57 protein-coding genes, 1 tRNA gene and 2 pseudogenes (2 of these 60 only partly in view) are annotated in these 57,671 nt (G+C 30.7%); 19 read left to right on the top strand and 41 right to left on the bottom strand.

What is annotated here, in order from left to right:
- The 16 genes from FOC43_RS06720 to mqnP all read right to left on the bottom strand — a co-directional run.
- A protein-coding gene (locus FOC43_RS06720) for a homoserine dehydrogenase (RefSeq protein WP_004284678.1) crosses the window boundary here: on the bottom strand, positions 1–59 show its 5' end (the start). The gene continues 1,192 nt to the left of window position 1, outside the view; the window shows 59 of its 1,251 coding nt (coding positions 1–59); it begins with the start codon at positions 57–59; its stop codon lies off the left edge, out of view.
- Between the two features lies 1 nt (position 60).
- Positions 61–1,266, bottom strand: coding sequence for an LL-diaminopimelate aminotransferase (locus tag FOC43_RS06715; RefSeq protein ID WP_004284680.1), 1,206 nt, complete (start codon positions 1,264–1,266; stop codon positions 61–63).
- A 12-nt stretch (positions 1,267–1,278) separates the two neighbouring features.
- Positions 1,279–2,085 (bottom strand): hypothetical protein, encoded by an 807-nt coding sequence (locus FOC43_RS06710; protein WP_002778620.1) that lies wholly within the window; start codon positions 2,083–2,085, stop codon positions 1,279–1,281.
- Positions 2,079–3,026, bottom strand: a complete 948-nt coding sequence (locus tag FOC43_RS06705; protein ID WP_004284682.1) for a helix-turn-helix domain-containing protein — start codon at positions 3,024–3,026, stop codon at positions 2,079–2,081. The genes FOC43_RS06710 and FOC43_RS06705 overlap by 7 nt, the downstream gene beginning before the upstream one ends.
- The gene (rlmB, locus tag FOC43_RS06700; protein ID WP_002778617.1) at positions 3,019–3,702 is read right to left on the bottom strand and encodes a 23S rRNA (guanosine(2251)-2'-O)-methyltransferase RlmB; all 684 of its coding nucleotides are present in this window, start codon (positions 3,700–3,702) and stop codon (positions 3,019–3,021) included. The genes FOC43_RS06705 and rlmB overlap by 8 nt, the downstream gene beginning before the upstream one ends.
- A gap of 12 nt (positions 3,703–3,714) precedes the next feature.
- Positions 3,715–4,539, bottom strand: a complete 825-nt coding sequence (gene rsmI, locus FOC43_RS06695; protein ID WP_002783601.1) for a 16S rRNA (cytidine(1402)-2'-O)-methyltransferase — start codon at positions 4,537–4,539, stop codon at positions 3,715–3,717.
- 2 nt (positions 4,540–4,541) lie between these two features.
- Positions 4,542–4,742 (bottom strand): 50S ribosomal protein L31, encoded by a 201-nt coding sequence (gene rpmE / locus FOC43_RS06690; protein WP_002778612.1) that lies wholly within the window; start codon positions 4,740–4,742, stop codon positions 4,542–4,544.
- A gap of 78 nt (positions 4,743–4,820) precedes the next feature.
- The gene (locus FOC43_RS06685) at positions 4,821–5,474 is read right to left on the bottom strand and encodes a 16S rRNA (uracil(1498)-N(3))-methyltransferase (protein WP_004284685.1); all 654 of its coding nucleotides are present in this window, start codon (positions 5,472–5,474) and stop codon (positions 4,821–4,823) included.
- Entirely contained in the window at positions 5,475–5,882 is a 408-nt protein-coding gene (locus tag FOC43_RS06680; RefSeq protein ID WP_002778609.1) for a hypothetical protein, read from the bottom strand.
- Positions 5,883–6,305: a c-type cytochrome gene (locus FOC43_RS06675; protein ID WP_002778601.1), complete on the bottom strand. Its 423-nt coding sequence runs from the start codon at positions 6,303–6,305 to the stop codon at positions 5,883–5,885.
- Entirely contained in the window at positions 6,305–6,886 is a 582-nt protein-coding gene (locus tag FOC43_RS06670) for a 6-pyruvoyl trahydropterin synthase family protein (protein WP_004284688.1), read from the bottom strand. Before FOC43_RS06670 ends, FOC43_RS06675 begins: the two co-directional genes overlap by 1 nt.
- A complete protein-coding gene (locus FOC43_RS06665) occupies positions 6,883–7,626 on the bottom strand; it encodes a 7-carboxy-7-deazaguanine synthase QueE (protein ID WP_002781502.1) in 744 nt (247 codons plus the stop codon). Before FOC43_RS06665 ends, FOC43_RS06670 begins: the two co-directional genes overlap by 4 nt.
- Positions 7,627–7,628: 2 nt before the next feature.
- Complete coding sequence (moaA, locus tag FOC43_RS06660; protein WP_002778595.1) at positions 7,629–8,591, bottom strand: GTP 3',8-cyclase MoaA; 963 nt, start codon at positions 8,589–8,591, stop codon at positions 7,629–7,631.
- 15 nt (positions 8,592–8,606) lie between these two features.
- Positions 8,607–9,125, bottom strand: a complete 519-nt coding sequence (locus tag FOC43_RS06655) for a DUF6115 domain-containing protein (RefSeq protein WP_002778593.1) — start codon at positions 9,123–9,125, stop codon at positions 8,607–8,609.
- Entirely contained in the window at positions 9,118–9,618 is a 501-nt protein-coding gene (locus FOC43_RS06650) for a hypothetical protein (protein WP_002778591.1), read from the bottom strand. The genes FOC43_RS06655 and FOC43_RS06650 overlap by 8 nt, the downstream gene beginning before the upstream one ends.
- Positions 9,609–10,493, bottom strand: coding sequence for a menaquinone biosynthesis prenyltransferase MqnP (gene mqnP / locus FOC43_RS06645; protein ID WP_002778589.1), 885 nt, complete (start codon positions 10,491–10,493; stop codon positions 9,609–9,611). The genes FOC43_RS06650 and mqnP overlap by 10 nt, the downstream gene beginning before the upstream one ends.
- Positions 10,494–10,563: 70 nt before the next feature.
- On the opposite strand from mqnP, the gene miaA reads away from it, so the two are divergent.
- Positions 10,564–11,433, top strand: coding sequence for a tRNA (adenosine(37)-N6)-dimethylallyltransferase MiaA (gene miaA / locus FOC43_RS06640; protein WP_002781500.1), 870 nt, complete (start codon positions 10,564–10,566; stop codon positions 11,431–11,433).
- Here the strand turns inward: miaA and FOC43_RS06635 are convergent.
- Positions 11,419–11,982 carry a manganese efflux pump MntP gene (locus FOC43_RS06635; RefSeq protein ID WP_002778585.1) on the bottom strand — a complete coding sequence of 188 codons (564 nt, stop codon included), beginning with the start codon at positions 11,980–11,982 and terminating at the stop codon, positions 11,419–11,421. The genes miaA and FOC43_RS06635 overlap by 15 nt on opposite strands.
- A gap of 172 nt (positions 11,983–12,154) precedes the next feature.
- On the opposite strand from FOC43_RS06635, the gene FOC43_RS06630 reads away from it, so the two are divergent.
- From FOC43_RS06630 to sodB, 4 genes are all read left to right on the top strand, one after another.
- Positions 12,155–12,229 (top strand) — tRNA-Glu (locus FOC43_RS06630).
- Between the two features lie 316 nt (positions 12,230–12,545).
- Entirely contained in the window at positions 12,546–12,797 is a 252-nt protein-coding gene (locus tag FOC43_RS08885) for a membrane protein (protein ID WP_002806321.1), read from the top strand.
- A 157-nt stretch (positions 12,798–12,954) separates the two neighbouring features.
- A complete protein-coding gene (locus FOC43_RS09145; RefSeq protein WP_230400258.1) occupies positions 12,955–13,029 on the top strand; it encodes a hypothetical protein in 75 nt (24 codons plus the stop codon).
- A 296-nt stretch (positions 13,030–13,325) separates the two neighbouring features.
- Entirely contained in the window at positions 13,326–13,988 is a 663-nt protein-coding gene (sodB, locus tag FOC43_RS06615) for a superoxide dismutase [Fe] (protein ID WP_002778576.1), read from the top strand.
- A 26-nt stretch (positions 13,989–14,014) separates the two neighbouring features.
- On the opposite strand, the gene FOC43_RS06610 is transcribed toward sodB, so the two are convergent.
- From FOC43_RS06610 to FOC43_RS06590, 5 genes are read right to left on the bottom strand one after another with little or no spacing between them, the layout of a single operon-like run.
- On the bottom strand, positions 14,015–15,220 hold the full coding sequence (locus tag FOC43_RS06610; protein WP_002791272.1) for a saccharopine dehydrogenase family protein: 1,206 nt from the start codon (positions 15,218–15,220) through the stop codon (positions 14,015–14,017).
- Positions 15,221–15,255: 35 nt separating this feature from the next.
- Positions 15,256–16,164 carry an ABC transporter ATP-binding protein gene (locus tag FOC43_RS06605; protein WP_004284701.1) on the bottom strand — a complete coding sequence of 303 codons (909 nt, stop codon included), beginning with the start codon at positions 16,162–16,164 and terminating at the stop codon, positions 15,256–15,258.
- Entirely contained in the window at positions 16,148–17,764 is a 1,617-nt protein-coding gene (locus FOC43_RS06600) for an ABC transporter permease (RefSeq protein ID WP_004284703.1), read from the bottom strand. Before FOC43_RS06600 ends, FOC43_RS06605 begins: the two co-directional genes overlap by 17 nt.
- Positions 17,764–18,768, bottom strand: coding sequence for a Fe(3+) ABC transporter substrate-binding protein (locus FOC43_RS06595; RefSeq protein ID WP_002778568.1), 1,005 nt, complete (start codon positions 18,766–18,768; stop codon positions 17,764–17,766). Before FOC43_RS06595 ends, FOC43_RS06600 begins: the two co-directional genes overlap by 1 nt.
- The gene (locus tag FOC43_RS06590) at positions 18,769–18,891 is read right to left on the bottom strand and encodes a hypothetical protein (protein ID WP_002778566.1); all 123 of its coding nucleotides are present in this window, start codon (positions 18,889–18,891) and stop codon (positions 18,769–18,771) included.
- 242 nt (positions 18,892–19,133) lie between these two features.
- Between FOC43_RS06590 and FOC43_RS06585 the strand changes: the two genes are divergently transcribed.
- The 6 genes and pseudogenes from FOC43_RS06585 (at position 19,134) to FOC43_RS06560 (ending at position 25,442) form a co-directional block, all read left to right on the top strand.
- The gene (locus tag FOC43_RS06585) at positions 19,134–19,976 is read left to right on the top strand and encodes a ChaN family lipoprotein (protein ID WP_023890661.1); all 843 of its coding nucleotides are present in this window, start codon (positions 19,134–19,136) and stop codon (positions 19,974–19,976) included.
- Between the two features lie 10 nt (positions 19,977–19,986).
- Positions 19,987–22,264: pseudogene (locus FOC43_RS06580) on the top strand (TonB-dependent receptor domain-containing protein).
- A gap of 11 nt (positions 22,265–22,275) precedes the next feature.
- Positions 22,276–23,025 carry a MotA/TolQ/ExbB proton channel family protein gene (locus tag FOC43_RS06575; protein WP_002792731.1) on the top strand — a complete coding sequence of 250 codons (750 nt, stop codon included), beginning with the start codon at positions 22,276–22,278 and terminating at the stop codon, positions 23,023–23,025.
- Positions 23,012–23,422, top strand: coding sequence for a biopolymer transporter ExbD (locus tag FOC43_RS06570; RefSeq protein WP_002851714.1), 411 nt, complete (start codon positions 23,012–23,014; stop codon positions 23,420–23,422). Before FOC43_RS06575 ends, FOC43_RS06570 begins: the two co-directional genes overlap by 14 nt.
- A 1-nt stretch (position 23,423) precedes the next feature.
- Positions 23,424–24,170 (top strand): energy transducer TonB family protein, encoded by a 747-nt coding sequence (locus tag FOC43_RS06565; RefSeq protein ID WP_004284713.1) that lies wholly within the window; start codon positions 23,424–23,426, stop codon positions 24,168–24,170.
- Positions 24,171–24,215: 45 nt separating this feature from the next.
- Positions 24,216–25,442 carry a putative transporter gene (locus FOC43_RS06560; RefSeq protein WP_072213978.1) on the top strand — a complete coding sequence of 409 codons (1,227 nt, stop codon included), beginning with the start codon at positions 24,216–24,218 and terminating at the stop codon, positions 25,440–25,442.
- Here the strand turns inward: FOC43_RS06560 and FOC43_RS06555 are convergent.
- On the bottom strand, positions 25,433–26,560 hold the full coding sequence (locus tag FOC43_RS06555) for an MFS transporter (RefSeq protein WP_002793771.1): 1,128 nt from the start codon (positions 26,558–26,560) through the stop codon (positions 25,433–25,435). The two genes, FOC43_RS06560 and FOC43_RS06555, sit on opposite strands and share 10 nt — an antisense overlap.
- Positions 26,561–26,677: 117 nt before the next feature.
- Here FOC43_RS06555 and FOC43_RS06550 point away from each other — a divergent pair, with 117 nt between their 5' ends.
- Complete coding sequence (locus FOC43_RS06550; protein WP_002780082.1) at positions 26,678–28,039, top strand: hemolysin family protein; 1,362 nt, start codon at positions 26,678–26,680, stop codon at positions 28,037–28,039.
- A gap of 11 nt (positions 28,040–28,050) precedes the next feature.
- Here FOC43_RS06550 and FOC43_RS06545 read toward each other — a convergent pair whose 3' ends face one another.
- Genes FOC43_RS06545 through FOC43_RS06535 form a run of 3 tightly spaced genes read right to left on the bottom strand, consistent with a single transcriptional unit; the run spans position 28,051 to position 30,243 of the window.
- The gene (locus tag FOC43_RS06545) at positions 28,051–29,235 is read right to left on the bottom strand and encodes a serine/threonine protein phosphatase (protein ID WP_004284719.1); all 1,185 of its coding nucleotides are present in this window, start codon (positions 29,233–29,235) and stop codon (positions 28,051–28,053) included.
- An 8-nt stretch (positions 29,236–29,243) separates the two neighbouring features.
- Positions 29,244–29,453 carry an alkylphosphonate utilization protein gene (locus tag FOC43_RS06540; RefSeq protein ID WP_002780086.1) on the bottom strand — a complete coding sequence of 70 codons (210 nt, stop codon included), beginning with the start codon at positions 29,451–29,453 and terminating at the stop codon, positions 29,244–29,246.
- A 49-nt stretch (positions 29,454–29,502) separates the two neighbouring features.
- The gene (locus FOC43_RS06535; protein WP_002778542.1) at positions 29,503–30,243 is read right to left on the bottom strand and encodes a TerC family protein; all 741 of its coding nucleotides are present in this window, start codon (positions 30,241–30,243) and stop codon (positions 29,503–29,505) included.
- A 140-nt stretch (positions 30,244–30,383) separates the two neighbouring features.
- Here FOC43_RS06535 and FOC43_RS06530 point away from each other — a divergent pair, with 140 nt between their 5' ends.
- Complete coding sequence (locus FOC43_RS06530; RefSeq protein WP_002778541.1) at positions 30,384–31,100, top strand: ankyrin repeat domain-containing protein; 717 nt, start codon at positions 30,384–30,386, stop codon at positions 31,098–31,100.
- A 166-nt stretch (positions 31,101–31,266) separates the two neighbouring features.
- Complete coding sequence (locus FOC43_RS06525; protein WP_002778540.1) at positions 31,267–31,503, top strand: hypothetical protein; 237 nt, start codon at positions 31,267–31,269, stop codon at positions 31,501–31,503.
- Between the two features lie 137 nt (positions 31,504–31,640).
- Here the strand turns inward: FOC43_RS06525 and purN are convergent, their stop codons facing one another.
- From purN to tig, 7 genes are read right to left on the bottom strand one after another with little or no spacing between them, the layout of a single operon-like run.
- A complete protein-coding gene (gene purN / locus FOC43_RS06520; RefSeq protein WP_004284724.1) occupies positions 31,641–32,216 on the bottom strand; it encodes a phosphoribosylglycinamide formyltransferase in 576 nt (191 codons plus the stop codon).
- On the bottom strand, positions 32,207–33,577 hold the full coding sequence (locus tag FOC43_RS06515) for a bifunctional ADP-dependent NAD(P)H-hydrate dehydratase/NAD(P)H-hydrate epimerase (protein ID WP_002778538.1): 1,371 nt from the start codon (positions 33,575–33,577) through the stop codon (positions 32,207–32,209). Before FOC43_RS06515 ends, purN begins: the two co-directional genes overlap by 10 nt.
- On the bottom strand, positions 33,561–34,259 hold the full coding sequence (locus FOC43_RS06510; protein WP_002778537.1) for an NYN domain-containing protein: 699 nt from the start codon (positions 34,257–34,259) through the stop codon (positions 33,561–33,563). Before FOC43_RS06510 ends, FOC43_RS06515 begins: the two co-directional genes overlap by 17 nt.
- Before the next feature lies 1 nt (position 34,260).
- On the bottom strand, positions 34,261–35,766 hold the full coding sequence (locus tag FOC43_RS06505; protein WP_002778536.1) for a YifB family Mg chelatase-like AAA ATPase: 1,506 nt from the start codon (positions 35,764–35,766) through the stop codon (positions 34,261–34,263).
- A complete protein-coding gene (gene def, locus FOC43_RS06500) occupies positions 35,763–36,290 on the bottom strand; it encodes a peptide deformylase (protein WP_002778535.1) in 528 nt (175 codons plus the stop codon). Before def ends, FOC43_RS06505 begins: the two co-directional genes overlap by 4 nt.
- A gap of 27 nt (positions 36,291–36,317) precedes the next feature.
- Positions 36,318–36,902, bottom strand: a complete 585-nt coding sequence (clpP, locus tag FOC43_RS06495; protein ID WP_002778534.1) for an ATP-dependent Clp endopeptidase proteolytic subunit ClpP — start codon at positions 36,900–36,902, stop codon at positions 36,318–36,320.
- On the bottom strand, positions 36,902–38,236 hold the full coding sequence (tig, locus tag FOC43_RS06490) for a trigger factor (protein ID WP_004284729.1): 1,335 nt from the start codon (positions 38,234–38,236) through the stop codon (positions 36,902–36,904). Before tig ends, clpP begins: the two co-directional genes overlap by 1 nt.
- A gap of 120 nt (positions 38,237–38,356) precedes the next feature.
- Here tig and folE point away from each other — a divergent pair, with 120 nt between their 5' ends.
- Both folE and fliI read left to right on the top strand, forming a co-directional pair.
- Positions 38,357–38,929 (top strand): GTP cyclohydrolase I FolE, encoded by a 573-nt coding sequence (gene folE, locus FOC43_RS06485; RefSeq protein WP_002778530.1) that lies wholly within the window; start codon positions 38,357–38,359, stop codon positions 38,927–38,929.
- Positions 38,929–40,314, top strand: a complete 1,386-nt coding sequence (gene fliI / locus FOC43_RS06480) for a flagellar protein export ATPase FliI (protein ID WP_002778528.1) — start codon at positions 38,929–38,931, stop codon at positions 40,312–40,314. The genes folE and fliI overlap by 1 nt, the downstream gene beginning before the upstream one ends.
- A gap of 117 nt (positions 40,315–40,431) precedes the next feature.
- Here the strand turns inward: fliI and FOC43_RS06475 are convergent, their stop codons facing one another.
- A complete protein-coding gene (locus tag FOC43_RS06475; protein WP_155820411.1) occupies positions 40,432–42,429 on the bottom strand; it encodes a methyl-accepting chemotaxis protein in 1,998 nt (665 codons plus the stop codon).
- A 191-nt stretch (positions 42,430–42,620) separates the two neighbouring features.
- Here FOC43_RS06475 and zupT point away from each other — a divergent pair.
- A pseudogene (zupT, locus tag FOC43_RS06470) lies at positions 42,621–43,496 on the top strand (zinc transporter ZupT).
- Between the two features lie 23 nt (positions 43,497–43,519).
- Here zupT and FOC43_RS06465 read toward each other — a convergent pair.
- Positions 43,520–46,036: a molybdopterin guanine dinucleotide-containing S/N-oxide reductase gene (locus tag FOC43_RS06465; protein ID WP_004284739.1), complete on the bottom strand. Its 2,517-nt coding sequence runs from the start codon at positions 46,034–46,036 to the stop codon at positions 43,520–43,522.
- 11 nt (positions 46,037–46,047) lie between these two features.
- Positions 46,048–46,620 carry a cytochrome c3 family protein gene (locus tag FOC43_RS06460; protein WP_002777913.1) on the bottom strand — a complete coding sequence of 191 codons (573 nt, stop codon included), beginning with the start codon at positions 46,618–46,620 and terminating at the stop codon, positions 46,048–46,050.
- 497 nt (positions 46,621–47,117) lie between these two features.
- Here FOC43_RS06460 and FOC43_RS06455 point away from each other — a divergent pair, with 497 nt between their 5' ends.
- The gene (locus FOC43_RS06455; RefSeq protein WP_002790228.1) at positions 47,118–47,765 is read left to right on the top strand and encodes a CPBP family intramembrane glutamic endopeptidase; all 648 of its coding nucleotides are present in this window, start codon (positions 47,118–47,120) and stop codon (positions 47,763–47,765) included.
- Positions 47,766–47,768: 3 nt separating this feature from the next.
- Here the strand turns inward: FOC43_RS06455 and purF are convergent, their stop codons facing one another.
- From purF to FOC43_RS06430, 5 genes are all read right to left on the bottom strand, one after another.
- Positions 47,769–49,106, bottom strand: coding sequence for an amidophosphoribosyltransferase (gene purF / locus FOC43_RS06450; protein ID WP_002777919.1), 1,338 nt, complete (start codon positions 49,104–49,106; stop codon positions 47,769–47,771).
- 1 nt (position 49,107) lies between these two features.
- Positions 49,108–49,836 carry a 4-hydroxy-tetrahydrodipicolinate reductase gene (gene dapB / locus FOC43_RS06445; RefSeq protein ID WP_002785406.1) on the bottom strand — a complete coding sequence of 243 codons (729 nt, stop codon included), beginning with the start codon at positions 49,834–49,836 and terminating at the stop codon, positions 49,108–49,110.
- A gap of 69 nt (positions 49,837–49,905) precedes the next feature.
- Positions 49,906–51,087, bottom strand: a complete 1,182-nt coding sequence (locus FOC43_RS06440; protein WP_002781850.1) for a replication-associated recombination protein A — start codon at positions 51,085–51,087, stop codon at positions 49,906–49,908.
- On the bottom strand, positions 51,087–52,235 hold the full coding sequence (locus FOC43_RS06435) for a hypothetical protein (protein ID WP_002787562.1): 1,149 nt from the start codon (positions 52,233–52,235) through the stop codon (positions 51,087–51,089). The genes FOC43_RS06440 and FOC43_RS06435 overlap by 1 nt, the downstream gene beginning before the upstream one ends.
- A 102-nt stretch (positions 52,236–52,337) precedes the next feature.
- Positions 52,338–52,691, bottom strand: coding sequence for a hypothetical protein (locus tag FOC43_RS06430; protein ID WP_002777931.1), 354 nt, complete (start codon positions 52,689–52,691; stop codon positions 52,338–52,340).
- 183 nt (positions 52,692–52,874) lie between these two features.
- Between FOC43_RS06430 and FOC43_RS06425 the strand changes: the two genes are divergently transcribed.
- Positions 52,875–57,671: the 5' portion of an alpha-2-macroglobulin family protein gene (locus FOC43_RS06425; protein WP_004284746.1), read on the top strand. The gene runs 456 nt beyond the window's last position; 4,797 of the gene's 5,253 nt are visible here — the first part of the coding sequence; it begins with the start codon at positions 52,875–52,877; its stop codon lies off the right edge, out of view.

Raw genomic sequence — 57,671 nt, 5'->3', positions numbered from 1 at the left:
ATTAAAACACGAGCAACAGCACTCCCTACAACCCCATATCCTAAAATAGCAACCTTCATTTTATTCTTCTTTCAAGTATTTTTTAATATTGCGTGCAGCTTGACGAATGCGGTTTTCATTTTCTATTAAAGCAATTCTTACATACTCATCTCCAGCTTCACCAAAACCAATACCTGGACTCACAGCTACTTCTGCGTGCTGCAAAAGTTGTTTAGAAAATTCCAAGCTTTTTAAATACATTTTACTTTCAGGCAGTTTTGCCCAAACAAACATACTAGCTCTTGGTTTGTGAAGTTTCCAACCCGCATTTTCAAATGCTTCTAGCAAGATATGCATTCTTTTATCATAAGTAGCACGAATTTCATCTACACAACTTTGATCCCCATCTAAAGCTATAGTAGCAGCTACTTGTATAGGAGTATACATACCATAATCAAACCATGATTTTATCTTTTTAAGAGCAGCTACTAAGCGTTTATTTCCAACTGTAAATCCCACACGCCAACCTGCCATATTGTAAGATTTTGAAAGAGTGTAGGTTTCTACAGCAACATCTTTTGCGCCCTCTACTTCTAACATAGAAGGGGTTTTATAATCATCATAAGTTAAATCCGCATAAGCGATATCAGAAATAATATAAAATCGCTCTTTTTTTGCAGTTGCAACCAATCTTTCATAAAAACTTTTTTCACAAGTTACCGTTGTTGGATTGTGTGGAAAATTAACCACTACATATTTTGGACGCGGAATGCTTTCATGCAGGGTTTTATCCAAATCTTCAAAGAATTTGTTTTCATCAAGCTCAAATTTTTCATTATATTTAAGAGGCATTTTAGCTACATTTCCTCCTGCTATGATAAAAGCTTGAGTATGGATAGGATAAGCTGGAGCTGGCACTATAGCCACATCTCCTGGATTGATAATCGCTCTTGCTAAATTGACAAAACCCTCTTTAGAGCCCATAGTCGCTACTACTTCACTTTCAGGATCTAAATTTACTCCGTATTTTCTTTTATACCAATTGCAAATAGCTAGGCGAAGTTTATAAATCCCCATAGAGGTAGAATACCCCGAAGTTTTGTCTTTATTGGCGCTTTCACAAAGTTTATCAATGATATGTTGAGGGGTTTTACCATCGGGATTTCCCATAGAAAAATCGATGATATCCTTTCCAGCACGCCTTGCTGCCATTTTGATCGCATTTACTTCTGCAAAAACATAATTTGGAAGCCTTTCTATGGTATTGAAACGAATTTCATCAAACATTTCTCTTCCTTTTTATTTTTTTAGGGTGATTTTTAAACCTCTTCGGATATTGTCTAAACTATACATATCACTTACAATTGCATAAACTGCACCGCTTGGAATAAGCTCTGAAAAATGATTATTTTGAGCTTGACTCTTGACTGCTTTAATAAGATTTAAATTTTTATCTAAAAATAACACTTTAGGAAACCAAAAATCAGCATCATGAGCATCAATCATCAAATTTGAAGCCCCTTGAAGAGTAAATACATAATCTTTAAGCGGTCTTTCTAAAGCTTGCGTGGAATTAAGTTTTAAATCAATATTAGTATTAAGCTGAGCATTTTCAAAATTTAAATCATACTCATAGTCATAAGTACCTATGCGCTTGATATTGTCTATATAAACTGAATTATCTTTTAAAAGAGCGTATAAGGCACCTGGATCTAAAATGTATTGAGATTCTACTTGTATGGTATAGTCTATATTGCCATCGCGTAAAATCATATCCGTAGGAATAAAATATATATATCCAAGATTTGTAAGTGCGTCAGTTAAAATCTTAAAAAATACAACAGAATCTGCTTTAGCTTTAAAATTAAGCTTTAAAGTTCGAGGCTCTGGTAGAGTTAGGTTGATTAAAGAATTGGTTTTTAAAATTCTTGAAATTTTAGCTATGTCTGGATTGCCTTTATTATCCATATAGCTGGAGCTAGGAAACAAAAGACGCAATTGAGAATCTTTAGAAGGATTAGCAACTAAATTTTTCACTAGCTCTAAACTAGAAACAGCAAAAACAGAATTAGCTAAAAATAAAAAAATAAAGATTTTTTTTACCATTCTTTACCTTTATTTAACTTCATAAATTCAGCCGCCGAAATACTTGTAATTTTTCCATCTTTAATCAAAAAGCGCTTTGAATTTCCTGCAGGAAATTTTTGTTCTTTTCCATTTTCATCAAAAACACTTAAAGCCGCAGCTCCTGTTAAAACCAAACGATTTACTTCTAAAGAAAGATTAAAATCATTTTCTTTTACAAGACCAGTTTTTCTATAATTTGATAAATCAATCAAACCTATCCAAATTTTACCCGAAGCTTTAAAATGAGCTTCTTTATTGAGAGCTTTTGAGACTTCTGCAACTTCTTGATTTGTTGTTGCTAAAGAATCATTTGTGCTTAAATTTTCTTCATTGGCATTTGTATTATTTGGTGTGGTAGAAATTTGTTTTATTTCTTCTTTTGTATTGTTAAGTTCTGTATTTTGTATTTGAGTTAAATTGGCTTCTGTTTCATTTTCTTCAGCTTGATTGTCAATCACAACTACATTATTTTCTAAAGCTTTTAGATTAGATTGTGCTGTTCCGATAATATCTACAACGGCCGCACTTGAGTTGTTTTGATCCTTTTGAAAAAAAGATTTAATATAATCAAAATAATAAATCCCAAAACCTATAAGTGCTATAATTATAACTATAATTATAAAAGATACAAAACTAGTTGACTTTTGGCTATAAGCATCTAATTTAGGGGTTATCATCTTAGGCTTGGTGGTTGTATCGTTAAGATTATTTTCATTGAGATAGGTTTCAAATTCTTCATTAAAATCCGTAAAATCAAGTTCGTATTCACGACTTAAAATTTTTACGAAACCACGGACATTAAAACGATTTAAGGTGGCAAAATCCTTTTTAACTAAAGCTTCTAAAAATTCCAATTCGATTTTTGTTCTAGCAGCAACTTCTTTTAAATTTAAATCTTCAATTTTTTTCCAATTAAGCATTTATCATCCTATCACAAAGTATTGCAAAAGCTACACTGACATTAAGGCTGTCGAAATTATTTTTCATTTCTATGCCTACACATTCATCGCATTTTTTTATTATTTTAGCACTTAATCCCAAACCTTCACTTCCTAAAATCAAAGCTTTTTTACCCTTATCGACTTTATAATGATGAATTTGTTTACCTCCACTTGCACTAGCAAAAAGCTTAAATCCTACTTGTTTAAGCTCATTTAAAACGGTAAAAATATCATTATTTAAAGCAATTTCAAGATCTAGCGCCGCTCCACTGCTCGTGCGGATAACGCCTTCCATCGCGAGTCTTTCGCCGATAAAAATAAGTCCATCCACTCCTAAAGCATAAGCTGTTCTTACGATAGCTCCTATATTTCCAACATCACTGATACCATAAAGAATAGCTATAAATTCACCCTTTTTAAGAGTGTGCAAATCTTTAAATTCATACTCTTTAATATCTAGTAAAAAACCTTGATGATTTCCACCTTTAGCATAAGCTTGGGCTGTTTTAAAATCAAGTTTTTTGATCTTAAAGCCTGAACTAGCAATTTTTTTAAAAGTTTCTTTGTCGCACTCTTTAGCTAAATAAAGCTCATTTATAAGCTCTTTATGTCGTTCTAAAATATAAAAAAATATCTGTTTTCCATAAACTATCATTCTAAATTTTACCTAACTTTGACTTAAAAGCAGTTTTTGATAAATTTCTTTTGGATTTTTTCCATTCATCTTTGCCAAAAGCTTACTTTTTGTTTTTAAAGGTATTTCAAGCTCTAAAATATCATTTTCACACAAGGAATGACTAATGTTATCTTTATCATTTTTAGCCAACACAACAACCCACTCACCCTTTAAATTTACCTGTTTTAATTCATTAAAAAGATCTATAGCCTTGCCTTTAAATTTGGCTTCAAATTTTTTAGAAATTTCTTTAATCGCAAAAACTTCTCTTTGACTATCTAAAATAGCTATTTGTTCTATTAAAGACAAAATGCGTTTAGGAGATTCGTAAATAACACTAGGATAAGGATGATTGAGTATTTTTTGGATATCTTTTTGGCGTTCTTTGCCTTTATTGGCTAAAAAACCCATAAAAATAAATTCTTTTTCGCACAAAGCCGAGCTTACAAGTGCCACCAAAGCTGCATTAGCACCGGGTAAAACTTCAAATTGGATATCATTTTCTAAAGCAAAATCAATTAAAAATTGCCCAGGATCACTAATCCCTGGCATACCCGCATCACTCAAAAAAGCAATGTCTTGATTAAAAAATTCCAAGTCTAAATTTTCTAAAACTTTTTTTTCATTGTGGGTGTGAAAAGATATAAATTTTTTATCTCCAAAATCGATTTCAAATTTAGAAGAAAGTAAAGAAAGTAAAGACTTGCTTACCCTTGTATCTTCACAAAAAAAAATATCGCAAGTCTTTAAAAGCTCTAAAGCACGAAAAGAAATATCGCTTAAATTTCCTATGGGTGTAGGAATAAAATAAAGCATAATTATTGCATTGCGTATTTTTTCTTAAATTTCTCTACACGACCTGCTGCATCTACGATTTTTTCGCTACCTGTGAAGAAAGGATGGCAGCTTGAACAAATATCAACTCTTAACTCACTTTTGTTTGATTTAGTAACAAAAGTATTGCCACAAGCGCAGCTAACTTTGCATTCTACATATTCTGGATGAATTTCTTTTTTCATAGCTTTTTCCTTAAAATTAAAACAATAAGCGGTGATTATATTAAATTTAATATAAAAAAAACATTAATTTAAGTAAAATTAAAGCAATATTTTTGCAGCCACTGCAATGGCAGCACTTTGACTTCTCAAAATATTAGGAGCTTTAAGGCAAATTTTTTCTTTAAACATTTGTTTTTCTTTGGGGCTAAATCCACCCTCTGGACCTATAAAATAAAGTCGAGTTTTATCAAATTCCTTTACCTCACCTTCAAAATCAACCAAAACAGCATCAGGAAAAACCTTGCTAAATTCTTGTATATTTTTATAGCTTTGAATTTGCATTTTGTGACTTCTTCCGCACTGCTCACAAGATGAAATGATGATTTTTTCTAATCTCTCAAAATCAAGTTTAAAATTTCTTTGAGAAAATTCAGTAAAAACAAGGTGTAATTTTTTAACTCCAAGTTCATTTAAAAAAGGAAGTGTTTTTTCCAAAATTTTAGTATCAATAACCGCCAAGGCTAAATCAAGTTCGCTTTGTGGATGAGACTTAAAATGCTTATGTAAAAAATAAAGCAAACAAGAATTACGATCTAAATTTGAAATTTTATATTCATAAATAAAATCATCCTCTAAATTTCTTAAAGATAAAATTTCATTTTCTTTAATTCTTCTTGCTTTCAAGTGAGCAAATTCTTCGCCCTTAAGTTTTAAAATTTCTTCCCCTGCTTGCTTGTGGTATAAAAATTGCATTTATAAATATTTACCTGTTAAAAAAGGTAAGATTAAAAGGACAAGTTCACAAAATAAAATCATAAAACTAATGCGTCTAAAAGTTATATAGCGTCTTAATCTACGAGCTTTTTTAAATTGTATAAAATGAAAAATAGCTAAAGCAAAAATAAAAATCCAAGAAAAAATCATGAGCCAAAGATTTAAATGTGTTTGAAATTGTTTAATCGCTAAAAGCAAAGAACCTGTAAAAAGCATCAAGGCTAAAAAAACATAGTATATAGGTAAAAACAAACGGATTCTGCGGATAAATATAAATTCGGTTTTAAAATTTCCTTGAGTCAAGACAAGATAAAAAAACATTAAAAATCCACTAGCATAAAGACTATAAAGATGTAGAGCTAAAAAAAATTCATAACTTTTATCCATTTATTTCTCCTTGCTGATATATTTTGCTAAATTTTCTCTTTGTTCTTGGGTTAAGAAATTATGAGCTTCATCTTTTAAATTTTGAAGTCTTTGAATAAATTTTTCACTGCTTAAATTTTTAATTGCAATACCTTTTTTGGTTTTAACTTCTCCTTTTTCTCCATGACAAGTAGCGCATTTTTGTTTATATAAAGAATTAATAACACTTGGATTTACATCATAGTCTTCGCTGATACTGGCCTCATCATCAACCGGTAAGGGCAAATTCGTATCGCTAAATTCGGTTTTTTCATCATTTTGTTCAATTTGTACTATTTCTTCGGTAGTATTTTGGTTTTTGTGATTAAATTCTTTATCATCACTACAAGCGTTTAAAAATAAAACTGCAAATAAGCTTATTAAAATACTTAAGTTTTTACCCATTAAACCTCCTTAGGATTTGTAAAAATGTGTAAATTTTTCAACTTATCATAAAATTCTATATCATTCCATTCTGCTTTTATAGCAGGTGAAAATTCTATATCTTCAAGTGTGATTTTTGGCATAGTAGGACTATAAGCATCTTCTTTAAACCCTTGTGCATAGCCTGTTCTTGTTTCATGTACTATAATGCTTTGCAAATTTACACCTTGTTCGCCATTTATCATCTTGGTTTGTTTTAATAAAGCATCGATTAAAATAAAAAATACACGGCAAAAATTTTCAGCACTGACATTAACAGGCAAGCTTATCCAGCGCTGCGAGTATTTTTTCATTTCATTTAAATAAGATTCATCATCTTGATTAAAAAGTGTAATAGCATGATCAAAGCTGTCAATAATTTGACGCATATGGGTTTTTAAAAGCCCAAAGTCATAAACCATTCCCGCATTATCTAAATATTTGCTTTCAAGTAAAACTTCAACTTTGTAAGAATGTCCATGAATACTACTTTTGCAACGCTTAGAAGAGCAAAATCTAACAATGTGTGCGTTTTCAAATTCAAATAATTTTCTTATAATCATACACCCTCTTTATCATTCCAAAGACGAATATGGATTCTATCAGAATAATTATAACCATTCTTAATACAAAACTCGGCTATTTTTAAAGCATTTTGTTTTAAATTTTGCTCATTTTCTCCCATAGGCATACAAAAAATTTCATTAGGCGCTTTTTCTAAAATTTCTAAAATTTCTAGTGACAAACTTTCTAATTGACTGGAATTTAAAACAAATTTGTAAAAGCTATCTTTAGCATAATGCTTAAAGCCTTTAAGGGCATTGAAATTTAATCTTTTTTCTTTACCCATCCCGCTATTTTGAAGCTTGACACTTAGAGCAAAAACACATTCTTTATAAAAAGGATATTTTTCAAAATCAAGCTCTATGCTTCCATTGCTTTCAAAATGCACTTCAAAATTATTTTTCAATAAAGCTTGGATAAAATCGATAAATTCTGGATTTTCATGATGGATTAAGGGTTCTCCTCCAGTAATCACCACAATAGGATTAAAATCTTTTTTTAAATCAAGCACGCGTTTAAAAAGTTCACTTGCATTTAAAATTTCATATTCTTCATTAAATTCTTTAGTAAAAACTGCCCTTATAGTATCGCAACCTTTAAGAGTTTTTCCATTTTTAATAAGCTTTACCCCAAAGCCTGAGCAATTAAAATTACATCCTGCAAAACGCATAAAAATGGCTAGTTTTCCGCTATATTTGCCTTCTCCTTGTATACTTAAAAAACTTTCAACAAGTTGCAAATTTAACCTCCGGTTTGATAAAAAGCGCGAGATGAAGTTTCGTTATCTACCACACTCCATCTATTTTTTTCAGGTTTATTGCGTAATACTTCTTGTAAAATGTTTGCAGCAGCGTTAATATCACCTTTTCTCACTGCTTCTTTAATGCTTAAAGCCTCATCAAAATAAAGACAAGGTATAAGTAAACCCTCAGCGCTTAAGCGAATGCGGTTACAAGAATCACAAAATTCATGGCTATGTGGATCTATAATCCCAAATTCATAACCATCCGCACTATAAATACTCACAGGAGCTTTTTCAGCTTTTTTAATGAGTTTTACTTGATATTTTTGACTTAGAATTTGTATGATTTCATCTCTTTTTAGACCTTGTAATTTTCCATAAGCATGTATATTTTCCATAAATTCAATAAAGCGAATTTGAATGTTTTTAGATTTTGCAAATTCCAAAAGAGGTATCAACTCATCATCATTTAAACCCTTTAACACAACAGTGTTTAGCTTGACTTTTAAACCTACGCTTAAGGCCTCATCAATCCCCGCTAAGACACTATCTAAAACATCTTTTTGCGCGAGAATTTTTGCTTTTTTGCTTTCTAGGGTATCAAGAGAGATATTTAAACGCTTCAGTCCAGCATCTTTAAGATCTTTAGCAAAATCTTTTAATAAAAAACCATTCGTTGTAATGGCTAAATCAAGATCTTTTTTATAATCATTTATCATTTTTATAAACACACTTAAATCTTTACGCAGTAAAGGCTCTCCTCCAGTGATACGAATTTTTTCGATCCCTTCATCAATAGCCACTTTAACAAACAAAAAAAGCTCTTCAAAGCTCAGTAAATTTTCTTTAGGTTGATGATTAAAAGGAATTTTTGGCATACAATAAAGACAACGAAAATTACATCTTTGGGTTACTGATATTCTAAGATAATTAATCTTTCTGCCAAACTGATCAATAAGCATTGCCTCTCCTAGTGATTATTTGATAAGTTGTTTAAATTTTAAAACAAGCTCAACATTTCCAGTGCCTATACGCAAATCTTTTGCAATTTGCTCTATACTTTTTCCCTCTTTAAATAAATCCACAATTTTTTGCTCTTCGGTATCATAATTTGGTGTTAATTTTGTCATACTTTGTGCTTTTTGTTCCAAATTTAAAATACGATTTTGTTGCTCATTTTGAAAATCTTCTATAATATGCTCCATGGTTTTTAAAGTTCTTAAAACGGGGGTAATTTTTGCACTGATTTGTTTTTCAAGCGTGATTTGAATTTCTTCTTTCAATAGAGTAATTTTATAGTCCTCTTCCTCTTGATCGCCCTCATCTTTTACGCCTAATTCTTTGCGTAAATAATGAAGTTCTTTTGTAATATCTTCAACCACGCCTTGGAGTTTGTTTATTTTTGCACTACTTTCTTTATCTTTGATATTCATATAAGCTAATATTGCAACCAAAAGTACGATCATAAAAACTAAATAAAGCACATCATTACTCATTTTTGTCCTTTTTATTTCTTATCATATCTCTTTGCAATTGAACCACGAAAGCATCAAAAGCTATTCTATCTTCGGGTTTTATTTTGATAATTTGAGCTAATTTTTTATTTTGAGCTTTAGCAAAAATGGCCATTTTTTGATTATTAAGATCAAATCTTATGTAATACTCTTTTCCTTCTTCTAAAATCTCATCTAAAAAATTTAAATATTCAAAATTTAAAGATTCAACCACGCCTTTTTGTTTGAGTACTAAAAGATCTTTATTTTTATCCAAAGAATCCTCAAGTCTTAAAATATCTTCTTTTAAGCTCAAAAGTAAATCGAAAATGATTTTCTCGCCCTCATCAAAATCCACACGCAAGGCGAGTTTTTTCCATTTTGAAAGTTGAGAAATGGCACCTAATTTTAGATATTCTTGTAAAAAATGGTTATTTTCAATATCACAACACTCTAAAGAAGCTTCAAATCCTGCCTTAAAAAGACTTATTTCCATACTAAATCAACCCAAATAAAAATAAAAAATATTATACTTAAATATCCATTTAAAGTAAAAAACGCTTTATCAATGTGAGCAAAATTTTTATGTACAATTTTATGTTCAAAAGCCAAAATAATACCGCTGATAATCACTCCAAATAATGCAATATTTCCAAGCGCTACTCCCCAAACCTGCCAAACAAAAAGTAGCCAAAATAATACCGCTAATACATGGCAAAAAGCCGAGATAAATAAAGTCGCCTTAGAGCCAAATTTAGCAGGGATAGAATGAAGTCCTACTTTTTTATCATACTCCATATCTTGTAAAGAGTAAAGCAAATCAAATCCAGCCGTCCAAAAAGTTACCCCTAAGCATAAAATCACACTATAAATGTGAATTTCACCCATGACTATCACACTGCCTGCAATAGGTGCAAGTCCTAAACAAAATCCTAAAACTAAATGCGCTAAAGAACTAAAGCGTTTAAAAGCAGAATAAATTGCCAATACAAAAAGCACAGGAAAAGAAAGATAAAAAGCCAAAGTATTGATAAAATAAGAACACAATATAAAAATAATCGCATTAAGGATAATAAAAATCCAAACGCTTTTGCGTCCTATTTTTCCACTGACATTAGGGCGATTTGCACAGCGAGGATTGTCTTTATCGATATCTTCATCCATTAAACGATTGGTCGCCATAGCAAAATTTCTTGCACTTACAGCACAAATAATACCCAAAATCAAAGCCTTAAAACCAAACCAAGCGCTATCATTAACGAGTTTTGAAGCCACTATCATAGATGAAAATAAAAAGGGCAAGGCAAAAATAGAATGCTTAAATACCACAAGTTCCAAAATATCTTTAAATTTATTCCAAATTGTGTTCATGTTTTTCACTTTAAAATATTTTTGCTATGATTTTACTAAAATTTTCATAAATTTTAGGATAAATTATCACATGTTTTTTCAAATCGCACTTATAGGAACCACTGCCAGTGGAAAGACTTATATAGCAAATGCCTTAGCTAAAGAATTTAATGCAGTGGTTTTAAGCCTTGATAGTCTTTGTGTTTATAAAGAAATCAATATAGCCAATGCCAAGCCATCTAAAGATGAGCTTGCAAATTTAAACTATTTTGGAGTAAATTTATTAAGTGTTGATGAGCATTTTAATGTAGAATTATTTATAAGAGAATACCAAAAAGCAAAAGAATTTGCTCTTATAAATGATTTGCCTTTGATTATAGTAGGTGGAACAGGTTTTTATCTAAAAACGATGATAGATGGTTTAAGTCAAAAAATTCAAGATACGACTAGCACTTTAAGTAATGATGAAATTTATGCTCTTTTATTAAAAATTGATCCGGCTTATAAAATAGAAAAAAATGATACTTATCGTCTTAAAAAATGGCTAAGTATTTATGAAAGTACAAATGAAATTCCTAGTGATTTTTTAAAAAAGACACAAAAAGATGGGGTGCTTAAGGATATTGAAATTTATGAGCTTGTATGGGATAGAGAAATTCTAAGAAAACGCATAGAAGCAAGAACAAAAGAAATGATTGATAATGGGCTTATAGAAGAAGCAAGAATGCTTTTTTCAAATTTTGATAACAATCTTAAAGCATTAAATTCTATAGGGCTTAAGGAATGCAAAGAGTATTTAGAAAATCAAATTTCTTTAAAAGAGCTTGAAAGTTTGATTAGTATACATACATCACAGCTTGCCAAGCGTCAAAGAACTTTTAATAAAAAATTCCAAAGCACTCCTTTGGAATTTTCTAAAGCCCTAGAGTTACTTAGAAATAAATTTTTAGCTAAAGAATAAATGCTCAACTAAAATTTTTATCCCTAAGATTATCAAAACAGCTCCCCCTAAAAATTCAGCTTTGTTTCTAAAGCGAGTGCCAAATTTATTGCCTAATTCTAAAGCAATAGCACATAAGATAAAAGTAATAGAGCCTATTAAAAATAATGCCAAAAATAAATCAACATCTAAAAAGGCAAAGCTAACTCCTATAGCTAAGGCATCAACACTTGTAGCTACAGCTAAGGCAAACATGATTTTAAATCCAAATTGATTTGAATTGGTGTCGCAATTTTCATTCTCAAAAGATTCTTTAATCATTTTTAGCCCAATTAAAGAAAGTAAAACAAAGGCTATCCAATGATCAATACTTGCAATAAAAGATGCAAAAGTGATGCCTATAGCATATCCAATAGCTGGCATTAAAGCTTGAAAACCACCAAAATAAACTCCTGTAATAATATAGTGTTTTAAATTCAATTTTTTAACACTAAATCCCTTACATAAAGATACAGCAAAAGCATCCATCGCTAGTGCACAGGATAAAAGAATAAGACTATAAAAATCCATGACAACTCCTATGAAAGATGTAAAAGTTGAGAATTATAATAAAAATTTCTTAATTAATTTTTTTAATGAAATTATGATTAAAAATTTATAGCAGTGGATTATATTTAATTAAACTTTAAGAATAAAAAATATATAATTCAAATTCATTTTTATTTTTACTCCTTTTAAAAGTGGCCCATTCGTCTAGCGGTTAGGACATCGCCCTTTCACGGCGGTAACACGAGTTCGAGTCTCGTATGGGTCACCACTTAAATCCTTTTTTAATATTTCCGAAATCAATCTAGATGTTCTTTAGGATTTTTACTTAATGTTTTTATTGTTTTTCATAAAAATGGATTTATAAACTTATAAGAATTTTATTTGTAGAATTTTTTGTTTTATTAGAATGATGAGGATTAATAAACAAATGAGCCATGATACCAATTTTTTCTTGTTATATTTTAAAGATAAAATTCCAAAGGATTCTTTAATTTTTCTTAAGGAAAGTTTAGAAAAAGCAAGCGAAGAACAAAAAGAAAAGCTTTTATTTACTAAACTGAAAAATCCCCTATATGGACTTTTATTTGCTTTTTTTGCTTCCTGGTTTAGATAGAATTTATAATGGCAATATAATTTTAGGTATACTTAAAATCATATCAGCAATACTTGTTTCTATAGGTTTAATAATAGCAGAAGATAAAAATGATGAAAGCACTATGCTGATTTTTATAAATTTATTTTTCATACTAAGTGTTTGGGTGATTTTGGATTATTTTTTGGTATGGAAAGATATTTGTCAAAATAATCTTAAAAAAATTTTTGAAGTTTTACAATGAAGCAAGATAAAACGATATTGCTCATATTTAAAGATAAGATTCCCGAAGAAAGGCTATTTATCTTAGAGGAAGAATTAAAAAAAGCCAAAAAGATCTAAGTGCTCTTTATGCTATCTCTCTTAAAAATCCTTTGGTTGGCCTTGTATTAAGTATAACTGTGGGATTATTTGGGGTTGATAGATTTTATAAGGGCGATATCTTGTTAGCTTGTATTAAATTAGCTTTTTTATAATACCTTTATTTGCTACTTTTGCTGCTTTTATAGCATTGTTAGATGAGAGCCATTCGATTTTTATAGATTATTTTGCCATTTTTGCTTTAATGTTTGTTGTTGCTAGCATTTGGAAGCTTGTAGATATTTATCTTGTTTTTGTAGGTATTAAAAAAGATAATTTTCATAAAATTCTTAATTTTTTCTCTTAAAAAATGTCTTGGAAATTTAAAGAAATAATTAAAGACTTTCTTAGTCTTTTTATATAATTTTTATGCTACAATATTTTGTCAAACTACTAAATTAAAGGAGAAATTATGTTTGAATTAAGAAAATTACCTTATGATACCAATGCTTTTGGTGATTTTTTAAGTGCTGAAACTTTTAGTTATCATCATGGAAAACACCACAATACTTATGTAACAAATCTTAATAATCTTATCAAAGATACTGAATTTGCAAGTAAAGATCTTGTAAGCATTATTAAAAGTTCAAGTGGTGGAGTATTTAACAATGCTGCTCAAGTTTATAATCATGATTTTTATTTTGATTGCATTAAACCGATCACAGGCTGTGGCTGTGGTGGCTCATGCCAAAGTATGGATGCTAATTTACAAGCAGCTTTAGAAAAAGAATTTGGTTCTTTAGAGAATTTCAAAGCTGAATTTATCAAAGGTGCGACAGGGGTTTTTGGTTCAGGTTGGTTTTGGTTAGTTTATAATACTAAAAATCAAAAATTAGAATTTGTGGGTACTTCAAATGCAGCTACACCTATCACTGAAGATAAAGTTCCTTTACTTGTTGTGGATGTTTGGGAGCATGCTTATTATGTAGATCATCGTAATGCGCGTCCTGCGTATTTAGAAAAATTCTATGCTCATATTAACTGGGAATTTGTAGCAAAAGCTTATGAATGGGCTTTAAAAGAAGGTATGGGATCAGTTAGCTTTTACGCAAACGAACTTCATCCTGTAAAATAATACAAGGCATCTTAAAAGATGCCTTTTTACTCTCCTAAACTTGGAGTCATTTCGATAATCTTCCATGGAAGTCCTTGAGAATTAAGCTCATCCATAAAAGGTTTTGCGTCAAATTCTTCCATATTAAACACACCTTTTCCTTGCCAAATTCCTTTAGCGATTAGTTTTGTACCTATCATCGCAGGAACTCCTGTAGTGTAGCTTACCGCTTGTGCGCCGGTTTCTTTATAACATTCTTCGTGATTGCAAACATTATAAATATAAACTTGTCTGTCTTTGCCATCTTTTATACCACGGATTACACAACCTATATTGGTATAACCTTTTGTGCGAGGACCTAAACTTGCAGGATCAGGAAGTAGGGTTTTTAAAAATTCTATAGGAATGATTTCTTTACCTTGATGCATCACAGGTTTTATACCTAGCATTCCAACATTTTCAAGGCATTTCATATGAGTTAAATAACTTTGTCCAAAAGTCATAAAAAAGCGAATTCTCTTCAAGCCCTTGATATTTTTTACCAAGCTTTCAAGCTCTTCGTGATAAAGTAAGTAACTATCCTTTACGCCTACTTCAGGATAATCCCATTCCATTTTTATTTCCATCGGTTGTGTTTCTATCCACTCGCCTTTTTCCCAGTAGCGTCCCTTAGCAGAAACTTCTCTAAGATTGATTTCGGGATTAAAATTAGTCGCAAAAGCATAGCCATGATCGCCTGCGTTACAATCTAAAATATCTATATAAGAAATTTCATCAAATAAATTTTGCTGCGCATAAGCACAAAAAACATTTGTAACGCCAGGATCAAACCCACTTCCTAAAAGTCCTAAAATTCCTGCTTCTTTAAATTTATCATTTCTTGCCCATTGTTCTTTATACTCAAATTTAGCTAGATCTGGATGCTCATAGTTTGCTGTATCAACATAATCAATTCCTGCTTTTATGCAAGCATCCATCAAGCTTAAATCCTGATAAGGCAAAGCTACATTAAGCAAAATTTGCGCCCCTGTTTTTTTAATAAGCTCTACAACCGCATCGCTATCATCTGCATCAATTTGTGCGGTTTGAATTTCTACTCCTAGACGCTCTTTGATAAAACTAGTAATTTCATCGCATTTGCTTTTGGTTCTACTTGCTAGAGTGATTTTACTAAAGGTATCTGAATTCATTGCGCATTTTACGGTAGCTACGCGACTTACCCCGCCTGCGCCTATGATTAAAAGATTTTTCATTGGTCGTGTCCTTAAAGAAATTTTAGGAATTTTAGCTAAAAATTGATAATATCAAAATTTATTTTTTCTTTTAGCGTGTAATTTGAGCTGAGCAACATAAAAAAATCTATATTTTTATATCTTACTTTGAGTCTATAAAAAGCTCCTAAAAATTCTTTTTGCAAAATTGTAGCTTCAAAACGATTTCCTATTTTAAGTTCTGCATAGCCAAAAGTATAATTTTTTGAAGCAATCCACTGAAAAAATTCATCTTCTAAATCAAGCTCTTCTTCTATGATATTTAAATCAGGTAAAATTCTAGCACTTTTATGATTAGGCTTAAAATAAAGCTCTTTAGGATCTGCATGAGCTAGAATTTCTCCTTTATCAAGAAAGGCGATTTTATCAGACATACAATAAGCATCCTCGATATCGTGAGTTACCATAATGGCTGTAATTTTTTGTTTTTGTATGAGTTTTTTTAGCTCTCTTCTTAAGTCTTGTTTTAAATTCTGATCTAAATTAGAAAAAGGTTCATCTAAAAGCAAAAGTTTACAGCCTCTTGCTACTGCTCTAGCAAAAGCCACTCTTTGCGCTTGTCCGCCCGAAATTTCATCAATTTTCTTATATCTTAAATTTTCAATTTCAAAGGTTTTTAACAAATCCTCTAAAATTTGTTTTTTATCTTTTTTATCATAGAGTGCAAAAAGTATATTTTTTTCAACATTTAAATGGGGAAATAAAGCATAGTTTTGAAACATCATCGCCACTTCGCCCTTGCATTTTAAAAATTCACAAGAGCTCGCTTGTTCTAGTTGAGCGATGATTCTTAAAAGTGTACTTTTACCACTTCCGCTCCCTCCTAAAATGCTTAAAAATTCTCCTTCTCTAACATGAAGATTGATATTTTTTAAAGCTTGTATTTTGCCAAAATTTTTTGATAGGTTTTTAATTTCTAACATCATCTTTCCTTGTGATTTTATCCATCCAAATAACAACTATTAAAGAAAGTAAAACAATGAGCAGCGAAGGCAAAGCAGCATCATAAATTCTCTCATCACTTGCAAACCAAAAAGCTTTTACACTTAGAGTTTCAAAACCAAAAGGAGCTAAAATTCTACTCAAAGGAAGCTCTTTTATGGTATCGATAAAAACAATGATAAAAGCCAAAAATAAAAAATGTTTCATTAAAGGAATATGAATTTTAAAAAATAAAATCAAATAACTCGGCCTTAAATTTAAACTTGCTTCATCGGTGTTAAGATGGATTTTATTATAACCCCCTTCTAAAGAATAAATTGCACTCGCTAGAAAACGAATAATATAAGCAAAAACTAAAATAATCAATGAAGTGCCTAATAAATTAAGATGAAAAATTTTATCTAAAAACACGAAAAGGACAATCATGCTAATTCCTAAGGCAGCCGCAGGTATAGAATAACCCAAAGAACTTAGCTTAAGAATACATAGGCTGAAAAAGTTATTTTTTATGATTCTTGAGCTAAACATTAAAAAATAAGCCAGTAAAGTCGTAATCAAAGCTGTGATGAAAGCCAATATAATGGTTTGAAAACTAATGATATAAAATTCTGCTTCAAAAAGTTTAAAATCTTTTAGCCCCCAATAAACAAGCCATATAAAAGGCAAGATAAATCCTAATAAAGCGATGATAAAACAATAAAAACAGGCTAAAATTTGCTTTATATGACTTAATTTCCTTTTTTTGATAAAAAGAGTTAAATTTTGATTAAAACTATAATGATGCTTGTTTTTATAATAATAATCTATATACATGATTAAAAAAACAAAAATCATCAAAATTCCTGACAAAATACTAGATGAATAAGAATCATTCAAATCATACCAGAGTTTAAAAATTCCAGCCGAGAAAGTATCCACTCCCAAATAAGCACTTGCACCATAATCACTCAAAGTTTCCATTAAAATCAATAAAGCTCCAGAAAAAATGGCAGGCCTTGCGCTCAAAAGTGCCACGCGTGTAAAAATTCTAAATTCAGAATATTTCATGATTTTAGCTACTTCATAAGCCTCTTTAGCTTCACTTTTAAAAGCTGTTTTAGCAAATAAATAAATATAAGGATATAAAGAAATAGACAAAACAAAAATAACTCCATAGTGGTTGAAAAAATCTATCCTAAAACCAAAAACTTCATGAAAAAAGCCCTGAAAATCCATAATTCCAACATATACAAAAGCTAAAATATAAGCAGGTATTGCCAAGGGTAAAATGAGTAATTTTTCTAAAATCCTACAAAAGTAAAAATTATAATTTGCCATCAAATAAGCACTACTTACACCTAAAATCAAGCTTAGTAATAACACCCCTATACTAACTATCAAAGTATCTTTGATGAATTTTAAAAACAAATAATCAAAAAAATGACTCAAATTTTCTTTAATGGATGAAATTTCAGCCAAATTGCTTGTATTGAAATTTTGAAAAAGAATATAAAAAAGCTCAGCAAAGATGCCAAAAATAGGTAGAGTAAGAAAAAGGGCAAGTAAAATTGCCCCTATCTTGTAATACTTTAGGGTTTTAAGCATTATCTAAAACCGACTTGATCATAAATTTTAACAGCCTCTTTAACCTTTTCTGCTATTTGACTCACAGGTATTTGATCTTCTTTAAAAGTTCCAAAATCTTTTACCGTTTGGCTTAATTCTACATCGTTTCTTATAGGAAATTCATAATTGCTATCAGTGAGAATTTTTTGAATTTCTGGAGTTAGCATAAATTCCATAAACTTCTTAGCTGCTTCTTGATTTTTGCTTGATTTTGTCATAGCAATACCGCTAATGTTTATATGGGTTCCTCTATTGTCTTGATTTGGAAAAATAATACCTAAGGAATTTCCAACTTCTACATCTTTTGGATTTTTAGAATTTTTTAAAAGCCCTATATAATAAGTATTCATAACAGCAAATTTAGCCTCACCTGCAAAAACTTGTCTGGCTTGATCCCTATCTCCACCCTTTGGTTTGGTTGCAAGATTGTCAAGCACACCCTTAGCCCATACTTTAGCGTTTTCATCTCCATCATTAGCTATAATAGAAGCTAAAAGAGTTTTGCTATAAGGAGCTGTAGCACTTCTCATAACGATTTGTCCTTTAAATTCAGGCTTAGCCAAATCTTCATAGTTTTTCATTTTGCTAATGTCAGTGTTTGCATTTTTATTGTAAGCAATAATTCTTGCTCTTTTTGTAATCGCAAACCATTCCCCATCTTTATCTCTTAAATGAGCGGGTATAGTATCTTCTAAATATTTTGATTTAACAGGGCTTAAAAGTCCAGAATTTTTTGCTTCTGTAAGATTGGATATATCGGCTGTTATAAAAATATCAGCAGGCGAATTGCTTCCTTCAAGCGAAAGTCTTTTGATGAGTTCTGAAGCTTTAGCTTGAGTATGATTAACTTTAATGCCTGTTTTTTCCTCAAATTTTTTTATAATCTGAAAATCAGCATCATAATGTCTTGCCGAGTAAATGTTAAGTTCTGCAGCACCTAGTAAAGAAAAACCTAATAAACATAAAGAAAAGATTTTTTTCATTTATTTGTCCTTATATTGAGAATTATATTTAGTTTTATCATGATCTTTAAAATCAGCATTAGAGTGTTCAGAGCACGCAAATGCAAAACCTAAGCAAAATAAAAATAAAACTAATTTTTTCATTATTTCTCCCCTTTTTTTGTGATTAAAATTAGACTAATTTTTGATAAAGGATATTAATATTAAAAAGTAAATATAAAGTAATTTAATGATTTTTCTAATGATAAGTATTTTCATTTTATTATAATTAATTTTGATATTAATTATAAATAATTAAATTTAATATAAATATTTAAGAGTATTTTTATATATAAAATATTAATATTCAATATCAAAAATAAACCACAAAGAAAGTAGAAATAATAATGAAATTTTATACCATGTTAAGCACATTATTTATAAGCTTTATGTTAAGTGCTTGTGCTGTTTTGCAAAAACCATCTCCACTTCAAGAAAACAAAGATTTTTATATACTTGATACTCATACTCAAAAAAAGATTTCTTTTGAAGATATGATTGTAGAATTATTAAAAGCAGATGTGATACTGCTTGGCGAAAAACATGATGAGGTTAAACATAAGATAAGCCAAGTTATGATTTTTAATGCTTTAGAAGGAAATTTAAGTTCTCAAAATATAAACTTTGATGTAGCTTTAGAAATGCTAGCAAGCACAGAGCAAAATCACTTAGATAAAGCTTTTAAAAATAAAAAAACCATTAAAGCCAATGAACTTGCTAATGCATTAAATTGGGATAAGGTCTGGAAATGGAAAGATTATGAGCAATTTGTCAATGTGGTTTTTTATTCAAGGTCAAAAATATTAGGTGCAAATCTTTCACGCTCAGAAATTACAAGTATTTATAATGGAGTTCAGCCCTTAAAGGGTTATGTTTCAACCACAAATGAAGTAAAAAAACAACTTTTTGACATTATATCCTTAAGCCATGAGTTAAATCCTGAAGAAAATAAAAAATTGCTAGATAAATTAGTAGAAATTCAGCAATTCAAAGACAGGCGTATGGCGGATGTATTGGTTCATCATCCAAATAAAGTTTTATTGCTAGCTGGAAGCTATCATACAAGTAAAAAAATAGGAATTCCTTTACATATACAAGATTTTAAAAGCAGCAAAAAAATAGTTGTAGTGAATTTAAACTATGGAGGAATAGATTTAAAAGATAGTGATTATACTTTTATTTATTATTAAGGAAAAATTAATGAAAAAATTAAGTTTATTTTGTGTTATGGGTTTATGTTTTGCTAATTTTGCTTTTTCCGAAGAATTAGAATTTGATAGTCTTGAAATTTCAGGCTCAAAAATCAAAAATGATGAAAAGCCCTTTGTAACTCCTGGAGCAACAAGCACAAGAGATAATTTAAATTCAAGCACTCAAAGTATAGATTCTATAGTGCGTAGTGTTCCTGGTGCTTATACTCAAGTAGATCAAGCGCAGGGGGGGGGTTTCAGTAAATATTCGCGGTATGACAGGACTTGGAAGAGTAAATACACAAATTGATGGTGTAACTCAAACTTTTTTTGGTTCTGCAAGTGATGATAGCTTTCATGGGCAAATTGGAACTTCAAGTTTTACAGCCCCAATAGATAAAAATTTTTTAGTCGCCTTAGATGTTAATCGTGGAACTTTTAGCGGGGCAAATGGAGCTAATGCTTTAATGGGTTCGGCTAATTTTAGAACTATAGGCGTAGATGATATAGTACAAGAAGGAAGAGTTTTTGGTTTTTTGGGAAAATACTCTTATGGTAGCAATGCTATAGGACCTAATTTTATGGGTGCTATAGCAGGAAAAACTATGTTAGAAAATAATGCTAATTTAGGCATTTTATTTGCTTATAGTGGGCAAAATGTTTCTCAAAATTATAAAATCGGAGGTGGAGGCTATATAGGCGATCAAAAACCCCCATTTGACACTGATGATGATGGCACTCCAGATGATAATTTAGCAGCACCTATAAATCCAAACAATCTTTATAATCAGCCTAGAAGTCAGCTCTTTAAAGTAGAATACAAATCTGATATCAGTGAGGCGATTTTAAACTATAGAGCTTATAATAACAATCTTGCGGGTAGAAAGATTACAAATGATACTTATCAAATTGACTATCGTTTAAATCCTGATTCTAATCTTTTGGATTTAAAATTTTTATTTGCTTATAATGACGGAAAGCAAAAGTATAATCAAGACAAGACTTGGGGTTATCACAATATGAGTGGAATTAAGACTAAAAATCGAGCGGTAACTTTTGATCTTAGCAATACCATGAATAAAGAATTTTCACAAGATTCAAATTTGTATTTTACTTATGGGGTTAATATTTTAAATAATCATTATAGTAATGATTTTCCACAAGATAGAGTGCTTTTGCCTTATATTTTGACTAGTTTTTATCCTAAAGGAAAACAAGATATTAAAACCTTTTATTTGGATACGAGTTTTACAAAGGGAATTTTCACCCTAAATTCTAATGTCAATTGGATCAATGCACAATTAAGTGGATATAAGGGAGTTTGTAGTATGGTTAATCCTTATTGTCAGCCAAAAAATGCGACAAATTTAGAAAAGGATTACAATAATTTTAATTATTCTTTGATGCTTTCAGCAGATATCCATCCGCTTTTTAATCCTTTTATTTCTTATTCTAAAAGCCATAGAATCCCAAATGTCCAAGAGTATTTTTTTACCCATGATGCAAGTGGGGAGCATAATATGAACACATTTTTAAGGGCTGAAAGTGCAAATACTTATCAAATCGGTTTTAATTCTTTTGCACATGAAATTTTAAACAATAATGATACTTTAGGTTTTAAAGTGCTTTATTATGATACTAAGGTAAAAAATTATATTTATAATAGAAGATATTGGCAAAAAGCTGACCATGCTATTTTTCTTATGCAATTAAATGATGATGAAAAAGCTAAATTCCACGGAGTTGAGCTTGAATTCAAATATGATACAGGATTTTTTTATTCTATACTATCTTATACTTATCAAAAATCCAAGCATAAATTTTCAGATACAGAATCTTTAGAAACAGGTGGAGCGCAATCAGGCCAAAGTCAATTTGCTCAACTTCCAGAGCATTATGCTAATCTTGATATGGGTGTAAGATTATTTGAAGAAAAACTGACTCTAGGAGCTCTTGCCAAATACACAGGAAAAGCAAAGAGAATAGCTCCTGTAGGCAGTTTGGAAGATGATCCAAATAATCCTGATGCTATGGCTCCGCTTAAAACTACAGATAAATTACCAAAAATACCAACTATCGTTGATCTTTATGCAAATTATAAAATTTTGAAAAACTTTACAATCAAAGCAGAGATACAAAATTTATTTGACAAGAACTATATGGATGCGCTTTATACTTATAATACTGGTGATAGTCAAAATGTTGGAGGGTTATTTAATCCTATTTATATTTATAATAACTCTGCTCGCGGTCGTACTTTTATAGTAAGTTTTGAATATAAATATTAAGGAATATACAAATGTTAAAAAAAATATTTTTATTTTGTTTTTTATTGTTAAATTTAAATGCAACAGATACAAATTTATCTTTTGATTCTTCTAAGATAGAAACCAAAGCACCTAAAATAGAGCTTTCTCTTTCTAGTCTTTATCAAAATGCTGATGAGGTGGTAAAAGGTGTTATTTATATATTGGTTTTATTTTCTGTTTTAGCATGGGCGGTTTTTATTTCTAAGCTTATGCAATTTTATTTTATGAAGAAAAATTTAGACTCATCTATACAAAAGATAAAAGAATTAAAAAATCTCAATGAATTAGATCAGACAAAAGATTTTGCAGGTGTTTTATCTTTAGAAATTCAAGATGAGCTTGAAAAAAGTGAATATAAAAATGATCACATAAAAGAGCGTATAGAATTGCGTTTGCAAAATACCATCTCAAAGCAAATCACAGCAAGCAAAAATGGCTTGAGCTTACTTGCGAGTATAGGTGCTAGCGCACCTTTTATAGGGCTTTTTGGAACAGTTTGGGGAATTATGAATGCATTTATAGGTATAGCAAATCTTGGCAATGCTTCTTTGGCAGTCGTTGCGCCTGGTATAGCTGAAGCCTTGTTTGCTACAGCTTTTGGCTTGATAGCTGCTATCCCTGCGGTGCTTTTTTATAATTATCTTACAAGAAAAAATTTAAAACTTATGCACCATTTAGATGAGCTTGCAAATTTTGTCTATATACTTTTTCATAGGAGTTATTTTAATGATAAAAACTGAAATGGCTCACAAAGAAGAGGAGTTAAGTGAGATCAATATAACTCCTTTTATAGATATTATGCTTGTATTATTGATTGTTTTTATGGCTGTTACTCCTCTTATCACAAGTTCTATCAAAATAGAATTACCCAAGAGTTCGCAGCAAGCAGAGGATAAGCTTAAAAATCCCATCATACTTTATTTAAATACTGATAATACTTTGGCTATTAATGATGATAAATTAAGCCTAGAAAATCTTTCAAGTGCTTTAGATATAAAAACCAAAGGCAATAAAGAAGAAATTATTTATTTTCATATCGATAAAAGTGTAAAGTATGAAGATATTATGCAAGTAATGCAAAAATTAAAAGAGAATGGCTATGGAAAAATAGCTCTTTCAAGTAAAAAGATGGATTAGTATGAAGTCTAGTGTGATTTTTGGGTTTGTGTTAAGTTTGATATTACATGCTTTAGTATTAATGTTTTTCCTTTTTTCTTTTTATACTCAAGAAAAATCAAGTGGTGTTGATTTTAAACAAGGATTAGAATTTACTTCCATTATGATGGTATCAGAGCTTCCTATCGGGGAATTAAAAGAAGTTTCGATTGATCAAAAAAAGAGTAATTCTCAAGATAAAAACAAAAAACAAGACGAAAGAATAAATCTTAATTCTCAAGATAAAAATGCTGTATTAAAAGTTCAAAAAAAGATTAAAAAGCAAGATAAAAACCAAGCTCAAAAAGAAATAGCTAATGCAAGTGAAAATTCAAAATTTAAAAATGAATCGCTCAGTGCTCCGCTACAAAGTAATGAAGATAAAACACAAACTATAGTAAGTGGCAATGCCAAAGAACAAGTTAAAAGCTATCAAGCTTTGCTTATGGCTCATTTGACTAAATTTAAAAAATATCCTCAAGAAGCGATAATGCAAAAACAAGAAGGCGTTGTAAGAATTCGCGTAAGCATTGATGAAAGCGGAAATGTCTTAAGCAAAGAGCTTAAAAAATCTTGCCCTTATGCAGCGCTCAATGATGAAGTTTTAAGTTTATTTAAAAGAGCTTCTCCATTGCCAAAACCGCCTAAAGAAATGTTAAAAAATGGTAATAAAATCAGTTTTGTTATGCCTATTGATTACAATATTAAAGACTATTTAGGTAAAAAATAAACTTTTGATTAAAAAAAGTTTATTAGAATTTTTATTTTAAAGGTGATGATTATGTTCTCTTCGTTTTTTAAAAGTAAAAAATGGGCTTTATGGGCTTATTTGGGACTTTTTTTACTGTTATTTTTCTTATATATACAAACAAGCTTAAATGTTGCAATCAATTCATGGTATAGTGATTTTTACAATGTTTTACAAAAGCCAAAAATAGAACTTTTGGATTCTAATTCTACGCAAAAAATAGAAGAAAATCTTGAAAATAATGCCACTTTAATCCAAGAGGCTAATCAAAGAGCTGAGCAAAATTTCCAAAAAGCTAATTTTATCAATAAAGGCGCATTGTATTATTATCAAAATTTATTAGAATATTTTTTCAACTCTAGGGCTATGATTGAAAAGCCAAATTATTCAGCAAATGATTTTTATGCTTTGATTTTAGTTTTTTTGGCTATTGCTATTCCTTATGTTTTAATCGCTACGATTAATATCTATTTTGCTAGCGTCTATGCTTTTAAGTGGCGTGAGGCTATGACTTTTTCTTATTTAAAATTTTGGAAAAATAAAGATGATAATATAGAAGGAAGTTCACAAAGAATTCAAGAAGATACTTATAATTTTTCTAAAATCGTAGAGAGTTTAGGACTTAGTTTTATAAAAGCTTTGATGACTCTTGTAGCATTTATTCCGATTTTATGGAGTTTAAGTGATGTTGTGAGTAAAGCTTTATTTGCAAATTTAAGCGAAAATTCTTCTTTTTATTTTTTAAAAAACATTGATGGTTTGCTTGTCTATATTGCACTTTTGATTTCTTTAGGAGGCTTGGTTGTGTCATGGTTTGTAGGTATTAAACTACCCGGACTTGAATATAACAATCAAAAAGCTGAAGCCGCTTTTAGAAAAGAGCTTGTTTATGCTGAGGATAATCGCAAAGAATACGCTAAAAATGAGACGATGATAGAGCTTTTTACAGGGCTTAAATTTAACTATAAAAGACTTTTTTTACATTATGGATATTTTAATATTTGGCTCATTTTATTTGAGCAAATGATAGTTATAGTGCCATTTTTAATCATGGCACCAGGGCTTTTTGCTGGAGCTATAGGACTTGGTATTGTAATGCAAATTAATAATGCTTTTGATCAAGTAAGAAGTTCTTTTAGTGTTTTTATCACAAATTGGACAACTATCACCCAACTTAGAAGTATACATAAGCGTTTAAAAGAATTTGAAAAAAATATCGAATACGCGAAAAATAAAAACAAAAATCATTTATAAAAATGTCTAAATTTGCTAAAAATTATCAAAGCGATGAAAAGTAAAAAGGCTGTGAAAATACATAAAAATTCCCAGCCAAAACTTTCATAATAAAAACTTGGCAATACAGAACCCAAAGCACCCCCACTATAATAAAATGTCAAATAAATTCCATTAGCCAAGCCCTTTTTATCCGCAATCGAATTTAAAATCCCTGAAAATATACAATGACTTATAAACATTCCGCTACAAAATACAAACATAGCAAAAAAGGCAAAATAAAAATTCCCTACTATCATACAAAAACAACCCGCTATAAAAACCAAAAACCCAAATATAGCTGTGCGAATTTTTGAGCCTAAAATTTCTATGGTTTTACCTATAAGTAGTGAGCTTATTACTCCGGTTAAAAATCCCAAATAAACAAGTCCAATTTGTGTTTGAGTGATATCTTTTATACTTTCTTTAAGATGAAAAGGTAAAAAACTTACTATGCTTTGAAAAGAGAAAAAGATAGTAAAAACACAAAATAATATCACCATAAATCTAAGTTCTTTGATAAAGGGTAAAAAATCCCTCAAGGAAGTTTGAGTGTTTAAGCTTATAGGATGCTCTTTAAAAAACAAAAATAAAAAAGCACAAACCATCATTAAAATACTAAAAAAATTTAAGGCAAAATGCCAAGAAAAAAGATCGCTCAAAAAACTTCCAAAAACCCTCCCAACAAAACCACCAAAAGTTGTAGCACCTACATAAATGGCTATGTTTTTTTGTATATTGTCGCTTTCTAAACGACTAAGCAAGGTAAGAAGTGCTGTCAGTATAGCAGGTATACAAAGAGCTTGTAAAAATCTAAGAAATAGAAAAAAATAAAAATTATCGTTTAAGTTTCCAATAATACCAAAAATAGAACATAAAAACAAAGAAACAACAAGAATTTTCTTTAAGGAAAAAATTTCAAGTAAATAACCATAAACCAAAGGTGCGATTGCTAAGGGAATAAGCGTAACACTGATTATCCAAGAAATTTGGTGCAAATTTACATGAAAATAATTAGACAATAAGGGTGCTATAGGTTGCGGAGCATAGACAATAGATAGGGTTAATGTAGCACAAAAAATAATCAGAATTTTAAGCATTTTCATGCTTTAAATTAAACTCCAATGCAAATTAATTTTAGCTTAAAAACCATTTTTAAGCTAAAATTTTACTTTTAATTGTGTATAATTAAATATTTTATTTATAAGGAGCTTTTATTGGACCCCAGTCAGGTTTTAGATTTAAACCAAACTTTACCTACAGCGTCTTTTGATGCAGGATATTCTATACTTATGGTTGTCATTGCACTAGCTTTAGTGCTTTTAAATGGCTTTTTCGTTTTGTCTGAATTTAGTATTGTTAAAGTGCGTCGTTCAAAACTTGAAGAAATGGTTAAGGAAAAAAAAGTAGGTGCTAAAAAAGCACTAGAAGTTACTTCAAGACTTGATACCTATCTTAGTGCTTGTCAGCTAGGAATTACTTTAAGTTCGCTAGCCCTTGGTTGGATAGGTGAGCCTGCTATAGCAAAAATGTTGGAAATTCCTCTTGCAAATCTTGGATTTAATGGAGTTATTATCCATACTATAGCTTTTATTATCGCCTTTAGTATCATCACTCTTTTGCATGTGGTTTTAGGCGAGCTTGTTCCAAAAAGCATTGCAATTGCTATTGCAGATAAAGCTGTGCTTTGGGTAGCAAGGCCTCTTCATTGGTTTTGGATACTTTTCTTGCCTTGTATTAAAATTTTCGATTTTCTTGCGGCCATGACTTTGAAGCTTTTTGGCATCAAGCCTGCCAAAGAAAGCGAGTTAACTCATAGTGAAGAAGAGATTAAAATCATAGCAAGCGAAAGCCAAAAAGGCGGTGTTTTGGATGAATTTGAAACTGAAATTATCCGCAATGCGGTTGATTTTTCAGATACTGTTGCAAAAGAAGTGATGACGCCTCGTAAAGATATGATTTGTCTAAATAAACAAAAAACTTATGCTGAAAATATGCAAATCATTTGCGATCATAAGCATACGCGTTTTCCATATATAGATGGTTCTAAAGATACTATTTTAGGTATGATACATATACGAGATATAGTGCAAAATGAGCTTAGTGATAAGAGTGAAAATTTAGATACTTTTGTTAAGCCTTTGATTTTAGTTCCTGAAAATATTAGCATTTCAAAAGTTCTTGTGATGATGAATAAAGAGCGTTCTCACACTGCACTTGTGATTGATGAATACGGTGGAACAGCTGGAATTTTAACCATGGAAGATATCATGGAAGAAATTATCGGTGAGATTAAAAGTGAAAATGAGGAAGACAGCTATAAAAAACTTGCTGAAAACATCTATGAATTCCAAGGTCGTTGCGATATAGAAACCGTTGAAGAAATGCTTTTGATAAGCTATGATGAGGATTTAGAGCAAGTAACGATAGGTGGCTATGTGTTTAATCTTCTAGGGCGCTTGCCCGTAGCGGGTGATCGCATTGAAGATGAGCTTTGTTACTATGAAGTTAAAAAAATGGATGGTAATTCTATAGAGCGTGTTAAGGTGGTTAAAAAAACCAACAAAGATGAAGAATAAGCCTTTTTGGCTTATTTCTTTCTATAAACTTTATTTTTAAGTTCTATACACTCAAAACCTTTTTTGTCTAAAGTTACTATACACAAATGTCCCCCATCATCTACTTTACCTTCGCACAAAAATACTCTTTTTTCTATTTGCACAGGCAATTTTGTGCGGTTTCTATGTCCAAAGATTTGATAAACATTGTCTTTTGTAAATTCACAAAACTGACTTGCTACTTTTTGACTCTCTTCATAATTTCCTACGCCATAAATAAAATCATAACTTGGCATAAAGCTTATTTGATAAGCCTTAGAAGGTAAAAGATTTACCCCGCCATGCGAGCAAAAAACTTGTTTTTCATGAAATTTATAGTACAGACATTCTTTTAAGTAAGGATAAAACTTTCTAGCATCCCTAGGCGTGAGTTTTTCTTTTCTAAAATCTTTGAGTGTATTTTCGTTAAATTCTTTAGAGTTTGATAGTTCTCCATTGGCCCATTTTATCAAATGTCTTTCGTGATTTCCTTCAAGTAAATATACATTCTCTCTTTCGCAAATTTTAAGCAAGAATTTTAAGACCTTGCCATTTTCTATGCCTCTATCGATATAATCCCCTAAAAAGATATAGCATTCATCATCTTTGAGCTCTTGTAGATATTCTTTTAAGATGCTAAAGCAGCCTTGAATATCGCCTATGTGGTGAATTTTCCTATACTTACTAAGATTAGGCATTTGATAAAGGCATTTTTTCCAATCATTAGGATTTAAAATCGTATATTTTTTAGGAATTCTTTCAAGCAGGTGATGGGTTTTTTTTAAAAGTGATTGTGAGACTATATAGCCACGCTCTTTGGCTTTTTGCTCGTTTTTTCTAAGACATTCTTCTAAAGAGCTTTTAAAATCTATAATATAAATATCATAGCGATATTGCTTAGCTAGTTCTTTATAAACCTTAAGGGTTTCATTATAAGCGTTAATGATGCAAAATTCACCTTTTTGCATACGCATTTCTAAAAATTGAAGTAAAATTTTATATAATTCTTCATCATTTTTTAGATTTAAATTTTTATATTTACTTACGATTTTACTTACACTTCCTGAAAGCAAACGCAAAGAATTTAGATCAAGAGTGTAATCTTTTAAGCGATTTTCTTTGATAAATTCTTCTTGTCCTGCGTAGTAATTCCCCCTTAAAATAAGTAAAATACGCAAATTCTTTCCTAAATTTTCTTTAAAAATTCAGTCTTTAGTACAATAACGCCAAATTTATCTACTTTAGCTTCAATTTCATTTTCTTTAGAAGTAAGTTTGATATTTTTTATCGTTGTTCCGCGTTTTAAAGTAGTGCTAGCACCTTTAACTTTTAAATCTTTTATCACGCTTACGCTATCTCCAGCATTTAATTCTGTTCCATTTGCATCTTTAGGCATTTTTTTCCTTTTTAAATTTTTATATCATTGTATATTTTATCATCATTTTCTAAGATTTTTCTTGAGCTAAGCGCTTCTTTTTGATATAGATATTGATGGATTCTACACCCAAAGAAAAAGCCATAGCAAAATATACATAAGTTTTTGAAATATGAAAATCCAAACCTTCGGCAACTAAAGTTACACCAACTAAAATCAAAAATGCTAGAGCTAAAATCTTAATCGTTGGATTATCATCAACGAAATTTGAGATACTTTTGCTTGCAAGCATCATTACAAAAACAGCTACAACCACTGCAATCATCATAATTTCTATATTATTAACCATACCTACAGCAGTAATAACCGAGTCGAGTGAAAAAACAATATCTAAAACAGCAATTTGTATCAATATGCTAAAAAATCCTCTTTTAGCTCCCTCTTTTAAAACCTCTTCATCGCTTTTTTCTCCGGCATTATCGATATCATGATGAATTTCTAGTGTGGATTTTGCTATCAAAAATAATCCACCTAAGATCAAAATAATATCCCTTCCTGAAATTTCTTGTGAAAATACGCTAAAAAGCGGAGTTGTAAGTTTCATAATCCAAAATAAAGAAAGGAGCAATAACAAACGCGTAATCATCGCCAAACTTAAACCAAAAATTCTTGCTCTTTGTCTTTTTTCCTTAGGGAGTCTTCCTACCAAAATAGCGATAAAAATGATATTATCTATCCCTAAAACAATCTCTAAGCCAATCAAAGTCGCTAGAGCGATCCACATTTCAGCACTAAAAATCCACTCGAACATAAGCTTCCTTAAAATTTGAAATTTTTTAAAGTGTAATTTTATAACTTCAAAGCAAATATTAAATATTTTGATATAACATATAATTAAATTTTTACAAGGAAAAACAATGAAAACATTAGAAGATATTAAGGCTATGAGTTATGAGAGCAGCTCGCACTTGTGGAGCAAATAATAATGATTTTTCTATTTTAGATTATTTATTTGATGAGTATGGCTTAAGTCTAAAAGATCCTAAATATAATTTTCGCTTTGCAGATATGAAATATATCAAAGAAGCTAATGATAAATATATTGTAGTAAGATATATGGAAGATAATCCTAGCATTTACAAAGAAGCTTTAATCTATAGGTATATCCTAAAAGTTAGAAATCCAAACCCCCAAATTATCCAATACCTAGCAAATCATGGAGCTAAATTTGAAGTGTATCGCGAAGATACAGGCTGGTCTCCTATACATTTTTGGGCTAGTAATAATGATTATAAATTTCTAGAGCTTGCCATCAAAGGAGGGGCTAATGTGGATATGGAAGAATATGAGTTTGAATCAATCTATAAATATCAGGATACACCCTTATTTGAAGCAGTGAAAGAGTCAGGAAATTACAGAACCGTGCAACTTCTAATAGAGCTTGGAGCTAATGTTAATTTTGTTCCCTATTTAACGACACCTTTAGATCAAGCCGAAGGAGCTAGAAATAGAAAACTTTTAAAAGCTGCAGGTGCAATGACTTCCGATCAACTTGAAAAGAAATTTAATATCTTTTATAAGGATTATGAAGATCGTAATGAATATTGTGATTTATTAAATGAAGCTATAAGAAAGGATAAGGAAAAAGAAAACCTACAAAAAAATTAAAGGAGCAACAATGGAAAATAAAAATTTATTAGATGAAGATATGCAACAAGTATTTGAATACTATCTTAAAAATGATAGTTATTTAAAAGGTGCCATAGATGGCTTAAAAAAACATGAAGCAAGAGCTTTTATAGGCAATGTTTTAAGCTACGAATATAAAAATCTAGTGGAAAATGGTAATTTAAAAGTTGATGAACAATATAAAGTTACCTTACCGCCTAATCTAATCACTGTTTTAGAATACGATAAAAAAGATTTTGAAGGTGCAACTCTTAAAAATTTCATTGATGATGTAGAATGTGAGTTAAGTGATTGGGAAATTGAGCTTTATGATGATCCTCACTTTATGGATATGATGAAGATGAGGAGGGATATGAAGATGATGAAGATGATGAAAAAATGAGTGTAGATGAATGGGTAACAGATCAAGTAAGCGATATTAGAGATTTTTTATATGCTTTAAAAAATTTTAAAAGTAAATACCGATAAAACACTCAAGTAAATTTAATTTTCTAAAATTTAGCGATAAAATATCTTAACTTAATGACAATTTTCAAAAATTTCTACTACACTTAAGGGTAAAATTTCATGCTCTAGGCCATGAATTTTTGCTTCAAATTCTTCAAAGGTTAAATTTTGTTTTTCAAAAGCCTTTTGAGCGATGATTTTCCCTCCATCTAATTCTTCATTTACCCAATGCACACTCACTCCAGCTACTTTCATATCGCTTTCATAGCTTTCTTTGATAGCATGAACTCCTTTAAAAAGGGGTAGTAAAGATGGATGAAGATTAATTGCTTTGATATTTTTTGTAAAAACAGGGCTTAAAATTCGCATAAATCCAGCCAAGATAGTAAGATCTGCTCCGCTTTCTTTGATTTTTTTTACCAAAATTTCGTCAAATTCTTCTCTGTTTTTATAATCTTTGTGTTCAATGATCACGCTTTCAAGGTCAAAGTTTTTAGCTCTTTGTATCCCATAAGCATCTTTTTTATTGCAAAGACAAAGCACGACTTCATAAGTGTTTTTACCTATAGTTTTTTTATGAAGTTTTTCTAAGATATTTTGTAAATTACTTCCATTTCCACTAAAAAGTACCGCTAATTTTACAAGCATTTTAATCCTTTTATAAGTTTTATTGCATCAAAGCTGTTTTTGTTAAATTTATATTTTTTAGCCACAAGAGCGTGTGCTAAACAAGCATTTTTAGCCGCTTCCAAAGCGCTGAATTTTACCCCTAAAAGCGTAGCTATCATACCGCTTAAAACATCGCCACTTCCGCCTTTTGCTAAAGCTTCATTTCCCAGATTTACAACAAAGATTTTTTCTTTTTGTATGATGATAGGATTTGCACCCTTTAAAACAAGAACACAATCATAATTTTGTGCAAATTTTTTAGCATAAAAAAAGCGATTTCTTTGCAAATCTTCTATACTTAAATCCTCATCAAAACACATTTTATAAAGTCTTATAAATTCTTTTGGATGTGGGGTGATGACTACATCTTTTCTACTTAGATACCAAAGCACAGCTTCACTTAAAAAGCAATTTGCATCCAAAACCAAAGGAATATTTTGCAAAATCTCATCTTTTAAAATATCTAAATTTTCAAGTCCCATACCTAAGGCAATGGCACTTGCATTGTTTTCAATCTTTTCTTTTAGCATTAAAAGAGGTGAAAAACTTTTTTTTGCGACTAAGGATACAAGCCCACTGCCAAAATTTAAAGCTCCAAGTCCTGCTAGGGTTCCTGCACTTGCACTAGCTATTATATAGATATGACCGAAATTTCCTTTATTGGAGCTTGTATTTCTTTCTATGGTTTTTAAATCTTTTTCTTCAAGTAAAAAAGCTTTGGAATCAAGACTAAATTTTTTAGCATTGATACCTAGGTTTGCGAGTTTGATTTTGCCTACAAATTCTTTAGCAAAATCCTCAAGCAAAATTTCTTTTAAAGCTCCCATACACTGCGTGATATCAGCTTTAAAACAAGGAGTAAAACCCAAATTTGTAGGTATGTCACAAGCTATTTTTAAAGCTTTACTTTGATTTACCTTTTCTAAAATTTCTTTTGTTTTTTCATCTACTTCGCGGTTTGTTCCTGTGCCTAAGATACAATCAACAACAATATGAAATTTTTTAAATTTAGGCTCTTTTTTTGCAAATTTAAAACCAAAATTTTTTAAAATTTGCTCTTGTTTTTTAAAAATTTCATTTTCTTTAAAGCCTAGTTTATAAGCTTTTGCATGCTTTAAATTTCTTAAAGCTACTAGGCCATCAGCAGCGTTATTGCCTCCGCCCAATAAAAAAAGTATTTTTACTTTCTTTATCTTGTATTGTTTGCGAATTTTTTTTGCTTCTTTTTTAATAAGCTTAGCTAAATTTAATCCTGCGTTTTCCATTAAAATAAGCTCATCTAAGCCTTTATTTATAGCATTTTGTTCTAAAGTTTTAATATCATCAGTAATAGTTTTCATAATCTTTTTTCACCAGAAAATAAATATTTTTTTCTCGCTCTTCTTCAAATTTTTTCATTTTGGGTAAAAATTTCTGAATTAAAGCACGAAAATTTTTAAAGCCATAATTTTGCGGATTAAAATCAGAATATTTGCGGTTCATATTGGTGCGAATTTGCGCGTATTCGGCGCGTCCTTTTTCATCGATGAGTTGTTCTGTGATATTGATCAAAGCTCTTAAATAATCCTTGCTTAAAATATCTTCTTTTTTGTTTTCATCTTGATCAAGGTAAAAAAACTCACTAAAAGCGTTTACATAAGATTTTATAGACTTTTCAAGACCCATTCCTATAACTTGCTTTTTGTTTTCTCTTAGCTTTTGAATGAGCGAGGTATAGTCACTATCGCTAGAAACAATGACAAAAATATCAATATCTTTCTCATAAAATATACTCATAATTTCAGTGATTAAATACATATCACTTGAATTTTTATTTGCTGCGAAATTAAACTGCTGCATAGCGATTAAAGAATACTCAGCAATTTGCTCTTTCCAAGCTTGAATATTTTTTTGAGTCCAATCTCCATAAATACGCTTGATAATTATTTCACCATAATCCGAAGCGATATCAAAAATACTTTTTGCGTATTTTGCGGGTATATTTTCCGCATCGATAAAAATAGCTATGCTTTTATTTTCCAATTTAACTCCTCATCCTAAAACTCAAAGCTTCTAAAATATGATTTTTACTAAGAAGTTCTTTTTCTTCAAAATCTGCAATAGATCTTGACACTTTTAAAATTTTATTTAAAGCTCTTTGTGAAAGATTATAACGCGAAATGGCTAAATCCAAAGTATCCTTGGCATCTTTTTCTAAAATACAAAATTTTTGCAATTCTGTATCGTTTAATTTGCCATTAAATTCTTTTTGGCCGCGTTTTTTGCCAAAGATAAAAGCCTTTAAAATTCTTTCACTCATTTCTTTTGAATTTATACTTGACTTATCATCTTTGCTGATCTCATCCATAGCTACATAAAGATCAATTCTATCCATAATAGGGGCTGAAATGTGATTTTTATATCTTTTAATCTCATTTTCACTGCAAACGCAAGACAGATTTTTAGAAAATAAATTTCCACAAGGACAAGGATTTTGAGCGGCAACAAAACTGAATTTGGTTTCATAAGTGGTTTTTGAATTGACTCTTGAAATATGAATTTTATGATCTTCTAGAGGTTCTCTTAGACTTTCGATAATCTGTTTGTTAAAATGAGGAAATTCATCAAAAAATAAAACTCCACCATTAGCTAGAGCGATTTCACCTATCTTCGCATTTTTTGCTCCACCACCAAAAATACTAGCTCTTGTAGAGGTATGATGAGGGTGTCTTAAGGCTCTTTTTTGCGTAAATTCGCAATCTTTAGAATTTAAAGACATATAAGCATTTTGCATTAAAACCTCATTTAAACTTTGTGGAGGCATGATTTCAACAAGGCGTTTTGCACACATACTTTTGCCACTTCCTGGACTTCCTTCAAAAAGTATATTATGCATGCCTAGTGCTGCTATCAAACAAGCTCTTTTAGCTTTTTCTTGTCCTTTGATATCTTTAAAATCAAGTTCAAAATGATGATTTTTAATAAAAATTTCATTTTCTATAATCAAAGGATTTGCAAATAAAGGATGGCTTTGGGTGAATTTGAATTTCTCATAGTTTTTTTCTTTAAAAAATTCAATCACTTCATTTAAATGCTCAAGTCCATAAATTTCTAGATTGGGTATCATAGAAGCTTTTAGAGCTATATTTTTTGGGACTACAACTTTTGCACTTTTTACCTTTGTGGATAAAAATAAAAGTAAAGAAAAAAGCTCATTGGTGCTTTTGATACTTCCATCAAGACCAAGCTCACCTACCACAAAAAAATCATCAAAGTCTTCATTTTGCAACAATATAAGCGTAGCGATAACTAAATCAAAATGAGAACCTTTTTTTGGAATTCCTGAAGGGCTAAGATTGATGGTGATTTTTTTAGCAGGAAATGAAAAATTGCAAGTTAAAAGTGTGGCTTTGATACGCTCGATACTTTCTTTAATTGCAATATTTGCAAGTCCGACTATGCTTAAATTAGGTAAGCCTCTTGTAAATGTAGACTCTACATCGATGATATCTAAATTCTCATCAAAGCTTACACATTTTAATTTTTTCATTTAGATTTTTTTTGATTTTTAAGTTTCTTTTTAAATTCTTTATCAAATTTTTGTCTTTTTAAAAAAGAAATCTTTTCTATAAATAAATGACCATTAAGATGATCATTTTCATGCTGGATGGCCACAGCTAAAAATCCTTGAGCTTCTAATTCTTTAAAATTTCCAAAGCGATCTTGATATTTAAGCAAGATATGATTATAACGCTCCACTTCTTCAAAGAAGTCAGGCACGCTTAAACAACCCTCAGTGCAGGTGATTTTTTCTTCACCTAAAGGAATGATTTGCGGATTTATAATTTCTAGTAAGTCTTCTTTTTTCTGCTCTTCATTTTCATCTAAAATATTTACGATCAATGCACGAAGTGGGATATCTACTTGTATAGCAGCCAAACCCACTCCTTGACTAGCAATCATAGTATCATACATATCATCAAGCAGGGTATGAAGTTCTTGATCAAATTGCTTTACAGGTTCAGAATTTAAAAAAAGTCTAGAATTAGGATAAGTGATAATTTTTCTAACCATAAACAACCTTTATTTAAATGATTTTACTCATTTAAAACTTTTTTCTAAAACCTTATCGATCAAACCATACTCTTTAGCTTCTTGTGCTGACATGAAAAAATCTCTTTCTGTGTCTTTTACTATTTTAGCGACTTTTTGCTTAGTATTTTTTGCCAAGATATCATTAAGTATAGCTTTTAATCTTAAAATTTCTTTGGCTTGAATTTCAATATCTGTGGCTTGACCTCTAGCTCCACCTAAAGGTTGATGAATCATAATACGTGAATTAGGCAAAGCAAAACGTTTTCCTTCTGCGCCACAACTAAGCAAAAATGCTCCCATAGAAGCAGCTTGTCCTATACAAATCGTACAAACATCAGGTTTGATATAGTTCATAGTATCATAAATACTAAAACCACTTGTAATTACACCACCTGGAGAATTGATATAAAGATAAATATCTTTTGTAGGATCTTCAGCTTCTAAAAAAAGAAGTTGTGCTACGATAGAAGCGGCAAGTTCATCATGAATTTCACCACTTAGCATAATAATTCTATCTTTTAAAAGGCGTGAATAAATGTCATAACTTCTTTCACCACGACTAGATTTTTCAATAACATAAGGAATAAACATTATTTATCTTCTTTCTCTTTTTTGCTCACTTTTTCCGATTTTTCTGTTTTTGGCATAAAAATATCATTAAAAAGTTTTTCTTCAATTAAAGCCATTTTCACAGCAGGCAAAGCTCCTTGTTTTTTATAGTTTTCTAAATGCTCTTTTGGATTCATACCATAGCGATATGCTTCAAAATAAATCGCTTGAATCAATTCTTGATCATTTACTTCAATCTTACGCAATTTTGCAAGTTCATCAATGATAAAAGTAAGTTTTACACTTTTTTGTGCTTCTTCTTTAAAAGAATCACGTTTTTCTTGATATTTTTCTTTACTTGCTTTAAGCTCTTCAATTTCTTTTTCGCTAAAAGTATTAAAAGCCGCACGCATCTGCATATCAGTTTCTTGTTCTACTATGCCTTTAGGTAAATCAAAATTATATTTTTCAATCAAAGCATCTGCAAATTTGCCTTTTAATTCATCATTTACAAGCTTGAAAAGTTTTTCATTTTTGATTTGCTCTTTTAATTTTTCATCTAAAACTTCAACACTAGCTTTTTCTTCTCCTGGTAAAAGTTTTTTAAGCATTTCATCATCAAGTTCAGGCAATTTCAATTCTTGAATTTCGTGTAATTTTACTTTAAATACCGCATCTTTTCCAGCTAAATGTGCTGCGCCGTATTCTTTAGGAAAAGTTACTTTTATATCTTTTTCTTCTCCGCTTTTCATTCCTACCATACCTTCTTCAAAACCTGGTATGAATTGTTTAGAACCTATTTCTAAAACATAATTTTCAGCTTTACCTCCATCAAAAGCTTTCCCATCTACAAAACCCTCAAAATCAAATTTTGCAAAATCACCTTCTTTTAAAGCTCTTTTGGTTTTAATAGCTTCAGGAGTAGCAAAGCGTTTTAATAATTCTTCTTTTTTCTCATCGATTTCTTTTTTAGTTACTTTTGGAGTTTGATACTCAGGAATCAATTTTTCATAGCCATCGAGTTTAAATTCAGGCTTAAAAGAAAGAGCTAATTCAGCAACAATTTCTCCATCTTTACGATCAAATTTTTCAAAATATGGCTCACCTACAAGTTCTTTTGCTTCTTTTTTTAATTCTTTTAAAGCGCTATCAACAGCAGATTTAAAAAGATTTTGTTCCGCATCTTGAGTCAATTCTTTTTGATATCTTTTAAGTACAGCAGCAACAGGAACTTTTCCTGGTCTAAAGCCGTCCATTTTTACATTTTTAGAAGCTTTTTTAGCTAAATTTTCTACTTCGCTTTTAATCATCCCTGAAGGAATTTTTACACTAGCAGTCGCATTAACAGAGTCTAATTGCTTTGCTTTTACTTCCATAACATTTTTCCTTATAAAATAAAATTTGCTTTAATCATAGCAAATTTTTCCTTATTAGTTGCATAAAATTTTAAAGCATTTTATGTTAAAATGAGCCAAGAAAAAAATACGGAGAATAATTTGCAAGAAAAATTTGAAAATTGCGTAAAAACTATGCTTGAAATTATGGGGGAAAATCCAACTAGAGAAGGACTCGTAAAGACGCCTAATCGTGTTTTTAAAGCTTATGAGTTTTTAACAAGTGGATATAAAAAAAATGTCAAGGAAATACTAAATAATGCTTTATTTGAAAGCTCAAATAACGAAATGGTTCTAGTGCGTGATATAGAATTTTACAGTCTTTGCGAGCACCATCTTTTACCTTTTTTTGGCCGCGTGCATGTGGCTTATATCCCTGACCAAAAAGTGGTTGGGCTTAGCAAAATTCCACGTCTTGTAGAAGTATATGCGAGAAGACTTCAAATTCAAGAACAACTTACCGAACAAATTGCTGAAGCTTTGATGGAAAATGTTGGTGCAAAAGGTGTTGGTGTGGTTATAGAAGCAAGACATATGTGTGTAGAAATGCGTGGGGTACAAAAAGCAAATTCTACTACTACCACTTCGGCTCTTCGTGGACTTTTTTTAAAAAATGAAAAAACACGCGAAGAATTTTTTTCACTCATTAATTCTCCTAAGCAAGTTCGTTTTTAATGAATTTAGAAAAACTTCGTTCTAAGCTTGGCAAAGAAAATTTAAGTGCTGTTTTTGGAGAGATCACTAAAATTTCTGCTACAAGTATAGAAATTCGAGGACTTAAAACGGGTGTGGGTGACATCATTAAACTTGTTTCAAATGAAAATGAAAATTTAAACACCTTAGCTATGGTTGTTGAAATTAAAGAGCAATTTAGTTATCTAAGTCCTTTTTCTTTCATAGAAGGTTTTAAAATAGGCGACCGCGCTTTTATAAGTGATGCAGGAATGCAAATAGGCGTTAGTGATGAGCTTTTAGGAAGAGTGGTGGATCCTTTTATGCGCCCTAAAGATGGCAAGGGTGCTATAGAGGCGACTAAATATATGCCTATCATGCGTGCACCTATTGATGCGATGAAAAGAGGACTTATAGAAGAGGTTTTTCCTGTGGGAGTTAAAACCATAGACGCACTTTTAACTTGTGGCGTGGGGCAAAAATTAGGCATTTTTGCAGGAAGTGGCGTAGGAAAATCTACTCTTATGGGTATGATAGTTAAAAATTCAAAAGCTCCTATCAAAGTAGTCGCACTTATAGGCGAAAGAGGGCGCGAAATTCCTGAATTTATACAAAAAAATTTAGGTGGAAAGCTTGATGATACGGTAATTATCGTTGCAACAAGTGATGATAGTGCTTTAATGCGAAAATATGGAGCATTTTGCGCTATGAGCGTGGCCGAATATTTTAAAGAACAAGGCAAAGATGTACTTTTTATCATGGATAGCGTAACGCGGTTTGCCATGGCACAAAGAGAGATAGGACTTGCCCTTGGCGAACCTCCTACTACAAAAGGCTATCCTCCAAGTGTTTTAAGTCTTTTGCCTCAGCTCATGGAAAGAACGGGAAAAGAAGAAGGTAAAGGAACCATAACGGCGTTTTTTACTGTTTTGGTTGATGGAGATGATATGAGTGATCCTATCGCCGATCAAAGTCGTTCTATCTTAGATGGGCATATTGTTTTAAGTCGTGAGCTTACGGATTTTGGAATTTATCCTCCTATTAATATACAAAATTCAGCCTCAAGGGTAATGGGCGATATCATAAGTCCTGAACACAAACTTTGGGCTAGAAAATTTAAACGCTTAAATTCGCTTTTGAAAGAAAATGAAGTATTACTTCGTATCGGTGCTTATCAAAAGGGTAGTGATAAGGAGCTTGATGAAGCTATAGCTAAAAAGGAATTTATGCAAAAATTTTTAGGACAAAATCCCGAAGAAAGCTTTGAATTTGAAGAAACTATAAGACTTTTAAGTCAAATTGATGCTAATGTTGCCCCTAGTGCAGTGCAGCAAAATATCAATATGGGAAGTTCTAACGCAACACTACCTAATCCTAATCTTAAATAATCTTTTTTTGTATTAAAAATAATTTCAATAAATATAGAAATGTAAATTTCATCAACAAATCAAAATCTTTAGATTGATACTTGCATATCAATCTAAATTTTACACATCAATTTCTAATCAAAACCTTTTCTTTTTCACATCTTCAAGTATGTTATTAGCTATATCACTTACTGTACTAGAAATAATAGCAGACTCATTAGCAATCTCTACATTATCCTTAGTGGTTTGATCAATTTGAGCTACACTCTCATTGATTTGAGTAATACCTGCAGTTTGCTCTTTAATAGATTCTGCCATATCATTGATAGATTGAACCAATAAATTAGTATTAGCTTCTATTTCAGATAAAGACTTTTGAGTTCTCTCAGCTAACTTTCTAACTTCATCAGCAACAACGGCAAAGCCTCTACCATGTTCTCCTGCTCTTGCAGCTTCAATAGCAGCATTTAATGCTAGAAGATTGATTTGATCTGCAATATCTCCAATAATACCTGTAACATTTTTAATCTCTTCAGATTGAGTGATAACATCACTAGTTTTAACTGAAACATTTTGCATAGAAGAAGTAATCTCTTCTAAAGCAGCTGCGGTTTCTTCTAAAGAAGCTGCTTGAGAATTAGAAGATGAAGTAAGGTTTTGAACTGCACTTTGAAGTTTAGAACTTTCACTAGCTAAGTGATTAGCAAAGTCAGAACTTTGTTTTAACATCTTAACAATTTCATCCCCTAAAGCATTAGTAGTAACTTCAACACTACCATTAGCATTATCAAGTTTATTTCTAAAGTCTAAAGACTTATATTCTTCAAAGATCTTATGAATAGCATTCATATCTGATCCTACTCTAGTTTGTAAAACATCTAAAAGTCTATTTAGAACATTTTTAAGTTCTATTAATTGTGGATTTCTAGGATTAGCTGTAATTCTTGCAGTAAGATTACCACTTTCTACTACTCCTACAGTTTCAACACTTTCTTTTACTGCTTTAGCATCTTGTTCTAAACCTTGTTTAGTAGCAAGGATGTTTTCGTTGATAGCTTTAGAGATTTGACCAAATTCATCATTGGTTTTTACATCAATAGTAGAAACATTTTTAGTTTTATGGTTGATGAAATCGAAGAAGGAGTTAAGTCCTACTTGGATAGAAGCAAGTGGGGAGAGGCTTCTGCTGATTGAAAATCTAATCAATATTAAAGCTATGATTATAGCTATAATACTAACTATAACTTGTTTCATTAAAATAGAATTAACAGCTTGGGTATAAACTTTGTTTTCTGTTATTGTACAAATTCTAAATAAAGGATTAAAAGCAGAATTACACATAATCGCATAATCTACGCCTTGGCGATCTTTAGCGGTAAATAAAGTATCTTGATTTTTTGGATCAATAAGAGCAGGATCTGCTTTGATTGCATTGGCGATATTGATACTTAATTCTGTTTTTGTTAGTATTTTAGCAACTTCATTATTAAAAAGTATTGTTCCTTCTGGATCAAGTACTTCAGTAAAGGTATTGTATGATTTTCCTACAGTTAAAACATTGGTTGAAAATTTTGCTAGATCATAATCTCCACCTACAACACCTCTAAAATTTCCATTTCTATCATAAAATGGAGCAGCGTAAGTTAAACCAACCTCTCCGCTATTGGCGGATTTATAAGGTTCTGTTACTATAAGCTTTTTTGCTTCTTTGGCAGCTTTATACCAAGGACGATTTTTAGTATCATAACCTTTTGATAGATCTAAAATTTGATCATCAGATTGATAATTTTTTCCTGTATTATCAAATCCTACATAAACTAGATCATAGCCATTAACTTTTTCAAGTGTTTTGATAAGATTGATTAGCTCTTCATCGCTCATATCAGGATGATTTGTTAGCTCATTGGCTAGTATTTGAATACCATTTCTTTTTGATATACTATAGCTTTCAAAGAAAGCACCCACATCTTGCATAGTTTTTAACTGATTGTCTTTTAGCAATTCATATGTATTGTTTCTCGAATCAAAGTAACTAACAGCACTTGTGATTGTAAAAATTAATACAACTAAAATTCCAACCATTAGCGTAAGCTTAGCTGAAATTCCAACGGATTTGCCTGAATTTATTGATTGCATTATAACTCCTATATTTATATTGACAATGAAATAAAAATATTATTCTAGCAAAAAACAAGAGAATAAAGTATAAAAAATGAACTTTTTTACATAAAAAATCAAAAATTTTTAATTATTTTGTATATTTTTATCAAGTATTAACTTTTTATAAATATAAAGAGTTTTAAAATATTATTTATTTAAGAATATTAATGCAATTTACATTTGAACAAATTTTTATCGCAATGCTATTGACTCTTTTTGCAGGTTTTTCTACAGCTATAGGTTCTACAATAGCCTTTTTTTCCAGAAAAGATGATTTAAGAGTGCTTTCTTTGGGGCTTGGTTTTTCAGCTGGAGTAATGATATACATTTCTTTCATGGAAATTTTACCTACTGCACTTAAAGATTTTAAAAATCACTATGATTCGCATTGGGCTGAGCTTTTGGGATTAGCTTGTTTTTTTTGGTGGAATTTTAATATCTTTATTGATTGATAAATTAATCCCCGAAGATGTCAATCCTCACGAGCCTAAAGAGGATTTAAGCGAGTTAAAAATTTGTCCCTTGCCCCAAAAAGGACAAAATCCTCCGAAATTTCATCCTGGAGAAAAGTTGCATCAGATCAATACTAAAGCTTTAAAACGTACAGGGATTTTTACAGCTTTGGCTATTGCTATACATAATTTCCCAGAAGGTTTTGCTATTTTTATTTCAAGTCTTGATAATCTTACTTTAGGAATTGCTATAGCTATAGCTGTGGCTATCACAATATCCCAGAAGGTTTGGCTGTGAGTTTGCCGATTTATCATGCTACAGGAGATAAGAAAAAAGCTTTTATTTATTCAGCTCTTTCGGGTTTTGCAGAGCCTTTGGGTGCTTTTGTTGGAGCTTTGATTTTATTGCCTTTTATAGGCGATCTTACTTTAGCTATAAGTTTTGCTGTGATTGCAGGAATTATGGTTTTTATATCTCTTGATGAGCTTTTGCCCGCTGCAAAAACTTATGATAAGGCTCATGATAGTTTATATGGACTTATCGCAGGAATGGCAATAATGGCTTTAAGTTTAAATTTGCTTGGACAATAGAAAGCCTTGCGGCTTTCTTGAATTTAGTTCGCACCTTTTGGCGCGCTAAAGGCAGTAAGTTTTGGTAGTTCACCTTTAAATTTTTCTATGTTTACGAGCCCTGTGTGAGAGATATTGCCATTGGCAAGTTTTGAAGTTGGTATATCCATGGTTAAAACATTTGCATTTCCACATTTGCAAAGTCCGTTTTCATTAGGATCGTACCAAGCACCTTCGCAAAGTCTTACAACCCCTTGCATGATTTCATCACTTACAACTGCCCCTGCTAAAACTTCACCGCGTTTATTAAACACACGCACTACATCGCCATTTTTTATACCAAGTTTTTTTGCATCTTTGGTATTTATCAAAATCGGCTCTCTATCTTTTATCGCATAAGTATCTCTTAAACTTGTGTGGCAAAGCTGAGAATGTAAGCGATCTTTTGGATGGTTCGTGAGTAGATGAAAAGGTGCTTCTTTGGTAGCATTTCCAAGCCATTCAATAGGCTCAAACCAAGTAGGGTGGGCTTTGCAATCATCATAATTGTAATTTTTGATTGTTTGAGAGTAAATTTCAATCAAGCCTGATTCTGTGCCTAAAGCATTAAGGATTGGATCTTCTATAAATTCTGAAAAACGTGTCCATTCTAAGCTTTCTGCAGTGGCTTCAAAAGTAATAGGTTCGTTTTTTGCCCAAAATTCTTCAAAATTTGGCATAGGAGTAGCAAAAGCCTCACCAAAGCTTTGAGTTTGTTTTAAGGCACTATCATAATATTCTTTGATGAAGTCTTTTGCTTTTTTGCCCTTTTCTGTATAAGCATTGTATACATTTTGACCATAAACTTTGCAAATATCAGCAAAAATTATATAATCATCTTTGCTCTCACCCACAGGCTCAACTGCTTGTTTCATAGGAGCTATATGCATATTAGAATAATCCCCACTCATAGTAATGTCATCTCTTTCATAAGATGAAGTTGCAGGCATTACAATATCTGCCATTTTCGCTGTTGGAGTCCAATAAATTTCATTAACTACTACAGTACGAGGTTTTCGCCATGCTTTTACATTGGTATTGGTATCTTGATGATGCACGAGCGGATTTCCACCTACCCAGTAGATAAAATCAATATCAGGATAAGTAATTTTGCTACCATTGTGATCTATGGTTTTGCCAGGGTTAAGTAAAGCATCTGCTATTCTTGCTACAGGGAAAGAATAACTTGCAGCATTTTGAAGCCATTCTGCGCTACCGCTTGCTTGGTTTGATTTAGCCAAACCTTGAAATTTGCCATTTTTCCAAATTCCTAAGCTTCCAGCATTGATTCCGCCGATTACCCCACCTTTGCAAGTTGGCACACCTCCATTGCTATAATGGTAACTAAGCCCAAAACCACCTCCTTTGGTACCGATTTGTCCTATCATAGAAGCTAAAGTTACAAGCATCCAGTGTGGTTGCTCGCCATAATGAGCTCTTTGCATACCCCAACCACTCATAATCATAGTAGGATTATCGTAGAAAATTTCAGCTAAATTCTTAATCATCTTTTCATCGATACCACAAATTTTGCTTGCCCATTTAACATCTTTTTTGATACCGTCTTCTTTTCCATCAAGATAATCTTTAAATTTATCAAAGCCAGTAGTATAATTTTCTAAAAATTCATAATTAACTTTATTTTGAGCAATCAAATGACTTGCCATACCCATCATCAAAGCTACATCGGTATTTGGGCGTGGTGCTACCCATTTTGCATTTAAAAATTGAGCTGTATCGGTTTTTACAGGATCAATGCAAATAACTTTTATTTTCTTTTCTTTAAGTTTTTCAAAATAAGCCAAACCTCTTTGTTCTGATGCAGTCCAAGCAATGCGTAAAGTAGAAATCGGGTCAGCGCCCCAAATAACGACATATTTAGAATGCTCTAAAATATTTTCCCATGAGGTTTGCTGTTCATAAACTTCAATGGAACCAACCACATAAGGCATAATAATCTGAGAAGCCCCTGTAGAATAGTCTCCAGTAGCGCCAACAAAACCACCTGTAACATTTAAAAATCTATGTAATAATATTCTAGCATTTTGCATATTACCACTTGATTTCCAACCATAACTTCCACCAAAAATAGCACTTGTACCCTTAGCTTCTCTTGTTTTTTTGAGTTCTTTTGCGATAAGTTTTATAGCTTCATCATAACTTACACGAACAAATTCATCTTTTCCACGAAGTTCAGGTTTAGGATTGTCAGGGTTTTCAAGATAGGATTTGCGTACATAAGGATATTTTACGCGAGATTTATAAACCATATCTGCGGTGTAATGCTGCAAAGGATTATCCATCTTAGTGATTTTTTCCCAAGGTTCACTTTTAATGATTTTACCATCTTTTATGGTAAGCTTTAAAATTCCCCAATGAGCTGCCGTGATGACTTCACCGTTTTTTACAAGTCCAAGACTTACTTTTGTAGCTTCTGCACTTTTTCCTGCACCTAAAGTCGGAATAAGGGGTAAAGTACTTAATGCTGCACCAATTTTTAAAAATCTTCTTCTATCTAACATAGCCTTTCCTTTTATTTTGCTTTAAAATCTTTTGCGTTTTTTTGTAAATATTGTATTACTAGCCATCTATCTTTTTTATCAATCCCTGTTCTATCTGCCATAGAGCGAAAAACAGCAGGCCAAGCATTAGCGGTAAATTCTTTTTCAGGATGTAAGGCATGGCAAATTCCGCAATTTTCAGCAAAAAGATTTTTTGCACGACTTAACATTTCTTTATTGTCTTTAGCAAAATCTTTTTTATCTGCCCAAATTTCAAGGCTCACCTTATCCCATTTACCATTTTTTCCCGCACTTGTTTGTGAGAAATTGAGTTTTGTATTTTTAGAAAAAGCAGCAACAATGATTCTTTGGGAATCGTTAAAATAAATCACAGAAGGAGCTTTGGGATTTACATATCCATCAACTTTTATTAAAACCCTATCTTTATCACTTTTTAAAATTTCAAAAGCATTTGTAGGTAAAAGCCTTCCTGTAACTTTAGTATCATCTTTGTTAAGATAAAGCGATACAACTTCATCTGTATAGGCTATTTCCTTAGCCCATAAACATGTCGCCAAGACAAAAAAAGAAATGAAAATTTTCATTGTCAATCTTTGATAATAATTATAATAGTATTATTTAAATAATTAATTATTCATTAATAAGATATTTTTTATTCTATATGTAAATATTTAATATTTCTATATTATTCCTTATGATTTCAAACTCATAGGGCTGATATTTTATCATCAATGAAATTTAAATGTATTTTAAAAATTAAATTGTTTATTTATGATAAATTCATATTTTTTATGATTGACACAAGCTTTGCTTGGGTTTTTTTAATCACTTATATGAGTGATTTTTATAGATATTTAATTTTTTAAGTGATACTATTTTTGCGAAATTTGATGAAATTAAAAAAAGAGAAATAAAATATGATCTTAACTTTTATCTTATTAGCCTTAGCTTTGGCCTTGCTCTCATTTAAAAAATAAAATTATCTTTTGTAGTATTGGTAATCAGTGGATTTTTGGCTTATTATCATAATATCATAGAAATAAGTTTTATTGTTTTTGTGGGTGTATTTTTTTTATTGTCCTTGTATTATAAAAATAATAAAAATGTATTTTTAGAGCTTTTGATAGTGGCATTTTGCTTGCTTTTATTTTTGCATTTTATTCCAGGTGTTAATAATGTAAAAATTCTAGATAAAGTTCATGCAAGTGAGCATAGTAGCGCTTTTACTTTGTATTTTAGTTTTGATAAGCCTTTGGGTGTTTTTTTACTCTTTTTGCTTATGCCAAGTTTGTTTGAGAATTTAAATAGAATAAAACCAAAATTATTTCAAGCAGCGTTATTGTTTGCAAGTCCTTTTTTACTTTTATCTATCCCTTGGTATTTGGGTGTAATTAAAATGGAAATAGGCTTTCCTTCTTGGATAGTGTATTTTTTATTTTCTAATTTATTTTTGGTTGCTTTGGTTGAAGAAGCATTTTTTAGGGGTTATTTACAACAAAGATTACAAGGTTTGATAGGGGGTGTAGGAGCACTTTTAGTCGCAAGTTTGGCATTTGGAGCGGCGCATTATAAAGCAGGTAGTTTGATGATAATCTTTGCTTCTTTGGCAGGTTTGATTTATGGAATGGCTTGGAGATATAGTAAGAGTTTGTGGCTTAGTGTATTTTTTCATTATGGTTTAAATTTAACACATTTGTTTTTCTTTACTTATCCCTCTTATGTAAAATAGAGATTATTTGATAAAATAATCTCCATCAAAGCTAATTAAAGAATATTTTCTCTCATCCCCTATGCTTTGAGTTAATTCTTCGATACTTAAAAAGCTAAGTGAATCTGCTTCCACATATTCGCGTACTTCTTCTAAATTTTTATTAGCGCTAATGAGTTCTTCAAAGGTTGGAGTATCGATCCCATAAGTATCTGGAAATTTAATTTCAGGGCAAGCTATGGCCAAGTGAATTTTACTTGCACCTGCGGCACGAAGTAGGGAAATGATTTTTTTAGAAGTTGTCCCACGCACTAAACTATCATCTACTACGACAATTTCTTTATCTTTTAGAACTTTATGCATAGGATTTAATTTTAATTTAACTTTTAAATTTCTAAGCTCTTGAGTAGGTTCGATAAAGGTTCTACCTACATAATGGTTTCTAACTATAGCCATTTCAAGTGGAATTTTTAAATATTGTGAAAAGCCTATGGCAGCACTTACGCCACTATCTGGAACAGGCACTACAAAATCAGCACTATGAGTAAATTTCTTTGCCAAAGCTTCGCCCATTTTTTTGCGTATCTCATACACGCTTTTTCCTTCTATAATGCTATCAGGTCTAGCAAAATAAATATATTCAAAAGCACAAATTCTAGGCTCTTGTTTAAAAAGTTCTATGCTTTCAAATTTATCATTTCCTTGAGTGAAAATAATCATTTCTCCAGGTTTAACATCGCGTATAAATTCTGCTTCTATAAGATCAAAAGCGCAAGTTTCGCTTGCTACGATATAGCCTCCATCTTTTAAGCGCCCTAAAGATAAAGGACGCACCCCATAAGGATCTCTTACAACATAGAGCTTGTCTTTACTTGCTAAAACAAAACAATAAGCCCCTATGCATTTTTGCAAACTTTCGATAAATCTATCTTTTAAGCTTTCTTTTTTACTTCTTGCTATGAGATGAACGACATTTTCAGTATCCATATTGGTTTGAAAGATAGCTCCATCTTCGATGAGTTTTGATCTTACTTTTTCTTTGTTGACTAAATTTCCATTGTGTGCTAAAGCAATATCCCCTAAGACTGAAGTCGCAGCTACGGGTTGGGCATCATTTAAGCTTGAATTTCCCGCGGTAGAATAGCGATTGTGTCCTATGGCGATTTCACCTTCTAGGGTTTTTAGATTCTCAGGGTTAAAAATTTGATTTACTTCGCCTTTGGCTTTGATAGTTTTGATAGTTTTACCATTGCTTACACTAATCCCGCTTGCTTCTTGTCCTCGGTGTTGCATGGCAAAAAGAGCATAGTAAGCATAAGTACTTGCATTTTTTGAATTTATAACTCCTACTACTGCACACATTTTAAATTCCTAAAAAATCATTAATTGAGTACATTTTTGGCTTTTGTGCATTAAGCCAAATAGCGATTTTAATCGCTCCTTTAGCAAAAGTTGCTCTTGAAGTTGCGGTATGGTTTAATTCTAAAAATTCACCCTCTTCATAAAAGCCCACAGTGTGGCGTCCTACAATATCTCCACCTCTTAGACTCATCACGGCAATTTCATCTTTGCTTCTTTCGCCTATGATACCATCTCTTCCGCTGATTCTTACTTTTTCAAGATCTAAATTTCTAGCTTTTGCTACACCTTGTGCTAAAGTCATAGCAGTACCACTTGGAGCGTCTTTTTTGTGACGATGGTGCATTTCTAAAATTTCTATATCAAAATTTCTTAACATTTGGCTTGCTTTGCTAGCCAGATGGTTTAAAACTGCAACCCCTAAAGACATATTAGTCGCATAAAAAACAGGCATTACTTCGCTTGCATTTTGCATTAAATGCAGGGTTTTTTCATCCAGCCCTGTTGTGCCAATTACTAAAGGTTTTGGCATTGTTCTTGCGTAATTTAAGAGTTCGTGAGTGCCATTTTGAGATGAGAAGTCGATGATAACATCACTTTTTTCAAAAAATTCTTCTAAATTATCACCCTTATCAAAAAGTGCAGCTGCTTTTGCTTTAGTTTCACTTTTTAAACATTCTTCGATCTGTTTGCCCATGCGCCCTTTAGCGCCATAAATTCCTATGTTTATCATTGTGTCTTATTTTTTCCTTAAAGATAAAATTGCATTTTAACATTTATTTTGTAAATTTTTTATAAGAAATCAGGACTTGATGTTTTTTAATTTGCTTAAATTTTCAAGCAATCTCGCTTCTTCTCCTATGCCCTTGCTTTCATAGAATTTTAAATTTGCACTCAGGTAGTTTTGCTTCACCCATCCGCCAAAATTGTGCGGATAAAGGTAATTTTTCTTTTCAGGATGATTATTGTTTAAATAATTGGGGATTTCAAGTGCAGGATTGTTTTTTACATAATCTAAGGCCTTGTTTATAGCATTATAGCTTGAATTTGATTTTGGAGCACTTGCTAGATAGACAGCGCATTGAGAAAGTATAATTCTTGCTTCAGGATAGCCGATATTTTTTACTGCGGTAAGAGTAGAAACGGCTAAATTTAAAGCATTAGGATCGGCATTGGATATATCTTCACTTGCAAAGATAATCAAACGCCTAGCGATAAAATCAGCACTTTCTCCTGCATCAATTAAACGAGCAAGATAATAAATAGCAGCATCCACATCGCTTCCGCGCAAACTTTTAATAAGAGCACTTGCTAAAATATAATGAGTATCTTTTGAGCTTACACCCTCGCTATTTACTCCGTTGCGAAGTTTTTTTAAATTTTCTAAAGTGATTTCTTTTTCATTTAAAACCAAAGCAAATTCAAGTAAATTTAACATTGCTCTAGCATCGAAGCTTTTTAGTAAAAATTCTTTAGCATTATCTTCTATTTTAAATGCTATTTTTTGTTGTACTCGCTCTAATAAAAGTTCTAAATCTTTTTGCCCAAGATTTTTAAATTCAAAAAGCATAGAGCGACTTCTAATGCCTGAACTTAAAACAAAATAAGGATTTTCAGTACTTGCACCTATAACAATGCAGCGATAATTTTCCATAGGAATTAAAAGCATTTCTTGTTGAGTTTTACTCAAGCGATGAATTTCATCGATAAAAATAAGAGGTTTATAAAGGCTGTTTTTGTAATTTTCTATGATTTTTCTTAAATCCTCAAGTTTGAAATTTCCACCATCAAATTCATAAAAATCAAGCCCAAAATCCTTAGCTACAACTCTAGCAAAGGTTGTTTTTCCACATCCTGCAGGTCCAAAAAATAAACTATGGGGAAGTTTTTGCATACTGATAAATTTTTTAAATACTTCTACAAGTTCTTGTTGGCCTAGAATTTCATCTAGGGTTTTGGGACGAAAATTTAAAGCTAAACTCATCAGTTTAAATTTATATCCGTAAATTCATTGCCATTGATTTTAAGCTGAGTTTTAGTATCACTATCATAATGAAGATCCATGATAAACATACCCTCTTCATTTTTTATAAAGTATTGATTTAAGCCTCCAAAAAATTGCCCCCAAGTAAAGATTTCATCGGGCGATTTTAAACTAGAAATTTGAATATGAGCTTTATGACTTTGCATTGATAAAAAGATATTTCCTTTGATGTTTATATCTTGATTATCTTTTTTTAAAGTGATATTTTGTATTTGTAAGTTTAATTCTTCATTGGAAGGTTTAAAAATCAATTTATCATCAGAAATATCAGGTTTTTTTTGACTATAAATGAGATCAAAATTGATTTGATCAAAATCAATACTTTGATAAATTTGAGAAGTTAAATCTATATTTAGATTATTTGCTTTGCCTTGAGAATGCATTTTCAAGGTTTGATTATCATCATCAAAATAAATGATATTTTTATTATAAAATGAAGAGATTGTATGATTATTGATTTCGCAAAAATCAAATTTAAACTCTTCTACACTTTCGTTAAATTGTATTAAATTAGAAAACGATATAGGTTTTTCAAATTTTTGTTGATGGTCTAGGTTTTTTAGATAGAATTTTGCATAAAATTGAGAAAAATCAACTTGACCTATTTTTGAATAAATAGCTTTAATTTTTAAATCTTCTTTATCCAGTAAAATTTCAGTTAAAACATTTTCCCATAATGCATTTCCACCTTCATTGCTTAAATTGATATCTTGAAATTGAATTGATACATTAAGATCATTTTGAATAGATTGTATCTTAAACCAAGCTAATTCTTTATTTTGTAATTTATCATCTAAGAGTTTGAAGGGATTGCTAAGTTTTCCTTGTGCTATAAATTTTGAAAAATAATTATTGTTAAATTTAAAATCAAGCTTTGAAATTAAACCTAAATTATACTTGTCTTCTATGGTAAAATCAGCCTTTGAATTTAAAAAACCTTTATGGAAATTGATATTTTTTATCTCATAATAGGGATTTTGTGTTTGAGTAAGATTATAAAAAAAACTTTCATTAATATGTCCCATATAAAAAATTTGCGCAATGAAGCAAAGAAAGATAATAATAGGAATTATAAGTAGTTTTTTCAATCTTTTTTCCTTAAACAAATTTAAGTACTATTTTACAAATTCCTTGCTAAAAAAAGTTTAAATTTTGAAGAAATTAAATTTGCTTACTAAAAAGTAAGCAAATTAATAAGCTTTTTTGTAACACTCTATATCAATTTCTCTTGCCACAGGAATCGCAGGTGCTTGAGTAGGATTAGATGAATATCCAGGATAGTAAAGTTTTACTTCAAGAAAATCTCCTACTTTTAAATCTTTGAATTTTCCGTGTTTATCCATTCCAAAAATCCCACAATTATCCATATCAATTTCAGTATTTGGCAATATCCTTACAGCCATTTGCCCGCCATAGATTGAATCTATAAGTAAAGTTTTATTATTATCATAAACCTCTGCTATAGTACCTTGAAGTTTTACACTATCTGCAAGAAGCATAGAGCCTGTTAAAAGTGCTGATGCGATTAAAATACCTTTTTTCATTTTGTCTCCTTTTTTAAAAGTGATGACATTATAAAATTTTTAAGTGAAGTGAGTGTGAAATTGGATAAAATATAATTTTTTAGATATTTGATTTGAGTTTTTAAAAAATATCAATGAATTTTTAATTAAAAGTAAGTAGAATATCTTAAATAATGTCGAGCTTAATTTTTCAAAGGAATATTAATGTTAAAAAATATATTGATTAGTTTGATTTTATCTTTTTTATTGATCGCGTGTGGCGGTGAGAAAAATAAGAATTCAAGCGAGTTAATTCGTGCACAATCTCAAGGACTTCTAAAAAATCATGAAGCAATTTTTGTTGAATTTAAAGAAGCTATTGTTGATTTTGATGAAATGAGTATTGATGCAAAAATCAATTCTAAAAATTCAAAAATTCTACTTACAAAGGCATCAGACTCTAGATTTTTACTAGATTTAACTTATTTAGAGGCTAATCAAAATTATAAAATAGAATTTATTTATAAAAATATTCCTATTGTTTTAGAATTTCAAACAGGGTGGATAGAAAATTTTACTTATAAAGCTCAATTAGAGCAAGATGAAGAAAAAGCTTATTTGCATTTAAATTATAGCTTTGGAAGCACTTATAATTGGCAATTTGAAGATAAAACACAAGAAGGTTTAAAAATCACTTTAGATGGCAAAGACTTAGCCTTTAGCTTGGGTGAATTTAGTCTTGATACTGATGATATTAAGCTTTTAGATAGACCTCAAGAACTTGTTTTAACTTATGATGAAAAAATCATGGGTTTTAAAGAAGCCAAAGTGCTTCAATTTCAAATTCCTAGCAAATCAAAAAATAATGATTTTAGACTCATTAGCGCAGAAGAAAAAGATCAAATTGCTACTTTAAAATTTTCTAAAGAACTAGCTGAAAATCAAGCCTTTCAAGATTTTATCCAAATATCACCCGAGCTTAATTTTAGGGCGTGGAGTATAGGAAAAGAGTTAAAAATTTCAGCTAATTTTGAGCCAGGAGAAAAGTATAAAGTTAAAATCGCAAAAGGTTTAAAATCAAATCAAGGCTTAATCAATCAAGGTGAAGAAGCAAATATCATCCTACAAAAAGACCTAGATCCAAGTCTTGTTTTTGCAAATGATGGGGTATTTTTGCCTAGTGGGGCAGAATATCAAGTTTATATCAAATCGCGCAATGTTAAAAAGATTCATTTAAAAGTAAGTCAAATTTTTGCAAACAATATAAGTGAGTATTTGCGTTATAAAAATTTGGTGGGTAAAAAAGATGATAGCACTCAAGAAGCGTTTTATTCTTCAGATGGTTTTAATTATGTTGCTAAAAATGTCATTGATAAAAAAATAGAGCTTAAAAATCAAAAAAATACTTGGATAAATACTGCTTTAGACTTAAGTGATTTAAAAGGTAAAACTGGAATTTTTTCAGTGAGTTTAAGTGTTGATGCTAACGATCTTGATTATAAGGGTGAAAATGTATATCGTATTATAAATAAAGCTAGTGTCAGTAAAAATCTTATTTTTTCTAATATCGCTTTAAGTGCTCAAAACCTAAATAAGCAGCTCGTAGTTCACGCAAGAGACTTTAGTAAAAATGAGGCCTTAGAAAATGTAAAAATAGAGCTTGTAAGTAAGCAAAACCAAATTTTGCAAAGCCAAAATACCAATTCTAATGGAGATGTGAAATTTCAAATTCAAGAAGATGATGAAATACTCTATATTTTAGCAAGCAAAGAGAATCAAATCAGTGTTTTAAGATTTAGCAATCCTCTATCCACAGATGGTTACGATGTAGAAGGGGATCAAAATCATGAGATGATAAAGGCGTTTATTTACACAGATCGTGGGGTTTATAGAGCGGGTGATAGTGTGCATTTAAGTGTGGTTGCAAGAGAAAATACAAATCCGCTCAAACACCCTATAAGTTTTACTTTAATTAATCCTAAAAATCAAAAAGTCATAGAAAATCAAATTTTAAAAAGTCAAAATGATATTTACTATACGCAAATTCATTTAGATAAAAATGCCATTAATGGACTTTATAGGGCAATTTTTAATATTGCTGGGGTGGAATTTAGCAAAGATATTTTAGTTCAAAGTGTGGTGCCAAATCGCATTAAGGTAGAATTAAATGCTGATGAAAATAGAAGTTTAGATGATGGGAATTTAAACTATGAGCTTTCTTCAAAATATCTTTTTGGAGCCTTAGCTTCAAATTTAAAATATCAAAGTTTTGTATATTTTTCTCCAAAGAATTATCATAATTCTAAATATAAAGATTATATTTTTATTAATCCAAGTTCATTGATTATCAGAGCAAGTGCTGATGATAAGGGAAATTTAGATGAAAAGGGCAGGGTGCAATCAAGTGTTGAAATTCCTGAAAATATTTTAAATTCTCAAGGTTACAATTTTAATGCAAGGATTGTTTCAGAAGTCTTTGAAAAGGGTGGCAGATCTGTAAAAGCTGTTAGGGATGTAAATTTAAATCGTTATGATTATTTTGTGGGAATGAAAGCTTTGACAAATTCTTATGTATCTGAGGGAGAAACGATCGATTTTTATGCCATTGTAAGTGATTTAAAAGAAAATTTAGTTTCAGGCAAAACTTTAGAGTATAGAATTTATCAAAATGATTATTATTGGTGGTGGGATTATGATTCTTATGATGAATTTTTGCGCTCTATTAAGCAAGATCACAATACCAAACTTATTGAAAAAGGGGAGCTTACTAGCTCTAGCGAGCCTATGAAATTTAGCTTTAACACAAGCAATTATTATGGACAAATGTTTATTGAGCTTATAGATAAAGAAAGTGGAATAAGCGCAGGGCAAAGTTTTTATGTAAGCTCTTGGGGAGAGCCAAGCTATGCTGATGTGGTGAGTTCTTTAAAAATTAAAAGTGATAAAAACAAATATAAAATAGGACAAAGTGCAAAAATAGAATTTGAAAGTGTTGCAGGAGCTAAAGCACTCATAACTTTAAGTTCTAATTCCAAGATTATTGATCGTTTTGTGATGGATACTCAAGGTGAAAGCACGAGTATAGAATTGGCGATGAAAAAAGAATATGCACCAAATATCTATGTAAGCGTGAGTTTATTTCAAGATTATAATAAAATTGATAATGATCGTGCCCTAAGGCTTTTTGGTATAATTCCTTTGTATGTAGAAGATGAAAATACAAAGCTTAATTTAGAATTAAAAACTCCTGATAAAATTTTACCTAATAGTGATTTTGAGATAGAAATTCAAAGCAAAGATAAAAGAGCTTTTAATTATACTGTGGCTATTGTAGATGAAGGACTTCTTGATTTAACAGATTTTAAAACCCCTGATATTTGGGAGGGCTTTTACGCAAAAACAGGATTTACTTTAAAAACTTATGATACTTATAGTCAAATTATCCCTAAATTTACCGGAGGCGATAGTGTTTCAAAGATAGGGAATTTGAGAGCAGATAAAAATCGTGATGATAGCGCACAGCGTTTTAAACCTGTAGTGCTTTTTAATGCTCCTGCAAGAAGCGATGAAGCAGGCTTTGCAAAACTTAAATTTAAAATGCCTTCTTATATGGGTTTGGTTCGTGTGATGGTTGTGGCCAATGAAAATGACGCTTATGGTAGTATTTCTAAGGATATGCAAGTAAGTGCACCTCTTGTGTTGCTTGAAACTCTGCCAAGGACTTTAAAAATAGGCGATAATTTCACGCTTTTAACTCAAATTTTTAAAACAGAAAATCGTATTAAAAATGCAACCTTGAGCGTAAGAAGTAAAAATTCTCTTATAAAAATAAGTCCAGATACTCAAGCTATAGACTTTAAAAATGCTACTAATTTAGAAGTGATGATGGATGCAAATGTAAGTGATAATAGGATTGGTAAAGAGCTTTTAGAATTTGAATTAAAAAGTGAAAATTATACTTATAAAAATGAAATTGAAATCGATATCAAACCTATCAATGCTTATACATATGAAAATAATACTAGTTTGATTAAAGCAGGAGAAAGTAAAGAATTTATTATAAAAGATTATATTTTAGGGACTACAAATGCAACTTTAAAGCTTTCGCCTACACCTATTTTAGATATGGATAAAAGAATTAAGTATTTGTTAAATTATCCTTATGGCTGTATAGAACAAACTACCTCAGCAGTTTTGCCACAACTTTTTTTAGATAAATTTAGCACGGAATTTGACAAGCAAAAAGCGATTAATAATATCAATGCAGCCATCGAGCGTTATGCCAATTTTCAAACCGCTGATGGAGGATTTGCTTATTGGCAAGGAGGAGATGAAAGCAATGCTTGGGGAAGTAATTATGCGGGAATGTTTTTGATTTTAGCTAAGCAAAATGGGTATTTTGTGCCTGATTCCATGTATGAAAGATGGTTAAAATATGAGCAAAATTTTGTTCAAAAAAGTATATATCATGATTATATGATGGATATAAAAGCAAATTCATTATATCTTTTGGCTATGGCAAAAAAACCTAATATCAGCGAGATGAATTTGCTTTATGATAGTTTAAATACGCTAAGCACTGAAGCTAAGTGGCAATTGTCTGCAGCATATAAACTTGCAGGTGTTGAAGATACTGCAAAACAGATTGCAAGCAAGATTTCTATAGAGCCTGATTCTAAATATTCTTCTTATACTTATGGTTCTTTAATAAGAGATGAGGCTATTATCGCAAATGCTTATAAACAAATTTATGGCACTAATAATGAAGAATTACTTCAAAAAATCAGCTATACCTTACTTTCAAAGGATTATTTATCCACACAAAGTACAGGCTATGCTTTATATGCTTTAGCCATGGGTGCAAATTTAGAAAATATGAATGAAAATTTTATGGATGCGACTTTAAAAATAGGTGATCAAGTACATACTATCGATCAAAACCAAATGCAAATTTTTTCTTTCAATAATGAAAAAGCTATTATAAATGCGAATAAAGACATATTTGTAAGTTTTGGAGTAGAG

The organism is Campylobacter coli, assembly GCF_009730395.1.
Classification (GTDB): Bacteria; Campylobacterota; Campylobacteria; order Campylobacterales; family Campylobacteraceae; genus Campylobacter_D; species Campylobacter_D coli.
This window is presented reverse-complemented; position numbering and strand designations above follow the sequence as displayed.

Coding starts and splice junctions, on each gene's coding strand:
- FOC43_RS06560 (WP_072213978.1), top strand. CDS start 24,216: ATGATTATGTTCTCTTCGTTTTTTAAAAGTAAAAAATGGGCTTTATGG.
- FOC43_RS06570 (WP_002851714.1), top strand. CDS start 23,012: ATGATAAAAACTGAAATGGCTCACAAAGAAGAGGAGTTAAGTGAGATC.
- rlmB (WP_002778617.1), bottom strand. CDS start 3,702: ATGATAGTTTATGGAAAACAGATATTTTTTTATATTTTAGAACGACAT.
- FOC43_RS06655 (WP_002778593.1), bottom strand. CDS start 9,125: ATGAGTAATGATGTGCTTTATTTAGTTTTTATGATCGTACTTTTGGTT.
- FOC43_RS06595 (WP_002778568.1), bottom strand. CDS start 18,768: ATGAAAAAAATCTTTTCTTTATGTTTATTAGGTTTTTCTTTACTAGGT.
- moaA (WP_002778595.1), bottom strand. CDS start 8,591: ATGCTTATTGATCAGTTTGGCAGAAAGATTAATTATCTTAGAATATCA.
- rpmE (WP_002778612.1), bottom strand. CDS start 4,742: ATGAAAAAAGAAATTCATCCAGAATATGTAGAATGCAAAGTTAGCTGC.
- FOC43_RS06575 (WP_002792731.1), top strand. CDS start 22,276: ATGTTAAAAAAAATATTTTTATTTTGTTTTTTATTGTTAAATTTAAAT.
- FOC43_RS06475 (WP_155820411.1), bottom strand. CDS start 42,429: ATGCAATCAATAAATTCAGGCAAATCCGTTGGAATTTCAGCTAAGCTT.
- sodB (WP_002778576.1), top strand. CDS start 13,326: ATGTTTGAATTAAGAAAATTACCTTATGATACCAATGCTTTTGGTGAT.
- purN (WP_004284724.1), bottom strand. CDS start 32,216: ATGCTTGTAAAATTAGCGGTACTTTTTAGTGGAAATGGAAGTAATTTA.
- rsmI (WP_002783601.1), bottom strand. CDS start 4,539: ATGCTTTATTTTATTCCTACACCCATAGGAAATTTAAGCGATATTTCT.
- FOC43_RS06530 (WP_002778541.1), top strand. CDS start 30,384: ATGAGAGCAGCTCGCACTTGTGGAGCAAATAATAATGATTTTTCTATT.
- mqnP (WP_002778589.1), bottom strand. CDS start 10,493: ATGAACACAATTTGGAATAAATTTAAAGATATTTTGGAACTTGTGGTA.
- FOC43_RS06460 (WP_002777913.1), bottom strand. CDS start 46,620: ATGAAAATTTTCATTTCTTTTTTTGTCTTGGCGACATGTTTATGGGCT.
- tig (WP_004284729.1), bottom strand. CDS start 38,236: ATGGAAGTAAAAGCAAAGCAATTAGACTCTGTTAATGCGACTGCTAGT.
- FOC43_RS06555 (WP_002793771.1), bottom strand. CDS start 26,560: ATGCTTAAAATTCTGATTATTTTTTGTGCTACATTAACCCTATCTATT.
- dapB (WP_002785406.1), bottom strand. CDS start 49,836: ATGATAAACATAGGAATTTATGGCGCTAAAGGGCGCATGGGCAAACAG.
- FOC43_RS06505 (WP_002778536.1), bottom strand. CDS start 35,766: ATGAAAAAATTAAAATGTGTAAGCTTTGATGAGAATTTAGATATCATC.
- FOC43_RS06675 (WP_002778601.1), bottom strand. CDS start 6,305: ATGGGTAAAAACTTAAGTATTTTAATAAGCTTATTTGCAGTTTTATTT.
- miaA (WP_002781500.1), top strand. CDS start 10,564: ATGTTTTTTCAAATCGCACTTATAGGAACCACTGCCAGTGGAAAGACT.
- FOC43_RS06590 (WP_002778566.1), bottom strand. CDS start 18,891: ATGAAAAAATTAGTTTTATTTTTATTTTGCTTAGGTTTTGCATTTGCG.
- FOC43_RS06585 (WP_023890661.1), top strand. CDS start 19,134: ATGAAATTTTATACCATGTTAAGCACATTATTTATAAGCTTTATGTTA.
- FOC43_RS06715 (WP_004284680.1), bottom strand. CDS start 1,266: ATGTTTGATGAAATTCGTTTCAATACCATAGAAAGGCTTCCAAATTAT.
- purF (WP_002777919.1), bottom strand. CDS start 49,106: ATGTGTGCAGTAGTAGGAGTTATAAATTCAAAAAATGCAAGTACTTAT.
- FOC43_RS06635 (WP_002778585.1), bottom strand. CDS start 11,982: ATGGATTTTTATAGTCTTATTCTTTTATCCTGTGCACTAGCGATGGAT.
- def (WP_002778535.1), bottom strand. CDS start 36,290: ATGGTTAGAAAAATTATCACTTATCCTAATTCTAGACTTTTTTTAAAT.
- FOC43_RS06540 (WP_002780086.1), bottom strand. CDS start 29,453: ATGCCTAAAGATGCAAATGGAACAGAATTAAATGCTGGAGATAGCGTA.
- FOC43_RS06565 (WP_004284713.1), top strand. CDS start 23,424: ATGAAGTCTAGTGTGATTTTTGGGTTTGTGTTAAGTTTGATATTACAT.
- FOC43_RS06705 (WP_004284682.1), bottom strand. CDS start 3,026: ATGCTTAATTGGAAAAAAATTGAAGATTTAAATTTAAAAGAAGTTGCT.
- FOC43_RS06680 (WP_002778609.1), bottom strand. CDS start 5,882: ATGGATAAAAGTTATGAATTTTTTTTAGCTCTACATCTTTATAGTCTT.
- FOC43_RS06465 (WP_004284739.1), bottom strand. CDS start 46,036: ATGTTAGATAGAAGAAGATTTTTAAAAATTGGTGCAGCATTAAGTACT.
- FOC43_RS06605 (WP_004284701.1), bottom strand. CDS start 16,164: ATGATGTTAGAAATTAAAAACCTATCAAAAAATTTTGGCAAAATACAA.
- FOC43_RS06710 (WP_002778620.1), bottom strand. CDS start 2,085: ATGGTAAAAAAAATCTTTATTTTTTTATTTTTAGCTAATTCTGTTTTT.
- FOC43_RS06670 (WP_004284688.1), bottom strand. CDS start 6,886: ATGATTATAAGAAAATTATTTGAATTTGAAAACGCACACATTGTTAGA.
- clpP (WP_002778534.1), bottom strand. CDS start 36,902: ATGTTTATTCCTTATGTTATTGAAAAATCTAGTCGTGGTGAAAGAAGT.
- FOC43_RS06430 (WP_002777931.1), bottom strand. CDS start 52,691: ATGAAAAAAGGTATTTTAATCGCATCAGCACTTTTAACAGGCTCTATG.
- FOC43_RS06685 (WP_004284685.1), bottom strand. CDS start 5,474: ATGCAATTTTTATACCACAAGCAAGCAGGGGAAGAAATTTTAAAACTT.
- FOC43_RS06600 (WP_004284703.1), bottom strand. CDS start 17,764: ATGCTTAAAACCCTAAAGTATTACAAGATAGGGGCAATTTTACTTGCC.
- FOC43_RS06535 (WP_002778542.1), bottom strand. CDS start 30,243: ATGTTCGAGTGGATTTTTAGTGCTGAAATGTGGATCGCTCTAGCGACT.
- FOC43_RS06440 (WP_002781850.1), bottom strand. CDS start 51,087: ATGAGTTTAGCTTTAAATTTTCGTCCCAAAACCCTAGATGAAATTCTA.
- FOC43_RS06610 (WP_002791272.1), bottom strand. CDS start 15,220: ATGAAAAATCTTTTAATCATAGGCGCAGGCGGGGTAAGTCGCGTAGCT.
- fliI (WP_002778528.1), top strand. CDS start 38,929: ATGAATTTAGAAAAACTTCGTTCTAAGCTTGGCAAAGAAAATTTAAGT.
- FOC43_RS06650 (WP_002778591.1), bottom strand. CDS start 9,618: ATGGAAATAAGTCTTTTTAAGGCAGGATTTGAAGCTTCTTTAGAGTGT.
- FOC43_RS06515 (WP_002778538.1), bottom strand. CDS start 33,577: ATGAAAACTATTACTGATGATATTAAAACTTTAGAACAAAATGCTATA.